Source organism: Amycolatopsis sp. NPDC114478, assembly GCF_055633805.1.
On sequence record NZ_JBVKDO010000018.1, the window covers coordinates 113,095 to 168,172 of the forward strand.

A 55,078-nucleotide genomic window follows, 5' to 3' on the forward strand; every position below is an offset into this window, starting at 1 on the left:
CCGCGGAGGCGGCCGGCCTCGGCGTCCCGCGCCGGATCCGGCGGTCCGGCCTCGGCCGCGCCCAGCAGGTCCAGCGCCGCTTCGAGCGCGCCCGCACCGCGTTTCGCCCGGGCGGCCGCGAGTTCGCGCCGGGCGCGCAGCGCCGGATCGGGGGTGAGGGTGGCGGCCTGTTCGAGCAACGCGGCGGCGGCGACCTGGCCACCGCGTGCCCGGGCGCGCCCGGCGGAGCGCTCGAGTTCGGTCGCGACGGCTTCGTCCGGGACGACGGTCGCCTGCGCGCGGTGCCACGCCCGCCGATCCGGGTCGACGGCGGGATCGGTGACCGCCGCGAGCGCGCGATGCACCTCCTGCCGCTCCCCGGCCGAAGCTGACCGGTAGACGGCCGAGCGCACCAGCGGATGCCGGAACCGGACCCGGGGCCCGAACTCGACCAGCCCGGTCGCCTCGGCGGCGGCCGCGGGGTCCGCGCCCAGGCCGAGCTCCCCGGCCGCGCGCCAGAGCAGGGTCGCGTCCCCCAGCGGCTCCGCGGCGGCGGTCAGCAGCAGCCGGCGGGTGTCGGGCGGCAGCGGGGCCAGCTGCTGGAGGAAGCACCGCTCGAGGCGGTCGGCCAGCGCGTCGCCGTCCGGGCGGAAGAGCCCGTCGGCTTGTTCCGCGGCGGTCCAGAACCGGGGCAGCTCGACCAGCGCGAGCGGGTTGCCGTGCGTTTCGGCGATGATCCGGTCCCGGACCCGGCCGTCCAGCGGGCCCTTGAGCACCGAGTCCAGCACCGCACCGGCCGCCGTTTCGCCGAGGCCGCGGACGGCCAGCTCCGGCAACCCCGCCAAGTCCAGCTGCTCCGCGGGCTCGCGCACCGCCACGACCAGCGCGATCGGCTCGGCCAGCAGCCGCCGCGCGACGAACGCGAGCGTTTGCGCGGACACCCGGTCGAGCCACTGCGCGTCGTCGACCAGGCACACCAGCGGCCGGTCCTCGGCGACCCCGGCGAACAGGGTCAGCACCGCGAGCCCGATCAGGAACCGGTCCGGTGGCTCGCCCGCGGTCAGGCCGAACGCCGTGCCGAGCGCGGTCCGCTGCGGCGCCGGCAGGTGGCCGAGCCGGTCGAGGAAGGGGACGCAGAGCTGGTGCAGGCCGGCGTAGGGCAGCTCGCGCTCGGATTCGACGCCCGCCGTCCGCGCTACCCGGAAACCGGTCGCCCGCGCCGCGACGTGCTCCAGGAGCGCCGTCTTGCCGATCCCCGCCTCGCCGCGCAGCACCAGCACCCGGCTGTGCCCGGTCCGCGCCGCGGCGAGCGCGCCGTCGAGCGCGGCGAGCTCGTCTCCGCGGCCGATCAGCTCGGGACCCGACATGCCCCGGACCCTAGCGCGATCCCCGGGGCAGGGGCCCGGGACGGACCAGGGTGTCACACGGGGGCGAACGGGCCTCGGGAGGACGACCGTGAAGGCGAGCAGAGAAACCCGCCCCACGAAGAGGAGTTCAGATCATGGACATGAAGCTCGAAGTCGTCGTCCTGCCCGTCACCGACGTCGACCGGACCAAGCACTTCTACAAGGCACTCGGCTGGCGCGAAGACGCCGACATCGCCTTCGGCACCTCCCGGATCGTCCAGCTCACCCCGCCGGGATCACCGACCTCGGTCCACTTCGGCACCGGCATCACCGACGCCACCCCGGGCGCGGTACGCAACACCTACCTCGTCGTCGACGACATCGAAGCCGCCCGCAAAGAACTCACCGGCCACGGCGCCGACGTCAGCGAAATCTTCCACCGCGACCAGACCGGCGCCTTCGCCCCCGGCATCCACCCCGACCGCGGCACCTACTCCTCGTTCGCCTCCTTCAGCGACCCCGACGGCAACACCTGGCAACTGCAGGAGGTCACGACCCGGCTGCCCGGACGCGTCGACGGCGTCACCTACGGCTCCACCCAGCGGCTCGAAGACGCGCTGCGCGAGGCCGCCGCCGCGCACGGCGAACACGAAAAGGAAACCGGCCAGTACGACGAGCAGTGGCCGACGTGGTACGCCCAGTACATGGCGCGGCACCAGGACGCCTGAGCCCATTCCGAATCTCCGGAAAGAAGGAACCATGGCTCAACGCGATTTCGACGCCATCGTCCTCGGCGGTGGCGCACCGGGCGAACACACCGCGGCCGCGATCGCCGCGGGCGGCCTGCGGGTCGCCGTCGTCGAGCGGGAGCTGCTCGGCGGCGAATGCTCCTACTGGGCGTGCATCCCGTCCAAGACCCTGCTGCGGCCCGGCGAAGCGCTGGCCGCCGCCCGCGACGTCCCGGGCGCCCGCGAGGCGGTCGCCGGCCGTCCGGACGTCGCCGCCGCACTGGCGTGGCGCGACTTCATGGTCTCGTCCTACGACGACGCGGGCGCCGAGAAGTGGGCCCGCGACACCGGAATCGAGGTGCTGCGCGGCGAGGGCCGGCTCGCCGGGCCGCACACCGTCGCCGTCGGCGGGAAGGAGTACACCGCCGAACACGTCGTCGTCGCGACCGGCTCCGCCCCCGTCATCCCGCCCGTGCCCGGCCTGCGCGAACTGCCCGGCCTGTGGACGAACCGCGAAGCGACCGGTGCGAAGGAAGTCCCGAGCCGCCTGCTCGTCCTCGGGGCCGGCCCGACCGGCGTCGAGCTGGCCCAGGCGTTCACCCGCCTCGGAGCGGAGGTCGCGGTGGTCGACGGCGCCGATCACGTCCTCCCCCACGAGCCCCGGGCACTCGGCGAAGCCGTCGGAGAAGCGCTGCGCGCGGACGGCGTCGCCCTGCACCTCGGACAGCACGCGAGCGCCGCGCGGCTCGACGGCGAGGAGTACGTGCTCGACCTTCCCGACGGCACGCAGCTGCGCGCCGAGCGGCTGCTGGTCGCCACCGGACGACGACCCCGCGTCGACGGCATCGGCCTCGGAACCGTTGGCGTGGAAGCGAATCCGCACGGCATCCCGGTCGACGAGCACATGGCGGCGGGGGACGGCCTGTGGGCCGTCGGCGACGTCACCGGGCAGTGGAACCTGACCCACGTCGGCGAGTACCAGGGCCGGGTCGTGGCCGCGAACATCCTCGGCCGGCCCGCTTCCGTGCACTACGACGCGATCCCCCGCGTGGTGTTCACCGACCCGCAGGCCGCGGCCGTCGGCGCCGCCGAAGGTGCTTTCACCGCGACCGTGCAGCTTTCCGGGGTGGCCCGCACGGCCACCTACACCCGGGCGTACGACACGCGCCCCGGCTTCCTCACCGTCGTCTCCGACGGCGAACGGCTCACCGGCGCGTACGCGGCCGGTCCCGAGGCCGGCGAATGGCTCCAGCAGGCCACGCTGGCCATCCGGGCCCGCGTCCCGCTGGCCGTGCTGCTCGACGTCGTCCAGCCGTTCCCGACCTTCTCCGAAGCCTTCCTGCACGTCCTGCGCGATCTCGATCGCCAGGTGAACCCCTTGGGAGCCCAGTGATGTCCTACCGTGCGTTCGAAGTGACCGGCACGCGCCAGTTCACCTTGGTGGAGCGAGAACTCCGCGACCCGCTGCCCGGCGAAGTCCGGCTGCGCGTCGAAGCCTGCGGCGTCTGCCACAGCGACACCCTAGCCGTCGAAGGGATGCGCGCCGACCCGTCGGTGCCGGTCGTGCCCGGCCACGAGATCGTCGGCGTGGTGGACGCCGTCGGCCCCGGCGTGACCGCCTGGGCGCCCGGCGACCACGTCGGCGTCGGCTACCTCAACGGCCACTGCGGCCAGTGCGAGAACTGCCGCCGCGGCGACTTCGTCAACTGCACCGACCAGCCGTGGACGGGCACCACGACCGACGGCGGCTACGCCGAAGTGGCGTACGCCCGCGCCACCGGGCTGGTCCGCATCCCCGCCGGCGCGCAGCCCCTCGACGTCGCACCGCTGCTGTGCGCGGGACTCACCATGTACCGGGCGTTGCTCACGGCCGACGCGCGCCCGGGGTCATTGGTGGCGGTGCAAGGCATCGGCGGCCTCGGCCACCTCGGCGTCCAGTACGCCAAGACGCTCGGCTACCGCGTCGCGGCGATCGCCCGCGGCACGGGGAAAGCCGAGCTGGCGGCGGAACTCGGCGCCGACGAGTACATCGACAGCACGACGGGCGACCCCGGCCAGGAGCTGAAGCGGCTCGGCGGAGCGGCGGCGATCATCGCGACGGCGTCGAGCGGCGCGTCGATGTCCCCGCTCGTCGCCGGGCTCGGCACCCGCGGGCAGCTGCTGGTCGTCGGAGCCGCCCCGGACCCGATCGAGGTCCGGACGCCGGACCTGATCTTCGGCACCCACTCGGTCACCGGCGCGCTCACCGGTTCGTCGATCGAGAACGAGGACAGCTTGCGCCTGGCCCACGACCGCGGAATCCGCAGCCGCAACGAGATCATGCCGCTGTCGGAGGCGCCGAAGGCGTACGAGCGCATGATGTCCGGCAACGCGCGGTTCCGCGTGGTCCTGGACACCCTTCCTCGGTGACGAAGTACGGCACGCTGGCTAATGCACGAGCTGCTGGTGCTGCCGGAACCAGGTGGCGTATCCGTATAGACCCGGCCGGCCGCCGTGCGGCCGGCCGCGGCAGGCGATCGACCACAAGTGGCCGGGACGGTGTTGCCGCCGGCTATCGCCAGCGCGCCGATGGTGCTTGACTGACGATCGGAAAGACTGACTCCGGCGCTCAGATCACCGCGACGCCGCCGTCGACGGCCAGCTCCATCCCGTTCACGTAGCTCGAGTCGTCCGAGGCGAGGAACAGCGCGACCGTCGCGATCTCCTCGGGCCGCCCCATTTCTCCCCGCGGGATCAGGGATTCGAACTGCCGCATCGTCTCCTCGTCGAACAGCTCCTGCTGCTTCGGCGTGGCGACCTGGCCGGGAGTCAGCACGTTCACCCGGATCCGCCGGTCCTTCAGCTCGGACAGCCACACGCGGGCGTAGGCCTGCTGCACGGCCTTGCTCGCCGCGTACACGCTCCACTCGGGATAGCCCTTCAGCGAAGCGTTGGACCCGGTCATGAAGATCGAGCCGCCGTCGTTGAACAGCGGAAGCGCTTTCTGCACCGTGAACAGCGTGCCGCGCGCGTTGAGCCCGAAGGTGGTGTCGAAGTGCTCCTCGGTGATCTCGCCGAGCGGGCGCTGCTCGCCTACCCCGGCGCTGGCCCACAACACGTCGATCGCGCCCTTTTCCCGCTTGACCGTGTCGAACAGACGGTCCAGATCCGCCAGGTCGGCCGCGTCGCCTTGCACGCCGGTCACGTTCCGGCCGATCAGCTTGACGGCGTCGTCCACCGCCTCCTGCCGCCGGCCCGAGATGAAGACGTACGCACCTTCGTCGACGAACAGCTTGGCGCCGGCCAGCGCCAGGCCACTCGTGCCGCCCGTGATCACCGCGACCTTGCCCTCGAGCTTTCCCACGATCACTCCGTTGCCTAGTTATGTACACCGATCTGTGTGCTTAACGTAGCGGAGGGTCGATCGGGACGCAAGCTATGTACACCGATCCGTACCCAACCCGGCTAGACTGGGCTCATGACGGAGTTGGAGAAGGGCCCCCAGGGCCGGCGCCGCGGCAGGGGCGCGCGCGAGCGCATCCTCAGCGCGTCACAACAGCTGTTCCGCGAGCAGGGCATCAACCAGACCGGCATGGACCAGCTCTGCGCGGCGGCCCAGGTGTCGAAACGCACGGCCTACCAGCACTTCGCCGGCAAAGACGAACTCGTCGCCGAGTACCTGCGCCGGTTCGATCCCGGCGTCATGCCGGAAGTGTTCGACCGCGCCGACCTCACGCCTCGCGAACGGCTCCTCGCGGCCTTCGAACTGCCGATGACCGCGACCCAGGACGACATCACGCCGCTGTGTCCCTTCATCGCGGCGTCCGTCGAAATCCCCGACCCCGAACACCCCGCACGTCAACGCGCGCACGACTACAAGAAAGCCGTCGCCGCCCGGCTCGCCGAAACCGCGCGCGAAGCCGGCGCCACCGACCCCGACCAGCTCGGCGAGCAACTGGCGCTGCTCCTCGACGGCGCCTCGGCCCGCAACCGGGCCCTCAACACCGAAACCTTCCCCACCGCCGCCGCCATCGCCGCCGTCCTCATCGACAACGCGATCCCGGCGCCAGCTCGGCGATGAGGGTCAGCGGTCCTTGGTGAGGGGATCGCCGCCGAGCTGCCACATCTCGTGGTTGCCGCATTCCGCCGTGATTTCGGCCGCCGCCTGAGCCGCGCTGAAGAAGTCGTCGACCACCGGTGAGGAATGTGCGGTCGCCACGGCGAGGCACACCTGGTCCGGCGCCAGGTCCGGGACGGGCACGTAGGCGACCTCCGGATGCGTGTAGAAGACGGTCGCCGAGCGCGCGAGGAACGAGATGCCCCGCCCGGCGGCGACGTGCTCGAGCGTTTCGTCGACGCCACGAACCAGGTACCCGGCGTTGAGGTGCGGGCGCCTGGTGGGCTGCGTGCTCGCGTCGGCGTGCCAGAGCAGCGGTTCGCCGGCGAGATCGGCCTCGGTGACTTCTTCCTTGCCGGCCAGCCGATGGCGCGCGGGCAGGACCGCCACCCGCGGCTCGGTGTAGAGCGGAACGACGCGCAGGCCGGCCTCGTCGAGGGGCAGCCGCACGTAGCCGATGTCGATGCGGCCGTCGAGCAGCATTTCGGCTTGCTCGTCGGCTTCGATGCGCTGCACGTCGACCCGCACGTCCGGGTGCCGGACGGCGAACCGGTGGATCGCCGGGGTGACCGCGACGCCGGCCCGGAAGCCGACCATCAGCCGCCGGTCGCCCCGCGCGGCCGCGGTCACCCGGCGGCGGGCCGCGTCGGCGGAGGCCAGCAAGGGGGCGGCGTCGGTCAGCAGCTGCGTGCCTGCGTCGGTCAGCGTCACCCCGTGGCTGTCCCTGGTGAACAGCGCGGTGCCGAGATCCTGTTCGAGCGCGCGGATCTGCCGGCTCAGCACCGGCTGCGCGATGTGCAGCCGTTCGGCGGCGCGGCCGAAGTGCAGCGTGTCGGCGACCGCGACGAAATAGCGCAGCTTGCGCAGGTCCAGATCCATCAGGGCCTCCCGCGGTCCGGCGATGCCACCAGGGTATCGCCGCCGTCGGAAGAGGTCTTGGACATCAACTCGGACCCGCGGCAACCATGGATGTCGGGCGCCCCGCAGACACCTCCCGACTTCAGAAAGCAGCACACCATGAGCACCATCAGCATCATCGGCCTCGGCGGCATGGCCCGCGCCATCGCCACCCGCGCGGTCGAGGGCGGCCACACCGTCGAGGTCATCGGCCGCGACGCGGCCAAGGCCAAGGACCTGGCCGCCGAACTCGGCGGCAGCGCGACGGCCGGAACGTTCGGTGCCACCCCGGCCGGCGACATCGTGGTCTCCGCGGTGCCTTATGCCAGCGCCGCTCAGGTCTTGGCGCAGTTCGGCGACGCGCTGGCCGGCAAGGTCGTCATCGACATCTCCAACACCTTCACCGCCGACGCCACCGGGGTCGTCACGCCCGCCGGCACCTCCGGTGCGCAGGAGATCGCCAAGACCGTTCCCGCGAGCGCGCACGTCGTGAAGGCGTTCAACACCGTCTTCGGCCACGTTCTGGCCCAGGGCGGTCGGCTGGACGTGTTCATCGCCGGCGACGACGCGGACGCCAAGGCCCGCGTGTCGGCGTTCATCGAGAGCCTCAGGCTGCGCCCGCTGGATGCAGGCGACCTCGCGGCGGCGCGGTGGTTGGAGGCGGTGGGTCCGCTGCTGATGGGCCTGGCCAACCACGGCGCGGGGTTCGACATCAGCCTCGGCGTCACCATCAACAACTGAGTAGGACACATCGTGCGAGTTTTCGTCACCGGCGGGACCGGTCACACCGGTTCCCACATCATCCCCGAGCTCATCGCCGCCGGGCACGAGGTCACCGGCCTGGCCCGCTCCGACACGGCGGCGACCGCGTTGTCCACGCTGGGCGCAAAGGTGCGCCGCGGCGACCTCGAGGATCTCGACGGGCTCAAGGAGGCGGCCGCGGACTCCGACGGCGTCATCCACGTCGCACACCGGCAGGACCTGCTCCCCACCGGCGGAATCGACGCCGTGGCCGCCGCGGAGGTCCCGATCATGCTGGCCTACGGCGAGGCGCTCACGGGAACCGGCAAGCCGCTGGTCGCGGCCGGGAGCATCGGTTCGCCGGGGAACCTGGGCCGGCCGGCCACCGAGCAGGACCCGGCCTTGCCCGCCGGCGAGGAGCACGCGGGAACCCTGCGGGCCCGCAACATCGTGGAGACCACCGTCATCGGCCTGGCCGAGCGCGGAGTGCGGTCGTCGATCGTGCGCATAGCCAACATCGCGCACAGCACGACCGACCAAGCCGGCTTCCTCCAGCGGCTGATCGCGCTGGCGAAGGAGAAAGGTGTCGTCGGCTACCCCGGCGACGGCACCAACCGGTGGAACGCCGTGCACGCCCGCGACGCCGCGTCCGTGTTCCGCTTGGCTTGGGAAAAGGGCCCGGCGGGCAGCTACTGGCACGCGGTCGCGGACGGCGCCATCCGGTTCCGCGACATCGCCCAGGCCATCGGCAACCGGCTGGGCCTGCCCGTCGTGAGCATCCCGGTCGACGCCCTGGTGGTGCCGGGCCACTTCGGCTTCCTCGCGAACGTCGTCACGCAGAGCTACCCGGCGTCCAACCTGATCACCCGCGAGACCCTCGGCTGGGAACCCACCCAGCCCGGCCTGCTCGCCGATCTGGACAACGGCCACTACTTCCCCACGAGCTGAGAACGGGAGGATCAGCCGAGGTCGCGCAGGTACACGTGGGGGGTCCACATGTCGGTGCCCGTCGCGAAGTTGGTGGCGACGGACTGGAACGCGACGTGCTTGCCGTCGGCCGAGATCGAGGGCGTCGCGGAGTTTCCGTTGCCCTCCGCGCCGTTCCCGGCGACGCTGGCCCGGGTCGTGGTCGCGGTGTCGCGGTCACGGACGAACACGTCACCCGCGCTGTTGCGGTCGAACGGCACGAGTCTCCACGCGAAGGAGTCGAACGCCGTGTAGCGGCCGTCGGCCGAGATCGACGGGCGGACGCCCGGCGTGGTGCCGTCGATGTCCTGCCCGCCCGTGTAGAGGACGTTCAGCCGGGTGACCGTCGACGTCTGCCGGTCGACCAGGAAGTTGTCGACGTGGCCGTTGGTGTCCCCCGGGTTCGGCAGCAGGTTCCCCGCAGCCGACTGGTAGGCGACGTAACGCCCGTCGGCCGACATCGTCGAGAAGGTGCTGGCGCCTTGCCCTTGGTCGCCGTGGGCGTTGACGCTCACCCGCTCGGTCAGCCCGGTCAGCTTGTCGTGCACGAACACGTCGGTCGCCTGGTTCGTGTCGGAGCTCGTCAGGGTCGTGGCGTCGGATTCGAACGTGACGTAGCGGCCGTCGGCCGAGATCGACGGCAGCCGGCTCGCGCCCCTGACCTCCGTGCCGCCCGAGTCGACGCTGACGCGAACGGTGCGGTCCAGCTGCTGGTCGTACTCGAAGACGTCCCGGACGCGGTTCGTGTCGCCGGGGACGAGGTTGCCGGCGTACGAGTCGTACGCGATGAACCGCCCGTCGGCCGAGATCGCCGGGTCGAGGCTGTCGTCGTTGCCCGGGGCGCCCAGCAGCCCGCCGCTGACCCGGCTCGTCCACCCGATCAGGTTGTCGTGGACGAACACGTCCCGGAACCCGTTGGTGTCGCCCGGAACCAGGTTCGTCGAGTCCGACACGAACGCGACGTACCGGCCGTCGGCCGAAATGGACGGTGCCCAGCTGGCGCCGTTCCCCTCGACGCCGGTGCGGTCGACGCTGACGCGCGTGGTCACCCCGGCCACCCGGTCCCGCACGAACACGTCGTCGACGCCATTGGTGTCGCCGCCGACGAGGTTGCGGGCCGAGGACCGGAAGGCCACGTACCGTCCGTCGGCGGACACCGACGGCTCCCCGCTCGCCCCGGTGCCCGGCTTGCCGTCGACGCCGACGCTGATCAACGTGGTGGCGGCCGCGGTGGCGGCGTCCGCCGTGCCAACCGGTACCAGCGCCGCGATGGTCGTCGCGCAGAGGACGAGTCCGACCGAGCCGGCTCTCCGACTTCTCATCATTGCCTTTCCCTGATCAAAAAGAAAACCGTGGTTCACCAGACCGGCTGGAACCGTTCGTTGATGAAGCCGTAGCAGGGGTTCTGCACCAACCGGCGGTAGTTGTCGGTGTTGATGGCGTCCACCGAAAGACACATTCCGCTGTTCACGTTCTGGAACTCCGCGACGCCGTTGTAGTAGTCCCAGAGCATCCGCCACTGCTGGTTCGTGCCGACGAGGCAGGTGTACTGGATGATGGGGTTTCCCTGGTTCGTCCCGTAGGCGTAGTCGTCCAGGCACTTGCCGGTGCGGACGTTCTGCAGCCAGAACACGGCCGGGTCGTCCGTGGCCTGCCCCATCCGCCACCGCTGGTTGTTACCGTAGTCGCAGGAAAGCTGGTCGACCGGGGCGAAGTCGTCGAGACGTCCCTTGTCGACCTGCACGCACTTGGGGCTGCCGCCGGCCCAGCTGCCTTCGTTGGTCTGCCAGGCCACTACGTCGCCGCTCACCGGCGGGTAGATGGTCCGGTCGGCATGGGCGGGCCCGGCACCGGCCAGGACGAGTGCGGCGGTCGCGAGCGGAACCAGCACGGCGGAGCGGATCACGCGGGGTAGCTGAGGCATGCGCGAACCCTAGGGAGCACCCCACGGCCGGCTCCAGGCGGAACCGGCGGAAAAGCCGGCAGAAACGGTTTCCCGCCGATCAGCGGTCCGCGGCCATCGCCGGGTGCGCGCGGACGCGGGCCTGGTCCGGCAAGCCGAGGGGGAACGTCAGCGCCTCGCGGAACAGCCGGGCGGCGCCGCCCGCGTCGCCGCCGGCGGCGGCCGTCTCGCCGAGGGCGAGCAGCGCGAGCCCGGTCGCCTGGGCGTGTTCGGCCCGCCGGGCCAGCTCCAGCGCCCGCCGGCCGGTGGTGGTGGCGTCGTCCCAGCGGGCCAGGCCGGCCTGGGACTGGGCCAGCAGGGCCAGGCCGGCCTGGGACTGGGCCAGCAGGGCCAGCGCGAACGCCTCCGAGCCCGGTTCGCCGAGAGCGGCGAACGTCGCGGCGGCCTCGGTCAGCAGGGTGGCCGCGCCGGCGTGGTCGCCGGTGTCGTTCCGCACGGCGCCGAGGTTGAGCTGAGCCACCGCGACACCGCGCTTGTCGCCCAGCTCGCGCTTACGGCGCAGCGCGGCGGCGTGGTATTCGATCGCTTCGGCGTACGCGCCGCGGTCGTGCGCCAGCGCGCCCAGGTTGTTCAGCGCGATCGTCTCGCGGCGCGCGTCGCCCGTGGTCCTCGCCTGGTCCAGCACGCCGGTGTACGCGGCCGCGGCGTCGTCGTACCGGCCGGCGAACTTGTGGGCGTTGCCGATCAGGGTCAGCGTCGCGGCCCGGCCGTCCGGGTCGGCGCCGAACACCTCGGCGGCGGACGCGGCCAGCGCCAGCGCCACCTCCGGGTCGCCGCTCTCGTTGGCGGTGACCGCGGCGCCGTGCCACGCCCACGCCCGGGCCTGCTCGGTGGGCGCGGAACCGGCCGCACCCGTGAGCATCCGCCGTCCTTCGGCGAACCGACCCCGGGCCACGTAGTGCTTGGTCAGTGCGCGCACGGTTTCCACGCACAACAGGGCGGGCGCGGCGTCGACGGCTTGCTGGATCGCGGCCCGGACGTTGTCCTGCTCATCGCCCAGCCGGGGATCGCCGTCGCGGACCAGGCGCAGGAAGTGCCCGGCGTGCGCGTCGCGATCGCCGGCTCCGGTGAGCTGGTCCTCGACGACCTCGCGGATGGTGTCCAGCATGCCGATCCGGGGACCGCCGGCCCGTTCGGTGACGGTGACCAGGCTGTGCGCGGCCAGCGTCGCCAGCGAATGCGGCGGTGCGCCCAGCACGGCCTCGACGTCGACCGGGTCGGCTCCGCCGGAGAACGCGCCCAGCAGGCCGAACAACCGCCGGTCGGGATCGGTGAGCCCGCGCGTGCTCCATTCGACCGTGCGGCGCAGGCTCACGTGCCGGTCGGCCAGGTCCACCGCGTCGCCGTGCAGGTCGCGGACCTGGGCGAGCACCTGGGCCGGTGCCTGGGTGCGCAGCCGCGCGGCGGCCAGCTCCAGGGCGAGCGGCAGGCCGTCGAGCCGGCGGCACAGCGCCGCGACCGCGACCGCGTTGTCCCCGGTGAGCGCGAACCCGGGCCGGACCGCGGCGGTGCGTTCGACCAGCAACCGGACGGCCGCGTTGCCGGCCAGGTCCGCCGGATCGTCACTGTCCGGAGTGGACAGTGGGGCCAGTGGCCAGAGGTGTTCCCCCCGCAGCCGCAACGGCGACCGGCTGGTCGCCAGGACGGTCAGCCCCGGGCACCCGGCCAGCAGCGTGGCCACGGTGGTGGCCGCCGCGGCCACGTGCTCGAAACTGTCGAGCACCAGCAGCCATCGCCCGTCGCCGATCAGCGCGGCCGGGTCGAGTGTCCGCAGGGACTCGGCCAGCGCCTGCGGGACGTCGTCGGCGTCCCGCAGGGCGCTCAGGTCGAGGCCGTGCACGGATTCGAACCGGCTCGCCGCCCGCCAGCCCACCTCGAGAGCGAGGCGGGTCTTGCCGACCCCGCCGGTGCCGGTGATCGTGACCAGCCGCACCGGCGGGTCCTGGACCAGCCGGAGCACCGCGGCGAGGTCGTCGGACCGCCCGACGATCGAGGTGACCGGCGCGGGCAGCGCCGGGCGGGCCGCCGTCCGCCGGCGGCGGGTGTCCGGCGGCGGCGCCGTCCGGGCGGTCCGGGCGAACGCCTCCCGCTCCTCCGGCGTCAAGCCCAGTGCACTGATGAGCGCACGCAGGGTTTCGCGCTGCGGACGCCGGGTGGCGCCCCGCTCGATCTCCCCGATCGCGCGGACGCTGATCCCGCTCAGCTCCGCCAGCTGCTCCTGCGAGAGACCGCGGCTGCTCCGCAGCCCTGCCAGCATCTCGGCCAACGCCATCTGCCCCCGGTGCACCGCCACATGGTAAAGACGGCTGCGGAAGCGCCGCGGTTCGCCGTCCCGCTAAAGCTGGGCGGCACCACCGTCGACGGGGATCTCGGCGCCGGTCGTGAACGTGGCTTCGAACGCCAGGTAGGCCACCGTCGCCGCGACCTCGGCCGGCTCTCCGAAGCGCTGCATCGGGTTCTGCGCCCGCATCTCGGCCTTCATCCGGTCGGCGACGTCGGGCGGCAGGGTCGCGTCGAGGATGCCGGTGGCGATCGGTCCGGGGCTGACGGCGTTGACGCGCACCCGGCGGGGCAGCAATTCCCGCGCCAGCGACCGGGTCATCGACCGCAACGCCGCCTTGGTCGCGGCATAGACGCTGATCATGTCCAGGCCCTTCTCGTTGGCGACCGACGTCGTGAGCACGACACCCGCGCCCTCGCGCAACAGCGGCGCGAGCTTCTGCACCGTGAAGTACGGGCCCTTGGTGTTCACGGCGAACAGCTCGTCGTACTGCGCTTCCGGCGTCGACTCGAACGGCGCGAAGGCGGTCACCCCGGCGTTGACGAACACCGCGTCCACCGCGTCGAACTCCGCGCGGACCAGCCGGGCCAGCTCCTCGATGTCGGCCATCGACGCGGAGTCGCTGCGCACCGCCGTGGCCCGCTCGCCCAGCCGCCGGCGCGCGGAGTCGAGCTTTTCCTTGTCCCGCCCGGTGATCAGCACCCGGGCGCCGCGGTCGACCAGCAGTTCGGCGGCCGCGAGACCGAGGCCGCTGCTCCCGCCGGTGATCACGGCGTTCTTTCCCTCGTAAGCGTTCATACCCCGAGTGAACTGCCGGGTCCGCCGCCGCGTCCAAGTCCCGTTCCGCATGCCGCCATACCGCCGGTGCATGGCGGCGTACGCTCGAAGAGTGGATCTCGACCTGCGGCTGGTCCGGTACTTCACGGTCGTGGCTCAGCACGGCAACATCGGCCGCGCCGCCACGGCCCTGCACCTCGCCCAGCCGTCGCTGAGCCGCCAGATGCAGCGCCTGGAGCACCAGCTCGGCGTGCGGCTGTTCGCGCGCACGCCGCGGGGAACCAGCCTCACGCCGGCCGGCGAAGCGTTCCTGCCGCGCGCCCACGCCGTCCTCGAAGCCGCCGACGACGCCGTGTCCGTCGCCCGTGCCGCCGACCCACCCGGCGAAATCACCATCGGGTACGTCGAGGGCCTGGTCGTCACACCCGCGGTGCAGGCGCTGCGCCACCGCCGGCCCGACGCGCGCGTCCGGACGCGGCTGCTGCGCTGGCACGACGTGCGCGCGCTGGCCGACGGCCGCGTCGACGCCCTGGTCACGCGCGAGCCGCTGGCGTTCTCCGCGGCGGTGACGCCGTTGTACGAGGAGCCACGCGTACTGCTCGTCCCGATCACGCATCGCTTGGCGGGCAAGGAAGTCGTCTCGGCGGACGACCTGGGTGACGAGGAACTGGTGCCGTGCGCGGTGACGCCGACGCTCTGGAGCACCCCGAAGGACGGCACCCCACCGCCCGCGCCGGACGACAGCTTCGAGGACAAGCTGGAACTGGTGGCGTCGGGAAGCGCGGTGGCGGTGTTGCCCGCCGGCGACCACCGCCTCCGGCTGCGCGACGACGTGACGGCGATTCCCGTCGAGGGTTTCGAGCCCTGCCGGGTCGTGGTGGCGTCGCGGACGCGGGACCCGAACCCGCTGGTGGCCCAGTTCCGCGAGGCCGCACGGCTGCTGGTGCCGGATCCGCGTGGGCCCGCGTCGCCGTGACTGTCGTTCCGGTGCGGGAGCCGACGGAAGGAGACGCGCGATGGCCGCCGAGCCGTTCGAGGTCAGCATCACCGAAGCCGAGATCGCGGACCTGCGCGAACGGCTGCGCCGGACGCGGTGGCCCGAGCCCGAACCGGTCGACGACTGGTCACAGGGAATTCCGCTGGCCTACACCCGGGAACTCTGCCGCAGCTGGGCCGAGGACTACGACTTCGGGTTCGCCGAACGGGTCAACGCCTTCCCGCAGTACCGCGACACCATCGACGGGCTGGGCCTGCACTTCCTGCACGTCCGCTCGCCGGAGCCGGACGCGTTCCCGCTGGTGCTCACCCACGGCTGGCCGGGTTCGGTGCTCGAGTTCCTCGACGTCCTCGGCCCGCTGACCGACCCGCGCGCCCACGGCGGCGACCCCGCGGACGCCTTCCACGTGGTCGCCCCGTCGCTGCCCGGCTACGGGTGGAGCGACAAGCCGTCGACGACCGGCTGGGGCGTCACCCGCATCGCCCGCGCCTGGGACGCGCTGATGGTTTCCCTGGGCTACGAGCGGTACGGCGCGCAGGGCGGGGACTGGGGGTCGGCGGTCTCCGGCGCGCTCGGCGAGGTCGCGCCCGGGCGGGTCGCTGCCGTGCACCTGAACCTGGGGTCGGTGGCCGCGGGCGCGTTCGACGACCCGACACCGCCGGAACTGGCGAACCTCGCCGCGGAGAAGGAGTTCCAGCGCACCGGCCGCGGGTACTCGGCGATCCAGTCGACGCGGCCGCAGACGCTCGGCTACGGCCTCACCGACTCCCCCGCCGGTCAGGCCGCCTGGATCGCCGAGAAGTTCCAGGCCTGGACCGACCACGACGGCCACCACGAGGATGCGGTGTCGCGCCGGAAGATCCTCGACGAGGTTTCGGTCTACTGGTTCACCGCCTCGGCCACGTCTTCGGCGCGCCTGTACTGGGAAAGCTTCGCCCATTTCCGGGACAAGGTCACCGCACCGTCCGGGCTGTCGGTCTACCCGCGCGACATCACCCGCCCGTCGCGCCGGGAGGCCGAGCTGCGGTTCACCGACCTGCGCTGGTTCGAGCAAATGCCGCGCGGTGGTCACTTCGCCGCGCTGGAGCAGCCGGAGTCGCTGGTCGAGCAGGTTCGCGGGTTCTTCCGGCTCTTCCGCTGACGTCCCGCCTCGACGAGAAGCGGAACTCAGCGTCCGGCGACAGCCCCTCCCGCGGGGTAGTCGAGGCCGGCGGCCAGCAAGTCGAACGCCTGGCCGGTCAGCTCGGACTCCGGGGCCTGGTGGCCGGCCGCCCGCCAAGCGGCGACGGCCGTCTGGACCGCGCAAAGCGCTACCGAGACCACCAGGTGCGGCCGGGGGTCCACGGCCTGGTCGACTCCCATCCGGGTGCCGACCAGGCGCGCCACCTCGTCGAACCGGGCGGTCGCCCGCTCGATGCGCGCGGCCGTCAGCGCGGGGCTGACCGAGATCACGTTCTGCAGGCCGTGGAAGCGAGCGTCGGTTTCGTACGTGCGCATGACCTCGACCGCGGCCGTCCGCAGCGCGGTCAGCACCGGCCGGCCGGCCGGCTGCGCGGCGAACGCGTCGAGCACCGCGGTGATCTGTTCGTCGGCGAGGGCCAGCGCGACGTCCTCCTTCGAAGCGAAGTACCGGAAGAACGTCCGCGACGAGACTTCGACGGATTCGGCGATCTGGTCGATGGTCGTGGCCTCGAACCCGTGGGCGCAGAACAGCGCCTGGGCCGCGTCGATCAGCGCCTCCCGCGTCCGCTGCTTCTTCCGTTCCCGCAGGCCGAGCTTCTCCATGGCGGCCAGCGTACGGCAACCACGTCACCGAGAGACAGTTGTCAGTTGACGACAAGTGTCATGAGGTGACAGTATTTCGGGCATGCCCAAACCTCCCGCACCGACCTCTCGCTACTGGAAGCTGAACCGGCAGCTGGCCCGGCTCAACACGGTCCTGTTCCAGCGCACCGGCGGCAAGATCGGCGGGTCGTTCTTCGGTGGGGCGCCCGTACTGCTGCTCCACCACGTCGGCCGCAAGTCCGGCGAGGCCCGGATCAGCCCCCTGATCTACCTCGACGACTCGCCACGGCTGGTCGTCATCGCGTCGAAAGGCGGCGTCGACGCGCATCCGGCGTGGTTCCACAACCTGATGGCGATGGCGACCACCGAAGTGGAGCTCCCCGGCGGCGAACGCCGGCGGGTCCGTCCCCGCGTCGCCGAGGGCGCGGAGCGAGCCTCGTTGTGGGAGCGAGCGGTGGCGATCTACAAGCCGTACGCGACCTATGCCACCTACACCGAGCGGACGATTCCGGTGGTCGTACTCGAACCCGCCGGCACCACACCGGCCGAATAGGCCACGGCGTTCGGTCGTGGTGGTCAACGTGCTCGTCGTCCCCGGCCGCACACTCGACCAGCTGACCGAAACGGGCATCCGCCGCGTCAGCACCGGGTCACCGTCCGAGACGGAACCCAGCCGACCTCAGCCACCTCATACCCCGAGGCCCAGCAGCGCCTGGCCCGCTACGCCCGCCGGCACATCGATGAATCGCGCCCGGCAACAGCGTGACCCGAACGCGTGCTCACACGTCGATGTGCGAGCCCATGATCACCGTGCGGTCGCGCGGCAGGCTGAAGTACTCCGCGGCGTCCGCGGTGATGTACGACGTCGCGATGAACAGGCGCTTGCGCCAGCCCGCCATCGTCGGCTCGGGGCCGCGCTGCAGCTCGATCTTGGACAGGAAGTACGACGCCTCGGCCAGGTTCAGCCGCCCCTCGGTTTCCGCCGGGTCCAGCTGCGCCAGTGCGCCCGGGACGTCCGGCGTCTCCATGTAGCCGTAGCGGGCGGTGACGAAGATGATCCCGTCGTCCCGATGGCCCAGGTCCTCGACGGTCACCCGCTGCCCGGCCGGCACCCGGGGCACCGGCTCGGTCTCCAGCGACAGGATGACGACCTGTTCGTGCCGCACGTGGTTGTGCTCGGCGTTGGCCCGCAACGCCAGCGGCGCGGTCTGCCCGCCCCGGTTGAGGAAGACGGCCGTGCCGGGGACCTGCTGCACCGGCATCTCGCGGTCACTCAGCTCGTCGATGAACTCCCGCAGCGAGCCTTCGCGACGCTCACGTTCAGCTGTCACGATCTTCCGTCCGCGCTGCCAGGTGATCATCACGGTGAACGCGATCAGGCCGATCAGCAGCGGCAGCCAGGCCCCGTGCACCAGCTTGGTCAGGTTGGCGCCGACGAACAGCAGGTCGACGACCAGCAGCACGGTCGCGCCGGCCCCGATGAGCCAGCGCGGCGTGCCCCACTTGGCGCGGGCGACGTAGAAGAACAGCAGCGTGGTGATGGTGATCGTGCCGGTCACCGCCATCCCGAAGGCGAACGCGAGCGCGGCCGAGCTGCGGAACGCGAAGATCAGCGTCAGCACCGAGACCATCAGGAGCCAGTTGACCCACGGCACGTAGATCTGGCCCCGCTCGGTCTCCGACGTGTGCGCGATCCGCAGCCGCGGCAGGTAGCCGAGCTGGGCGGCCTGCGACGCGACCGAGAACGCCCCGGTGATCACCGCCTGGGACGCGATCACCGTCGCGGCCGTCGCCAGCAGCACCATCAGCAGGCGGCCCCAGCCGGGGACGAGCAGGAAGAACGGGCTGCTGGTGTTGGCCGGGTCCTCGAGGATCAGCGCACCCTGGCCGAAGTAGCTGAGGACGCAGGCGGGCAGCACCAGGAACAGCCAGCCCCGGGTGATCGCCTTGCGGCCGAAGTGGCCCATGTCCGCGTAGAGGGCCTCGGCGCCGGTCACCGCGAGCACGACCGCCGCCAGCGCGAAGAACGCGATGTCGAAGTGGCCGATCATGAAGCCCAGCGCGTACGTGGGTGAAAGTGCCTTGAGGATCTCCGGATGCCCGGCGATGCCGATGACCCCGAGCAGGCCGATCACCGCGAACCAGACGATCATCACCGGCCCGAAGACGCGCCCGACCGCCGCCGTGCCGCGCTTCTGGACGAGGAACAGCACCACCGCGATCACGGCGGTGATGGGCACGATCCAGTCATCGAACGACGCGTCGACGACTTTCAGGCCCTCGACGGCGGACAGCACCGACATCGCCGGCGTGATCATGCTGTCGCCGAAGAACAGCGCGGCGCCGAAGATGCCCAGCCCGGCCAGCACGGCGGCGGCGCGTTGGCCGCGCGGCCCGCTCCAGCGGCGCAGCAGGGTGATCAGCGCCATGATGCCGCCCTCGCCGTCGTTGTCGGCGCGCATGGCCAGCAGGACGTAGGTGACGGTCACGATGATCATCACCGACCAGAAGATCAGCGACACCACGCCGAACACGTTGTCCGGGCTCACCGGCACCGGGTGCGGGTCAGCCGGGTTGAACACCGTCTGCAGCGTGTAGATCGGGCTGGTGCCGATGTCCCCGAACACCACCCCGAGCGCGCCGACCACGAGACCCAGCCGGGCCACGTCGCGGGCGGACGACGGTGTTCGCTCCGCCGTGGTCGTCTGCTGGCTCACGCGTCCTCCTCCGGCCAGTCCGCCTGGCACCTCGAGGCGAAACCCTACCGATCCGCTGTGTCCGGACGACGTCGGTCGCGGCGGGTCGCGGGGCGCTTTACACGTATTGACGGTTTCTTAACGCCCGGCCGCGCACCCGGGGTCAAGACCACGTCAACGCGGCCGAGGCCGCAGTCAAGGTCCCGTCGGCGGAGCTCGCCGGGCTGATCCACCAGGTCCACCCTCGTCTCCATGAGCGATCTGTGGTGGGCGCTGCTGCTGGTGGGCGGCTTCGCGCTGGTGGCCCTCGTCCTCCACCTCGCCGGGAGGTGGCTCGAAACCCACGACGACGATCCCGCCGCCCGCCGGGTGCCGCCGCCGCGGTGAACCCACCCAGTCCGGCCGGCCCCGCGTGCTCCAGGTCGAGCAGCTACCGGGTGCCGTCGGTGACCTCGGCCGCCTCGATGCCGATCAGCTCACGCTTCGAGGCGCGGTAGTCGATTCCGCGCACCCGTCTCCGCGCCGGTGTCGCCGCGGGAGTGGTTCGAGCCGGGCCTGAGAGCCTGCCCGCAGCGGATCCTCGGCAGGACCCCGCGTCCCGCCGAGCAGACCGTGGTCGAACGCGCCGAGCTGACCCGGCTCGGAACGCAGCGACCTGCGCCCGCCGCGACTGCGAACCGCGCGAAGCCGGCGCCGAGCGCTGTCGTGGAATCGGCTCTTTGCAGCGAGCTTCCCCGGACGTATAGTCGGGCCCAGCAACACTTCGGGTACCGGAACATACGGGGGCCTAAATGTCCGCTCGCGACACCGCGACTTTCGACGAGCCGGGGCCGGACGCCACCCTCGGCGAGGTCCTCCTCGCCCTGGGCGGGCGGCTGACGCGGCTCCAGACGGAGCTGCTGGCGGGCCTCGACCAGCCGCTCACCATCCGGCAGTACCGGATCCTCTCGCGCGTCGGGGCCGGGCACACGTCGCTCACCGCGCTGTGCAAGCTCGCGCACCGCAACCCGTCGACCATGTCCGAAAGCGTCGACAAGCTGGTCAACCAGGGACTTCTGTCCCGCCGCCCGTCGGCCACGAGCCGGCGCACCATGCAGCTCGACCTGACCGCCAGAGGGGTCGACGCGCGCGACGCCGCACGGCGGGCGCTCGACAAGTTCACCGCCGAACTCACCGCGGGCCTCACCCCCGAGGTCCGCGACCAGCTCCTGCCCACGCTCTCCCAGCTCTACCACGGCGTCCGGGGCAACCTCGACGACCGGTAGCCGGCGAAGACCAAGGGGGGTCCGCAGAGCGCACAACCGCTGGTCCATGCCACAGAGAGGTGGCCCGCCATGCCCCCGTCCCCCACCGCCGCGTCCCGCGCGGTGCTCGCCCGGCTCGACGAGTCGGCGTTCACCGCGCGGCACCTCGGAATCTACGTAACCGTCCTCTTGGGACACTTCCTGTGCGGGTTCGTCATCAACCTCACCGGGGTCGTCCTGCCGGGCGTCGTCAAGACGTTCCACCTCACCAGCGAATCGGCCGGGGTGTTCTCCTCGGTCCTGTTCGCCGGCATGCTCGTCGGCGCGGCCGTCGCCGGCACCGTGTCCGACCGGTTCGGCCGGAAAGTACCGCTGGCCATCACGATCATGGTCTACGCGCTGTTCTCGCTGGCCGCCGTTTTCGCGAGCAGCTTCGGCGCGCTCCTCACCTTCCGGGCGCTGCAAGGCATCGGGCTCGGCGCGGAGATCGCCGTGGCCCTGCCCTACATCGCGGAGTTCGTGCCGTCCCGCCACCGCGGGCCGCTCGTCACCGCGGCCACGGCCGCCTGGCTGATCGGCCTGCCGACCGCCGCTGCGGTCGGGACCGCCGTGGTGCCCGTGTGGGGCTGGCGGGCGATGTTCGCGATCGCCACCGTGCCGGTGCTCGTCGGTGCCGCCATGCTGGCCACGCTGCCGGAGTCGGTGCGCTACCTGCTGCGCCGCGGCCGGCTCGCCGCCGGGACGGCGATCGTCGACACGCTCTGCCGCGGCACCGCCACGAGCGCACCCGCCGAGCACCCCGAGGCGCCCGAAACCCGCGGCACCGTGCGCACGCTCGTCGCCCGGCGCTACCTGCGCTACACGGTCGCCCTCTGGTTCATGGAGGTCTGCGCCGGGGCGTTCCTCTACGGGCTTTCCAGCTGGCTGCCCTCGATCCTCGAAAAGCAAGGTGCGGGGCTGCTCAGGAGCTTCGGCTACACGGCGATCATCACCACGGCCGGCGTGGTCGGCGCCCTCCTGGCCGGGCAGCTGATCGACCGGATCGGCCGCCGCGTGGTGCTCGGCGCCGGGTTCGTCCTCAGTGGACTGCTGTGCCTGCTCTGGGGCACCACGTCCGCGGCCGGCGCGGTGATCCTGCTCGGCTCGCTGGCGACGTTCTTCGGCAGCGGCCTCGCCGGCAGCACGCTTTTCGCCTACGCCAGTGAGCTCTACCCGACCGCGAGCCGCGCGACCGGGCTCGGCTGGGCCGCGGCGTGGCAGAAGGTCGGCGGGCTCGTCATGCCGGCGCTGGCCGGTTTCGTCCTGGCCATGCACACCTCGCAGTTCCTGTTCTTCCTGCTCTTCGGGGTCATCTCGGTCCTCGCCGGGCTCGCCGCGCTGGTGGCGACCTTCGAGACCCGCGGCCGCACCGTCGAGCAGATCACCCGGGAGATCACCGGGGCACCGGTGGCGGCCACGCGTGCGATGGCCCGCTCCTGACCCACCCACCGCACAGTGGAGGAACGATGACGATCGACCACGCCGATCAGGCGGAGCTGCGGCTGCGGCAGCGCAAGGTCCGCGACGCGATGGCCGAGCAGGACCTCGACGTCGTGCTCGCCTACGGCCCGGCCTGGCGGCGCGAGAACATCCGCTACTTCACCGACGTGACCCCGGCCGGCAGCGCCACGCTGGTCGTCTTCCCGGCCGAGGGCGACGCCGTCGCCTTCTCGACGCGGCCGTCGGACCTCACGGCGTTCACCGCGCACGGCTGGGTCGGCGAAGCCCGCCGTCTCGACCCGGAGAACCCCGCGGACTTGGGCGTGGTCCTGGAGGAGCTGGCGCCGCGGCGCATCGGGATCGCGCTCCACGAGCTCGTGCCACTCGTGCTCATGGAGACGATCCGCGCCGCGGCGCCGGGCGCCGAAGTCGTCTCGGCGACGAAGCTGCTCGACACCGCGCGGCTCGTGAAGAGCGAGTGGGAGCTGACCCGGATGCGGCGCAGCGCCGTGGTGTGCGCCGCGGGCTGGGAAGCGTTCGTCGACGTGCTCGAGCCCGGGCTGCCGGAGTACCGGATCGTCGCCGAGGTCGAGGCCCGGCTGAAGAACCTCGGTGCCGAGGACAACTTCATGCTCATCGCGTCGGGCCGCGACGAGGTCCGCGGCATGACCCCGCCCGGCGACCGGCGGCTCGAACCCGGCGACCTGGTGCGCACCGAGCTGACGCCCAAAATGGACGGCTACTGGCTGCAGATCTGCCGCTCCGCCGTGGTCGGCACGGCCGATGACGGGCAGCGCGAGTCGTTCGACCTCTTCAACGAAGCCGTCGAAGCGGGCATTTCCGTGGTGCGGCCGGGCATCACCGCCCACGAAGTCGCCGTGGCGCAGAACAACGTGTTCCGCAAGCACGGCTACGGCGAGTACTGCACGAGCGAGTACACCCGCGTGCGCGGGCACGGCCACGGCCTGCACCTCGACGAGACGCCGATCATCGAGGGCAACCACACGGTGCTGCCCGAGAACTCCGTGTTCATCATCCACCCCAACACCTACACGCCGCTGGCCGGCTACCACGTGCTCGGCGACCCGGTGCGCGTGACCGCCGACGGCTGCGAAGTGCTGATCACGACCGAACGCAAGCTGTTCGAGACAGGAGCCATGGCGTGAAACGAGGGTTGCACGTACTCGATCCCGCGGAGGTCCCCGACCGGGAGTGGCACGACCGCGTGGCCGCGCTGCAGCGGGCCATGGCCGCCGAGGGCGTCGACGTCGCCCTCGTCTACGCCGACGTGTCCCGCTCGGACGACCTCGCCTACCTGACCAACCTGTGCCTCTACTGGAACGAGGGCGTGCTCGCGATTCCCGCCGAGGGGCCCGTCACGTTCCTGACGAAGCTTTCGCTGCGCGTGCAGAACTGGATGCGGCGATCGTCGACGGTCACGGAGTTCGGCAGCGGCAAGAACTTCGCCGACCTCGTCGCGAAGTACGTACAGGGCCGAGAAAACGGCACGGTCGGTCTGGTCGATGCCGCCCTGTGGCCCGCCGAGGTGGCCGGTGAGATCGTCGACGCCGTACCCGGCTGGGAGGTCCGCCGCCTCGGCGGGCTGGTGCGCGAGCAGCGGCTGGTGCCGTCGGCGGCCGAGACCGAGCTGCTGCGCGCGGCCGGCCGGATCCTGGACGACGCAGCGGCGAAGGCGACGGTCGCGGGCAGCACCGCGAGCAGCCGCGTCGAGATCGTCGAACGCGCCCTGCGTGGCGGCGGTTTCCTCGACTTGTACCCGCTCTCGCTGTCCACTTCGGATGGTGTGACGTCCTTCGCCGTCACCGGTCAGTACCGGATGAACTGGGTGTACGCCAGCCGGGTGCTCGACGACGGCGGCTGGCCTGACGCCCTGAAGGAGGCGCTCGCGAAGGCGATCGCCGCGGCCCGGTCCGGCACCACCGTCGGCGCCCTCGCCGAGGCCGCCGCCCCCGCGCTGGCAAAGCTGCCCGAAGGCGCGAAAACCGAGGTCCGCTGGGTCAACCAGGCGGACCTGTCCACCGCGGGCGAATTCCGCGCCCAGGAACCCGGAACCGTGCTGGCCGACGGCGAGGCGGGCGCGGTGTCCGTGGAGGTCGCGTTCGCCGACGGCGGCAGCGCGGCCGTGGCCGAAACCGTTCGCGTCACCGACGGCGAACCCGAACACCTGACAGGAGCACGACGGTGAGGATCCTTTCCAACGGCGACATCGAGCAGGTGCTCACCGCCGGCGAAACGCTCGACGCGCTGGAAACCGCCTACCGGGAGCTGTCGTCCGGCCAGGGCGCCAACCGGCCGCGCAACCACACGTACTTCCCGGTCGAGGACCGCCGCCACCCCGGCTTCCGCTTCCGGTTCAAGTCCCAGGAAGGCGGCAACGTCTCCAGCGGCGTGTGGGCGCTGCGGATCACGTCCGACATCGCCGGCGTCGAGACGCTGCCGAGCGGCGTGCAGCGGCGGCGGCTCATCCCGGCCGCGCCCGGCGGCCGGTACGTCGGGCTCGTCACGCTCTACAGCCTGACCACCCTGGAACCGCTGGCCATCATGCACGACAGCTTCATCCAGAAGATGCGCGTCGGCGCCACCTCGGCGCTCGGCATCCGCGAGCTGGCGAACCCGGACGCGACCGTCGCCGGGATGTTCGGCTCCGGCTGGCAAGCGGAGGCCCACCTCGAGTGCCTGCTCATGGTGCGGCCGGGCATCGAAGAAGTGCGCGTCTACAGCCCGACGGCCGGGCACCGCGAGGAGTTCGCGCGCGTGTGGAGCGAAAAGACCGGCCGCAAGATCGTGGCCGTCGACGAACGGCGTGACGCCGTGGCGGGCTGCCACATCGTCACCTGCGCCACCGCGGCCATGGAGCCGTGCTTCGACGGCGCGTGGCTCGACCCCGGCACGCACGTCACGGCGATCACCTCGCCGGACGGCACGGCCACCCGCCGCGAGCTCGACGACACGACGTTCGACCGCGCGGCGCGCATCACCGTGCTCTCGCGCGAGCAGGTGCACCACGACAAGCAGTACGACATCCTCGGGCCCGTCGAGCGCGGCCTCATGCAGTGGGACGACATCCGCGAGCTGGGTGACCTGCTGCTGGGCGACGCGCCCCGCCGCACGAGCCCCGACGACATCACCGTGTTCGCCAACAACACCGGCATGGGCATCCAGTTCGCCGCGGTCTGCGCGCGGGCGCTCGCGCTGGCCGAGCAGCGCAACCTGGGCAACACCGTGCCGACCGACTGGTTCCTGGAGGAGACCAGCCCCTGACCGGGCGCGCGGCCACCACCGGACCTTCGAGCGGAGACGCAAACCATGGGCAGTGCACATCGGGTCGGGGGCAAGGTCATCACCTTCGGCGAAAACGTGAACACCGACGTCATCATCCCCGGCCGCTACCTCGTCAGCATCGACCCGGCGGAACTCGCCGAGCACGCTTTCGAGCCGCTGGGGTCGGAAACCCAACAACGGCTGCGGGCCAGCGACGTCATCGTCGCCGGGCGCAACTTCGGCTGCGGCAGCGCGCGGGAGCAGGCGGCCACGTGCCTGATCGGCGCGGGGATCAAGGCGGTCGTCGCCGCCTCCTTCTCCCGCGTGTTCTTCCGCAACGCGATCAACACCGGGCTCGTCGCGGTCGAATCGCCCGCCGCGGCGGAAGCGGCCACCGACGGCGCCGAGCTGTGGGTCGACTACGACGCGGGCACGGTCGAAACGGGCGGGCAGACTTTCCCGTTCAGCCCGTACCCGCCGGTGCTGCGGGAGATCATGGCCGACGGCGGCCTGATCCCGCACCTGATGGCGAGCTTCGCCGCGGGAGGAACGAAATGACCGGCAAGACCTTTGCGCAGAAGGCGATCGAGCGCGCGTCCGGGGTCGCTGACCTCGCGCCCGGGCGGATCGTCGACGCGTACCCGGACCTGTACATGAGCCACACCGCGAGCTGGCGGTGCATCCGGACGCTGGAGAAGATGGGCGTCGAGCAGCTCTTCGACGTCGACCGCGTGGCGATGGTGATGGACCACCTCTCCCCCGCCATGAACGCGAAGACGGCCGCCGACCACGCGCTGTGCCGCGAATTCGCGACGAAGATGGGAGTGAAGAACTTCTTCGACGTCAACAGCGGGATCGCGCACATCGTGCTCATGGAGCACGGGCTCGTGCGACCCGGGCAGTTCATCATCGGCACCGACTCGCACTCCACGATCTACGGCGCGCTGGGCGCCTTCGGCACCGGTGTCGGGTTCAGCGAGATCACCGCCGCGTGGGTCACCGGCAAGCTGTGGGTCAAGGTACCCGAATCGGTCCGCGTGGTCATCGACGGCGATCTCGCCCCCGGCGTGTACGCCAAGGACGTCATGCTCAAGCTCATCGGCGACCTCGGCGCCGACGGGCTGACCTACGAGTCGGCCGAGTTCTCCGGCTCCTACGTCGAAGGCATGTCCGTGTCGGAACGCATGACGTTCTGCAACCTGGCCATGGAGATGGGCGCCAAGAACGCCTACGTGGCCCCGGACGCCACCACGCTCGCCTACCTCGACGAGGCCGGGGTGCCGCGCGACGAGCTGGACATCCTGCTGCCGGACGAAGGCGCGACCTACCGGGCCACCGTGCGCCTCGACGGGCCGGTGCTGGCACCGCAGATCGCCGTGCCGCACACCGTCGACAACGTCGTCGGCGTCGGCGAGGTCGCCGGGACCAAGCTCGACCAGGTGTTCATCGGCTCGTGCGCCAACGCCAAGTACGACGACCTCGTGATCGCGGCCGACGTGCTCGCCGGCCACCGCGTCGCGCCGGGCCTGCGGCTCATCGTGACCCCCGCGTCGGCGAAGATCATGGCGAAGGCGGCGGAGAACGGCGTGCTGACGAAGCTCATCGACGCCGGCGCGATGATCACGAACCCGGGCTGCGGCGCGTGCGCGGGCAACGGTGGCGCGATGGCCGACGGCGAGACCACGCTGTCGACGGCCAACCGCAACTTCCAGGGCCGCATGGGCAGCTACGACTCGAAGATCTTCCTGTCGAGCCCGGCGACGGCCGCGGCCTCGGCGATCCGCGGGGTCATCACCGACCCGCGTGAGATCGTGGCGGCGGCGGTGGTCGCGTGAACCTCGTCGAGAAGATCCTCGCCCGCGCGAGCGGCCGCGATTCGGTGGAGCCCGGCGAAATCGTCGTCGCGAAGGTCGACCGGCTGATCATGCACGACCTCTCCGGGTACCTGACGTCGCAGGTGTACGAGAAGCGCGTCAACGCGCCCATCCCCGATCCCGAACGGGCCGTGCTGGTGTTCGACCACCACTTCGCCCCGCCGACCGAGCAGCAGGCCGAGGTGCTGCGGCACAACCGGGAGTGGGCGCGCAAGCACGGCCTCACGCTGTACGACTGCGGCAACGGCAACCTGCACCACGCGGTCGTCCGGAAAGGACACATCAAGCCGGGCATGATCGTGGTCGGTTCCGACAGCCACACGCCCGTGCACGGGACGCTGGGGGCGCTGGCCGTGGCGCTGGGCAACGACTCGCACGCCGGAACCGTGCTGCCGTACGGGACCGCCTGGTTCAAGGTGCCCGAGACGACCCGGGTCCACCTCGAAGGCACGCCGACGCCGGGCGTGACACCGCGAGATGTCGCGCTGTGGCTCGTCGGCCGCATCGGCGAGGGCGAGCTGAACTACCGGGCCGTCGAGTTCGGCGGCCCGTACGTGCGTGGACTGTCCTTTTGGGACAGGTGGCTCTTTCCGTTGCTGTGCGTGGACCTCGGCGCGAAGTGCAGCTTCGTCGAACCCGACGAGGTGACCGAGGCGTTCGTGCGGACGCTGCCGGGCGACGGGCCGGACCTGCTGGTACGCGGCGACGGCGAAGAGGCGGCGCACGTGCTGCGCTTCGACGTCGGCGAGGTGGACCCGCAGGTCGCGTGCCCGCCGACCGTCGGCAACGTCAAGCCGGTCACCGAGGTGGCGGGCACGCCGATCCAGTACGCCGAGCTCGGCGGCCACGGCGGCGGCCGCCTCGAGGACTTCCGCGCGGCGGCCGCGGTGCTGGCCGGGCACCGGGTCCACCCGGACGTGCGGTTCCACCTCGTGCCGTCCAGCCGCGAGGTGTTCGCCGAGGCGGCGCGGGAGGGGCTGGTGCTCGCGCTGCACGAGGCGGGTGCGACGTGGTTCCCGCCGAGCACGGGCTCGAACCAGGCGTACAACATGGGCGCGCTGGCCGCGGACGAGGCGATGATCTCCACGCACGCCCGCAACTTCCCCGGCCGCAACGGGAGTCCCGACGCGTCGATGTACCTGGCGTCGTCGGAGACCGTCGCCGCGTCGGCCGTGGCGGGCGTCATCGCAGGGAGGACCGCGTGAAGTTCGAAGGCCGCTGCTGGCGGTTCGGGGACAACATCCCGACCGACCGGCTCGTGAAGACGCAGTACGTGTTCGAACCGATGGACGTGCTGGTGCGGCACGTGCTGGAGGACCTCAACCCGGAGTTCCCGAAGCAGGTGCGCCCCGGCGACATCGTGGTCGCGGGCAAGCACTTCGGCCAGTCGTCGGGCCGCGCGATCGCCACGAAGGCACTGCAGGCGACCGGGATCGGCTGCGTCGTGGCGGAGACGTTCGCGCGGACGTTCTACCGCAACTGCTTCGAGATCGGGTTGCCGGCCCTGGAGATCGGCCGCAACCCCGACCTCGCGGTGGACGGCGACCGGGTGCGGGTGGACCTCACCCGCGGCGAGTTCACGAACTTGACGACGGGGACGACGGTGCGCGGCGCGGCCGCCGACCCGTTCCTGGTCGAGATGCTCGACGCCGGAGGGTTGATCGCCTTCGCCAAGAACCGGCCGGAGGTGTTCCGGTAGGACGGCCTCCCCGGTCAGCCCGTCGTCAGCCGCAGCGTGGCGATCCCGCGCATGTCGAGGGTGGCGCCGGTGGGGACTTCGGTGTAGCGCAGCAGCACCTGGTCGCAGCCGGGGCACCGCGCGATGTACCCCATCGGGGCGCCGTACACCGCCGCCGCGGCGAGGCGATCGGACCGGCCGCAGCCCGCGCACACCGCCGTCGCGCTCGTGACGTCGGCGGTGAACACGCTGCTCAGGGGCCCGGCCAGGACGTTCCCGTTGATGTGTGCGTCCGTCATTTCACCCTCCGCTCGCTCCGAACCGCTCCGCGCGCACGCGGCCGGGATCGTGCCCGGCGTCGACCAGCAGACCGGTGACGGTCTCGACGAACGGCGTCGGCCCGCACACGTAGCACGTCGGCTCCTCGGCCGCGGGCAGCCCGTACGCCGTCAGGTCGGCCGCGTCGATCCGGTGCGGCGCGCGCTCGACGCCATCGGGTGCCTCCCGCGTGTACAGCACGACCCGCCCCGGACCGCTCAGTTCGCCGGCGAAGTACACGTCGGCCGGGGTCCGGGCCGAGTAGAGCAGCCGGAACGGCGGGTCGGCCGCCGAGCGGGCGCGCACCATTGCCATCAGCGGGGCGACGCCCGAGCCGCCGCCGATCAGCACCACCGGCTCCGGCTGCTCCGGCCGCCACACGAACCAGCCGCCGAGCGGGCCGAGCACCTCGACGACGTCGCCGACCTCGATGTCGCGCACGAGGTAGGGCGAGACCTCCCCGCCGGGCACCAGCTGCACGGTCACCTCGACGAACTCGCCGTCGGCGGGCGCGGACAGCGAGTAGCTGCGCTGCGCGGTGTAGCCGTCGTCGGCGGTGAGCCGGAGGTCGACGTGCTGCCCGGCGAGGTGTCCAGGCCAGCCCGGCACGGCGAACCGGAGGGTGCGCGCGGTGGCCGTCTCGTCGCGGGTCTCGACGAGCCGGGCGGTCCGGCGGCGGTGGTCTAGTCGCCGTCGTAGCGTTGTTCCCGCCACGGGTCTCCGTAGTTGTGGTAGCCGAGCTCTTCCCAGAACCCGGGCTCGTCGTCGGGCAGCATCTGCAGGCCTCTGACCCACTTGGCGGACTTCCAGAAGTACAGGTGCGGCACGAGCAGCCGCGCGGGGCCGCCGTGCACCGGTTCGAGGGGCTCACCGTCGAACTCGTAGACGATCCACGCCTTGCCGTCGAGCAGGTCCTCCAGCGGGAGGTTCGTGGTGTAGCCACCGGAACTGTGGACCATCGCGTAGTCGGCGGCGGTCTCGACGTCGGCCAGCAGCACGTCGAGCGACACGCCGCGCCAGGTGGTGGCGAGCTTCGACCAGCGGGTCACGCAGTGGATGTCGACGGTCGGTTCCTCGGCGGGCAGCGCCATCAGGTCCGCCCAGCTCCACGACGTCCGCTCGCCGGCTTCCGTGGTGACGGTGAACGACCAGTCGCCGGCCGTCACCGGCGGGGTCGGCCCCGCCGAGAGGACGGGGAAGTCGTCGGTGAGGTACTGCCCCGGCGGGAGCCCGGCGTCGCGCTCGCGCCGCCCTTGGAACCCCCGGCTGAACACGGCCAAGGCACTCCCCTCTCGTCGGGCGCTCACCTTAACCCGCCACGGGCCCGCAGGCGATGTTCCGGCGCGCTACCGACCGTCCGCGACGGGCTGGAGCAGCCGGTTCCGCGCGACGATGGCGTCCTGGGTGGGTGGCACGAGAAGTGCCCCTCCCCCCCTCGACCGTGCCCTGGGCGAAGTCGACGCAAGGCCGTTGGCGGGCTTCGTAGCGCGGGAACGCGGTGACGTGGTCTCCCTCCGATCGCTCGAGTTCCTCGGCGAGGAACTGGGCCCCGGTCATCGCCAGGGACGTGCCCCGGCCCGCGAGCGGGGACGCGCAATAGGCGGCGTCGCCCACGAGCGCCACCCGGCCCCGGTGCCAGGTGGGCAGGTGGATCTGGCTGACCGAGTCGAAGTAGACGCCGGGATCGTCGTGCACCGCGTCGAGGATCGCCTGGACCTTCCACGAGCGGCATTCGGCGAACTGGTCGTAAAGGATCTTCTTCTGCGCTTCGACGTCGCGGTAGTCGTAGTCGAGGGGGTCCGAGGCGAACATCGGCCTCGCCGGGCATGTCGGCGATGGCGACGTAGAGACCGAGATGGCGGATCCAGTCCCGCTCCGGACCGAACACCAGCCGCCGCACCGCCGAGTGCACGCCGTCGGCACCGAGGACGAGATCGAAGCTTTACGAAGTGCCGGAAGCGAACCCGACGTCCACCCGGTCGCCGCGCTCGGCGATCGAGGTCACCGACTCGCTCAGCCGCAAGTCCACGGTTTCGGGCAGCGCGTCGGCCAGGATCCGGGACAGGTCTTCGCGGGCGATCTCGATGTCGTCGGGGGAATCGCCGATGTCGGCGGGCAACCGGCCGACGGCCGCACCGTTCTCGTCGACGAAGTGCACCTGCTCGGTCATCCGGATACGCGCGTGGCGGACCGCGGGCAGGATGCCCATCTTCCCGGCGACCTCGATCGCGTCGCCGCGGACGTCGATGGGCGAACCGTTGCCGCGGAGCCGATCGGCCCGCTCGACGAGCGTGACGCGATGACCGCGCATCCCGAGGTCCCGGCCGAGGGAAAGACCGGCGACGCCCGCGCCGGAAACCAGAATGTTCATGCGTTCTCCACAGAAATAGCGATGAGCCGGGGACCAGTGCCCGTGACGTGCCCGCGGAATCACCGCCAGTCTCGCCCCGGGGGTGGCGGCCAGCCGCCGCGCGTCCGCCTCCGGTGAGCGGTGAACCAGTCCCCGGATCAGCGCGGCGCAGTCCTCGGCCAGGTCGGGGATGCCGTACGGGTCGGGCGGGTTGACCGACGCTCCGGAATCGCGCTGGTCGTACGCGATCTCGATCCCGCCGGCCGTCACCGTGTTCAGCGCACGCACTCACCCGCCGAGACGACCGACGCGCGCCCAGCGGCGCGACCGGGTGGTCGCAACGCTCGCGTGCGGTCGCGGATCCTCGCGGCGACCACGGAGCTCGTCGCCCGGAACGGCGTGACCGGCCTGCGCTACGAGGAAATCGCCGAACTCGCGGGCGTCAACAAGAACAGCGTCTACCGCAACTGGCCGGACCGGGCCGAACTCGTCGGCGACGCGCTGCTGCGGTACGCGGAGGACTCGGCACCTCTGCACGACTCCGGCGACCTTCGCCGCGACCTGGTCGGGTTTCTGCTGGCGTTGTCCGAGCGCCTGTCGAGCCCGATCGGCCGGGCCCTGATGCAGGCCACCATCGCGGCTCCCGTGAACGCGGATCTCGACGAGGCGGTTCGAACTGTCTACGACCTGCGGCTCGCCGCGGTCCGCGAACGATTCGACAGCGCCGCCGAGAAGGGCGAGATCCCGCCCGCCGACAGCTACTTCGTCACCGAACTGCTGTCCGGGCCGGTGTACCTCTACGCCAACCGGCGACGCCACCCCTTCACCCGCGAGGTGGCGGAGAAGATCGTCGACGTCGTCCTGGCCGGCCTCCGCGCGGGCACGCCGTAGAGAGCAACCGATCCTCCCCGTCGGGCGTGTACGTCATGCTCACAGGCAACAGGGAGGGCCAGCATGACCTTACGAAGATCGCTGACGTTGCTCACCGTCGCGCTCGCCATACCGCTCACCGCCACCGAAGGCGCGATGGCCGCAACGGAAACCGCTGGTCAACAGCGTTCCGAAGCGACACTGTCCGCGACGTCCTGGGGTTACGTCGATTCGGCGGCACCGACCACCGCCCACTTCAAGCCATCCGGCACCTTGCCGATCGGCACGTGGGACACCACACCGCACCTCCAACGCTCGTACGTGGACTTCGACCTGAGTTCGTTGCGGGGCAAGCCGTTCACGACGGTGCTGCTGTCGGCCGGCGAGACGCACTACGCCGACTGCGACAGCCGCGCCACCGAGGTGTGGCGGACCTCCGCCTACACCAAGCAGACGACCTGGCAGAACCGCCCGGCGGAGCGGACCCGGGTGGCGTCCAGGGGCGCCGACGGCACCTGCATCGACGACAACGCCACGTTCGACGTCACCACCGCGGTGCGGGACGCGGTCGGCCACAAGGACCGTCACCTCACGCTGGGCTTCCGCGTCGCCGAAGCCCACGAGGCGGACCCGGCGTTCTACCGGCTGATCGCGGCCCCACCGACGCTGCGGGTGGTCGACAACGCGCCGCCCGCGACGCCGGCCGACCTCCGCACCAACGACGCACCCTGCGCCAAGGACGGCACCGGAGCACTGGCGAGCAGCCAGCTGAAGCTGAGCGCGCAGGTGTCCGACCCGAACGGCGACCTCACGTCCGGGCAGTTCGCGTGGTGGCCGGTGGCGGACCCGTCGCAACGGCACACCGGTGCCGGGTCGGGCAGCCCCGCCGCGGCGTACCCGGACACCTCGGACCTCGCCGACGGCACCTACGCGTGGGAGGTGTACGCACAGGACAGCTGGGGGGCGAAGTCGGCCACGGCGGGCCCCTGCCGGTTCACCGTCGACCGCACGGATCCGAACGCGCCTGCCGTTGTCTCCGCGACATACCCGGCGAACGCCGAAGGCGGCGGGGTCGGCGTGGCGGGGCAGTTCGCCTTCTCCCCCAACGGTTCCACCGACGTCGTGCGGTACGACTACAACTTCGGCGCGGACACGCGGGAGATCGCCGCGGGCCCCGACGGCACGGCCACCGTCAGCTACACGCCGACGGCCAACGGCTGGCAGTCGGTGGTCGTGCGGGCGTGGGACCGGGCGGGCAACCTCTCGCTCAGCACGTACTACTCGTTCATCGTCAAGGAGACGCGGCCGACGGTCACGTCCGACCGCTACCCGCCGCAGGGCGGTCCGGACGGCGGCATCGGCGTGCCGGGTGTGTTCCGGTTCGCGCCGGGGATGCCGAACGTCGTGGCGTACGACTACCGGCTGGACGACGGCGCGTCCGCCACGGTCAGGGCCGGCCAGGACGGCGTCGCCGCGGTGACGATCACGCCGGCCACCGGTGGTGATCACGTGCTGTTCGTGCGCAGCACCGACACCTCGGGCGTGGCGTCGCCGGAGCGGGAGTACCGGTTCTTCGTCGATGCGTCACCGGTGGTGAACGGGCCCCAGAACGTCGACCTGGGCACCTCGGCCACGTACACGGCAACCCCGAGGATGCCGGCCGTCGTCGAGTACGACTACTGGTTCGCGAGTGCCGAGAGTACGAAGTGGACGGTCAAGGCGAACGCGGACGGAACCGCCACGCTGCCGGTCGAGTTCACCTCGGCCGACCAGAACCTGCTGCGGGTCCAGGCCCGCGACGCGTCCGGCGGGCTGTCGCCGGTGGCGGAGAAACGGTTGTCGCTCAACACCTGGCGACCGGAGATCGGCTACGAGGGCGACATCGGGACGGAAGGCAAGGCCGCCACGTTCACGTTCACCACCCCGATGCCGAACGCCGTGGAGTTCGAGTACTGGCTGACGGCGGACCCGGCGACCAGGTGGACCGTGCCGGTCAGCGGGAACACCGCGAAGACGACCTTCACCCCACCGAGGACCGGCGACTACGAGATGGTGGCGCGCGCGAAGAACGCGGCGGGCGTGTGGTCGGCGACGGACAACCTCACGTGGACGGTGACGAACGATCCGACGGTGAGCTCGAAGGAGTTCCAGGCGAACGCGCGGGTGTTCCCCGGCAGCTTCACCTTCGATGCCCGCCAGCCGGGCGCGGTGGCGTTCGAGTACTCGTTCGACTGGGGCCCGTTCCAGCAGGTGGCCGTGCAGAACGGGCGCTCCGTGCTGGCGTGGACGCCCCCGCTGCCGCCGGACGGCTCGGCCTCCCACACCCTGCGGGTGCACACGGTGACAGCCGACAACGTGTCCTCGCAGGAGAACACGTACTACTTCAGCATCTTGAGCGCGCCGTACGTGTCGTCCAAGGAGTACCCGGAACGCGAGTGGTCGGGCGGTGCTGGTGTACCGGGGACGTTCACCTTCACGCCGGGGATGCCGGGCATCGTCTCGTACACCTACTACGTCCAGAACGATCGGGGCGCCGTAACGGACGAGCTCACCGTGCCGGCGGACCGTTCGGGTGCGGGGACGATGACGTGGACCCCACCGGACCGGGGCACCTACTCGGTCATCGTGCGGGGCACCACGGCCGACGGCACCACATCGGGTGGCATCGGCTACTCGGTGTACGTCAACTAGTCGCGTGACCGGCGGCCCCGCTCCCGCGAGGGAGCGGGGCCGCCTGCTTCTTTACCGGCGGAGACTCCTCATACCGGCCCGGATTTCACTGATCAGGATCTCGGGCTGCTCGAGAGCGGCGAAGTGTCCGCCCTTGCCGGCCTCGCCGTAGTGGATCAAATCACTGTAGGTGTCTTCGATCCAGCTTCGCGGCAAGCGGGGAATGTCTCGTGGGAACACGGTCACCGCGACCGGCAGCGTCAGCTTCGGGCCGGCCATGGTGGCCGATCGGTTCTCCCAGTAGATGCGGGCGGACGACGCGGCGCTGTTGGTGAACCAGTAGAGCGATATCACGTCCAGCATGTCATCGATGCCGAGAGCGTCCTCGGCGAGCCCGTGGTTGTCCGTTTTGGACTGGAACTTCTCGTAGATCCAGGCCGCCTGGCCGGCCGGGGAGTCCGCCAGGGCGAACCCGACGGTCTGCGGCTTCGTGCCCTGAAGGTGGTTCGAGCCACCGAGTTCGCCGGCGTAGAGGGCCAGACCATCCACGGCGTGGCGCTCTTCGGGGGACAACGTTTCGGGTATCCGAGCGGGGAAAGCGTAGGGGGTGTTCAAGTGGATCCCGAGCAGGCCATCGGGTCGCATCGCCCCGAGGGCGGTCGTCACGACCGAACCCCAATCACCGCCCTGAGCCGCCCAGTTCTCGTAACCGAGTCGCTTCATCAGCTCCACCCACGCGGCGGCGATGCGCGAAACCGTCCAGCCGGCTTCGGCCGGCTTCCCGGAGAACCCGAACCCGGGCAGGGACGGGATGACGACGTCGAACGAGTCTTCGATGTCGCCGCCGAACGCGACCGGGTCGGTGAGCGGGCCGATCAGCTTCAGGAACTCGGCGACCGAGCCCGGCCACCCGTGCGTCAGGATCAGGGGCAGCGCGCCCGGGTTCGGGGACTTGACGTGGATGAAGTGGATGTCCAGTCCATCGATCGTGGTCAGGAACTGGGGGAGCCGATTGAGCTCCGACTCGAACCGGCGCCAGTCGTACTCCCGCTCCCAGTACGCGACGAGCGACCGGGCGTTCTCCAGGCGGACGCCTTGCGACCAGTCGGGGACGGTCTCGGGATCCGGCCAGCGAGTCCGGGCCAGCCGCTGCTCGAGGTCCGCGATCTCCGGATCCGGGATCGCGACGCGGAAGGGGCGGACGAGGTCTGACGGTGCGGTCATCGCCTGGGTCTCCTGAACTCCGGTCACACGGTGCGGCAACCAATTGCACACCGGTGTGCAGACTAGCTCGATTGCACACCCATGTGCAATGATCGGCGGGTGCGGACGGAAACCTCGAGGTGGGCGGCATGAGTGACACGCGGGAGCGGATTCTCGACGTCGCGCTCGAGGTCCTCGGGAAGAACCCCGACGCGGGCATGGCCGACATCGCCTCCGCCGCCGCCGTGGTCCGGCGTACCGTCTACGGCCACTTCCCCTCCCGAAGCGACCTCGTGCTGGCTCTCACGCAACGGGCCGTGAGCGAGCTCGCCGCCGTACTCGCGGAAATAACCGCCGCCTGCGAAGCGGCCGACGAGGCGTGGGTCGGATTCATCGCCCACCTCTGGCCGTTGGCGCACCGTTACCGGGTGCTGGTGGTGCTTCGACGCGGCCAGTACGGAGAGGCGATCCACTCCCTCCTCGGCCCGGTCGAGCAGACGCTGGCCGATCTCGTCGGACGAGGCCAGGACAGCGGGGCATTCGGCCGGCACCTGCCCGCGGACGTGCTGAGCGAGGTCGCCTTCGCCGCCGTGTTCGCCATCGCGGACAACAACCTCTCGCACGGTGCTCTCGGCGTCCACGCGGCGACGATGACGAGCCTGCTCATGCTGGGAGTCCCCGAAGCGCGCGCGAAGTCCCTTGTGGACGTTCGGCCGTGAGCCCCCGCCGCCCGCGCGTTCCCCGACGAGTTCACCGCACGTCCTCGAGGTCGACGACCGCGACGGTGGCCTGGACGGCTTTGGCCGCCAGCGCTTCGAGCAGCGGCCGTCCTCCGGTGTCGGCCAGGGTGACGAACAGCCTGTTCCCGCCGTCGCCGCAGCACGCGGTGGGGAACGCGGCACCGGTGCCGATCGCGGCGATCAGCGTGTTCTCCCGGACCAGCGCGACCGCGCGCCCGGTCGTGGTGGCCACCCACACCCCGCGCGGAGTCGGCCAGATCCCGTCCGGGCGGGCATCGCGGCCGACCAGACCGGCGATGTCGGCGTAGCGCCGACGGTCGCGCAGGGTCCCGTCCGCCCGGACGGTGAAGGCCGTCAGCCGCTGCGCGCCGGTTTCGGCGACGAGCAGGGTACGGCCGTCGTCGGCGAAGGCGAGGCCGTTGGGGAACTCGACGTCCTCGGCGGCCACGGTCGCCGAGCCGTCGGTGGCGATCCGCAGCAGGCGACCCGGCCGCGGCGGCTCACCGGGGGCGAAACCGACGTCGTCGATGTACAGGTTCCCGTGCCGGTCACCGACGAGATCCCCGAGCGGGCCGGTGGCCAGTCGGCTGAGGTCCGCGTAGGCGGCGAACCGTTCTCCGGTCCAGACTCCGACGCGCTTCTCGTGCATCATGGCGGCGGCGAGCCTGCCGTCGGGCAGGAACCACAACCCGTTCGACGGGGACTCCAGCTCCGTGGCGGTCCAGCGCCCGCCCTGGTCGGTCCACAGCTTGCTGCCCTGGGTGTCGGACAGCCACAACGCACCGTCGTGCCAGCGTGGTCCCTCGCCCCAGCTCATCCCGGCGGCGTACGGCTTCACGAGCCCACCTTCCGGCTGAGCAGGACGCGTGCCAGCTCCTTCGTCGCCGTCTCCAGCTCCGTCGTGTCGGCGGCGAGGGCGAAGGCGTAGCGGTCCGGGCGGATGATCGCCGCGGTCGCCGAGTTTTCCGCCAGCCAAGCGTCGACAGCCGGCCCGGTCTCGGCCACGGTCACGACGCCGAGCCGCTGCCACAGGGCGGCCGTGCCGGCCGACACCGCGTGCCGGCCGACGACGGCGAAGTGGTAGCCGGTGACGTCGTCGAGCCTCGCGCCGTCGGCGGCACGCGGCTGCGGACACAGCCCGGCCGGTCGACCGGCCAGTCCGGGGCCCAGCGGTGGCCGGAGCGGCTCGAGGGTCCGGGGTTCCACCGGTTGCGGGTGGCTGTCGCCGATGCCGAAGGACTCGATGAGGTTGGCCTGCCCCGCCGATTCCACGATGTACGGCCGGACGTGCGGGGAGCGCTCGGTTTCGTAGGTGTCGAGCAGGCTGTCGGCGCTCGTGCCCTGGACGACGGCCGCGAGCTTCCAGGCCAGGTTCGCCGCGTCGCGCAGCCCCGAGCACATGCCCTGGCCGAGCATCGGGGGCATCTCGTGCGCGGCGTCGCCGGCGACCAGGAGCCTGCCCTTGCGCCAGCCGTGCACGAGCCGGGCGTGCCATTCGTAGGTGTCGGTGCGCATGATGCGGTAGCTGCCCGGTTCGAGCCAGCGGCCGAGCGAGTCGTACACCGCCTGCGGACGTTCGAGCTCGGCGGCGTCGTCGCCGTCGAGCAGCATGAACTCGAACCGCAGCATCGGCGGGAAGATCGGCACGTACGTGACCGGGCGCCGCCCCTCGCACAGGATGAAGCCGGTCGTCGCGGGCAGTTCCGCGGGATGCCGGAACGGGTGGACGTCGACGATGAGGGACCGCTGGGTGCCTCGCAGGTCCTCGACCTCGGCGCCCATCAGCCGCCGGACGAGGGAGCCAGCCCCGTCGCAGCCCACGACGTAGGCCGCTTTCAGCGCGGTCACGCGGTTCGTCCCGCTCTCGGTCATCGTGACCGTCACCGCGTCGACGTCCTGGTCGAGCGCGGTGGCCGCCCAGCCGAACCAGAGGTCGACGTTCTCCTCGCTCGCGAGCAGGCCGCGCAGGCGCGATTCGAAGTCGGGCTGGTGGAACTGGTAGTCGGTGCGCCAGCCCTGACCGGATTCGTCGGCGGGGTGGGCGAAAGCGAGGAACGGCGCACCGTCCGGGCGGTACAGGGTCCACCCGGTCTGGCGCAGGAACCGCCGTTCCAGGTCGGCCGCGCCCAAGGTCTGCAGGAGGCGCATGGTTTCGTCGTCGAGATGGGTCGCCCGGGGATGCTGGCAGACGATCCGGTTCGGGTCGACGGCGGCGACCCGGAGCCCCTTCAGGCCGAGCAGCCGCGCGAGGGCCAGTCCCACCGGTCCGCAGCCGACGACGGCGACGTCGTAAGTGTCCATGGTGGTCTCTCTCATCGGGTCGGCTCGGCCGGCCGCGGGTCAGGGAGGGCTTCGGTGGTCCGCAGCGGGCTCTTCGCCCGGTTGGCGATCGCCAGGAGCGCGCCGAGCAACGCCGGGAGCGCGAAGAGGACGAAGTTCCACCGCGGCGCGAAACCGGCGGCGAGGATCCAGCCGCCGAGGGTGGGGCCGGCGATGGCGCCGATCCGGCCGACGCCCAGCGCGACCCCGATCGCGCTGGCGCGGGCGTGCACCGGGTAGACGCGGGAGAGGTAGACATTGACGAGTCCCTGGACACCGAGCACCCCGGCGCCACCGACCAGCACGGTCGCGTACAGGATCGCCTGCGGCGTCCGGACGCTCAGCGCGACGATCGCGATCCCGGCGACCAGGAAGCTCGCGACGACCGGGCCCTTCGACCCGACGCGGTCGGCGACCACCGCCATCCCGAGCCCCCCGATGGTCGCGCCGAGGTTCAGCAGCATGAGGAAGGTCAGCGACGACCCCAGCGGGTACCGCGCCGCCTGCATCAGCTGCGGCAACCAGGTGTTCATGCCGAAGATCAGCAGGAACGAGCAGATCACCATGCCGCAGAACAGAATCGTCGTGCCCAGGTACGGCGGGCGCAGCACGAGGCGCATCCCGCTGTCCCGGTCCGGGCTTGCCCCTCGTGCGGTCTTCCCCCGGTAAGCCGGTGACTCGGGCAGCCAGCGCAGGGTGGCCGGAAGCAGCACCACCGCCGCGGCCCCGCCGATCAGGTACTCCGGCCGGAAGTTCCCGTGCAGCAGCGTGTTCGCCACCACCGCGGCCAGCGAGCCGCCCACGGTGTTGCCGCACAGCACGATCGCCGACGTGAGGTTCTTCCGCTTCGCCGGGGCGAGTTCGAAGACCAGCGGCGCCAAGGCGGGGAAGATCGCGCCGACGCCCAGGCCGACGACCAGCCGCCCCGCGCCGAAGATCGCCGGGTCGGCGGCGAACCCGGAGGCGAACATGCCCAGCGCGACGAGCCCGATGCTGACGAGCGTCGTGCCCCGGCGGCCGTGGCGATCGGTGAACTGGCCGACCAGCAGCGCGCCGATCAGCATCCCGACCGGGGTGACACTGCCCAGCATCCCCAGGGTGGCCAGGGAAAGGTGCCAGGGCTGGTGCTGGAGCAGCAGCGGGGTCGTCGCGCCGAAGGCGACGAGGTCGTAGCCCTCCAGCGTCATGATGGCGAGCCCGATCCCGGCCGCTTTCCACGGCAGGCCGGGCGGTGGTGGTGTGCTCACGTTCGGGCTCCTCCGTCCTGGGGCCGGCGCGACAGGTGCAGCACCCGTTCGGCGTTGCCGTGGCCGATCTTCGCCCGGTCGGCGTCGCTGAGCGGTGCGTGTTCGAGGAAGCGCACGGCTTCGGCGGTGTCTTCGAACGGGTAGTCGACGGCGAACAGGATGGCGTCGGCACCGATGGCGAGGACCGCGCCGGCGAGGGCGGCCGGCGAGCACACGCCGCTCGTGGTGATCAGGATGTTGCGGCCGAAGTACTCCGACGGCTTCCGGGCCAGCGGGCGCTTTTCCTGCCGGGCGTAGCGGGAGTCGAGCCGGGCGAGCTGGAACGGCAGGAACTCGCCCAGGTGGCCGAGGATCAGCGTGGCGCGGGGATGCCGGTCGAATACCCCGCCGAAGACGATCCGGAGGGCGTGCCCGCTCGTTTCGGCGCCCCAGCTCCACAACGGGCCCCGCAGCTCGGGACGGTCCTCGAGCACCCGCCACGGCTCGGCCGGGGGCGCGCCCGGGTGGAGGTAGAGCGGCACGTCCAGGTCTTCGAGCGCGGTCCACACCGGGTCGTGGCGCGGATCGTCGAGGTAGGTGCCGCCGGTGTGGTCGTTGACGAGTGCCCCGCTGAGCCCGAGGGTGCCGACGGCGCGGTGCAGCTCGGCCACGGCGGCCTCGGGATCCTGCAGCGGCAGCGCGGCCAGGCCGCGGAACCGGTCCGGGTGCGCGGCGAGCACGCCGGCCAGGTGGTCGTTGGCGAGCCGGGCGTCCGCCACGGCCTGCCGCGCGTCGGTCAGGCCCTGGATGCCCGGGGCGGTCAGCGACAGCACCTGCACGTCGATGCCGTGTTCGTCCATGTCGGGCAGCCGGAAGGCGGTGAAGTCGCCCAAGCGCTTCGCCCAGTCCTCGATCCAGTGGGCGGCGGTTCCCGTTCTCGGAACGGGGAACCTGGCCTGCAGTTCGGGGATGGCGAAGGCCTCTTCCATCGCGATGAGACGCATGGCACTCAGCTTCCTTGGGGGGTTGATGAACGACAGCGGGCCTCAGGCCCGGAGCCCGCCGTCGACCGACAGCGCGATCCCGGTGACGAACGACGCGGCGTCCGAGCACAGCCACACTGCGGCCGCGGCAGCTTCCTCCGGCGTGGCCAGCCGGCCGAGCGGGGTGATCGCCTCCTGCATCGCGATGATTTCGGTGCCCGTCGCCCACTTCTCGAACCCCGGGGTGCGGGTCGGGCCGGGGCACACCGCGTTGACGCGAACGCCGCGCGACGCGTAGTCGACCGCGGCGACCTTCGTGAGCCCGACGACGCCGTGCTTCGCGGCCACGTAAGCGGGCGCGTTCGGGATCGCGGCCAAGCCGCCGTTGGAGGCGACGTTGACGATCGCGCCGCCGCGCTCCAGCACGGGCAGCTCGTGCTTCAGGCACAGGAAGGTCCCCGTCAGGTTGACGTGCACCACCCGCTCGAACTCGCCCAGGGTCGTCCGTTCGAGCAGCCCGCGCGAGGACATGCCTGCGTTGTTCACCGCGAAGTCGAGGCCGCCGAAGGCCGCGACCGTGCGCTCGACGGCCGCCCGCACGGATTCTTCGTCCGCGATGTCGACGGCGGCGGCCACCGCGCGCCCGCCGGCCTCTTCGATCACGGCGGCGGTCTCGGCCGCGGCGTCGACGTCGATGTCGAGCACGGCGACCGAGGCGCCTTGCCGGACGAACTCGATCGCCGCCGCGCGGCCGATCCCGCTGCCCGCGCCGGTGACCAGTCCCCGCTTGCCGGGCACGGCGGTCACGACAGCGGCTCGTGGTTCGCCCGGGCGACCCGGTACGGGTGCCGCGACTGCCGGCGAGCCGCGACCGGCTGCGCGAAACCGGTGTCGAGCATCGCCCGTTCGATATCCGCGAGGTACTGGTCGAGCTCGGCGTCGGGGAGGGGTTGGTCGAAGGAAACCAACTTCGTATGCGTGATCATGCCTCGATTCTTGGCCCGTCACGGCGTCGACGTCCAAGACCGATCGGACATTCGGCGATAACCTGGAGGCATGGTCGAACTGGAGACGCGGGAGCTCGAGTACTTCATGGCCGTCGCCGACGAACTGCACTTCGGCCGGGCGGCCGTCCGCCTCTCGATCGCCCAGCCCGCGCTGTCGAAGGCGATCCGGCGGATCGAGGGACGGCTCGGGGTCCCGCTGTTCGTCCGCTCCAGCCGTCAGGTGTCGCTCACCCCGGCCGGGCAGGCGTTGCGGGAACACGGCAGGCACGCGCTCAACGCGGTCAGCGCCGCGGTCCGGAACGCCCGCCGCGCCGACGAGACCCAGGCCCACCTGCGGCTCGTGCTCAAGCCCGGCGGCGACGCGGGCCTGCTGTCCGGGATCCTGGCCGGCTATGCCCACCAGCCGGGCGCCCGCCGGGTCGACATCCTGTTCAGCGGCCCCGCCGACCGCACCGACTTCCTGCGCGACGGCCGAGCGGACGTCGGCCTGCTCTACGCCCCGTTCGACGACCTCGACGGCTTGGCCCACGAGACGCTCTACACCGAGCACCGCGTGGCCATAGTTCCGCCCGGACACCGGCTGGCCGTCCGGGACTCGGTACGCCTGGCCGATCTGGCAGGTGAGACGCTGCCGCGCTGGAAGGGCGTCCCCGGCGGCGACGGAACCGGCCCCGAGGTCGCCGACGTGGTCCAGCTGATCGACATGATCAAGGTGGGCCGGATGATCGGCGTGCTGCCCCGCTCTCTGATCGAACCGAGGCAGGCCGGCGTGGTGTGCGTCCCGGTGATCGACGCACCGCCCAGCCGTCTCGTGCTCGCCTGGAACGAGCACGACCGCCGGCCGCTGGTCGCGTCGTTCGTGGCTGCCGTACTGGCGGCCAAGCCCCACGAGGCCCGTTAGTTTTCCCGTCAAGCCAGCACTTTCCTAAGAGGAAACCGATGGGGGCGAGGTGGGTGGACGTGATGTTCGCCCTCGCCGTCTTCCTCTACCTGGCCTCGACGGACTTCCTGCCCATCGCTGCCGACTGGAAGGGACTGGCGCTGGCCGGGCTCGTGCTGGCCTACGTACTGGTGCTGCGTACCCGGCGAGGTGCGACGTGGCTGGGGCACAGCGTGCGGGTGGACAAGTCGGCGCTGATCCGGCGCAGCCGCGCGGGAGGCGCATCCCATGGCCACGCCTGACCTGGATCCACTCCTGCTGGACCCCACCCGGCTGTCCATCGTGGCGCTGCTGGCCGGCGCGGAGTGGGCCGAGTTCGGCTGGGTTCGCGACTCGGCGGGGTTGTCGGACTCCGCGCTGTCGAAGCAGATCACCAACCTGGCCGGCTCCGGATACGTCGAAGTCAAGAAGGGGTACGTGGGCAAACGCCCGCGAACTTGGCTCAACCTCAGCGAGTCCGGGCACCGCACGCTGCGCGCCCACGTCGCGGCCCTGCACCGGATCGTCGAGCAGTCCCAGCGGACCGACAGCACATACCGCGCGGACGAACCGAACGACTTGTGACGACGACGGCGAACATCCAGCAGCCGTCAACTCGGCTCGGCGGACAGGCGCAGGGTCCGTGACAAGCCCAGCGCCGCCGTCCGGACCGCCGGGGCCAGGTGCGCCGGCCGGAACTGTTCGCGCGGGACCGCCACCGACAGCGCCGCCACGACCACCGCGCCGCTGAACACCGGGGCCGCGATGCAGCTCACCCCCAGCGCCGCCTCCTGTTCTTCGTACGCCAGGCCGGCCACCTGCGTCTGCTCCAGCGCGGTACGCAGCCGCAGCGGGTCGAGGATCGAAAAGGGCGTCAGCCGCGGCAGCGGGTCCGCCAGGATCGCGTCCGTCAGCCCGGGCTCGGAGAACGCGAGCAGCGCTTTGCCGATCGCCGTGCAGGTGAGCGGGAGCCGGCCGCCGATCCGGGACGGCAGCGGCACCGCGTCGTGGCCGTGGATGCGTTCGACGTAGACGACTTCGCGGTTCTCGCGGACGCCGAAGTGGACGGTCTGGCGGGTGCTCTCGAACAGGTCCTGCAGGAACGGCAAAGCGGCTTCCCGGAGGTCCTGACGGCGAGGCACCAGCGAACCCAGTTCGAACAGGGTGCCGCCCAGCCGGTACTGCTCCCCCACGCGCTCCAGGAACCCGAGCCGGACGAGCTCGCCGACCAGGCGGAACGCCGTGGTCTTGGTCAGCCCCGCCCGGGCCGCCAGTTCCGTCAAGCGGAACGACCCACCTTCCGGCCGGTAGACAGCGAGGACAGCGGCCGCCTTGTCGAGCATGTTGCCGCTCTCGCCGTTCCGTGTCACGGAACAAACTTTGGCACACCGCCGGACCACGGCCTATACCTGGCGGGTCACGATCCCTGCTCCGGAGGTCCCGATGAACGAGGCCGTCCCCAAGGCCGCGGCGGTGCTCGCGGCCGCGGCCGCCACTGCCACGCCGTGCCCGCCGATCCGCGATCTGTTCGCCGACGGCGACCTCGACGCGGCCTACGCGGTGCAGCGACTCAACACCGAGCGGATGCTCGCGGCCGGGCACCGCCTGGTCGGGCGCAAGATCGGCCTGACGTCGCCGGCTGTGCAGCGGCAGCTGGGCGTCGACCGGCCCGACTTCGGCGCGCTCTTCTCCGACATGGCCCTCGACCACGGCGGAAGCGTCCCGGCCGGCCGGCTGCTGCAGCCCAAGGTGGAAGCGGAGATCGCGCTGATCCTGGGCGCCGACCTGCCCGGTCCCGAGTGCTCGGTCGCCGACGTCCGCGCGGCGACCGCGTTCCTCGCTCCCGCGCTGGAGATCGTGGACAGCCGGATCGCCGGCTGGGACATCACGATCGTCGACACCGTCGCCGACAACGCTTCCTCCGGCCTGTTCGTCCTCGGCGACACCCGCGAGGCACTCGACGACGTCGAGCCGGCGGAGGTCGAGATGCGGCTCCACCGCGACGGCGAACTCGTCTCCCAGGGCGCGGGCCGGGACTGCCTGGGCGACCCGCTCAACGCCGCGGCCTGGCTCGCCACCACGCTCGCCCGCCGCGGCGAGCCCCTGCGCGCCGGCGACGTCGTCCTCACCGGGGCACTGGGGCCGATGGTCCCCGCCGCCCCCGGCGACGTCTTCACCGCCCGGATCTCCGGCCTCGGCGAGGTCGGGATCCGCTTCGAGGGGACGGGCGCATGACCGCGAAAGTCGCCGTCATCGGCTCGGGCAACATCGGCACCGACCTGATGATCAAGATCCTGCGCCTGTCCGAGCACCTCGAGATCGCCGCCATGGCCGGCATCGACCCCGATTCCGACGGCCTCGCCCGGGCGCGCCGCCGCAAGGTCGCCACCACGCACGAAGGCGTCGACGGGCTCGTCCGGCTCGACGAGTTCGCCGACGTCCAGTACGTCTTCGACGCGACCTCGGCAGGAGCGCACCGGCACCACGACGAGGTCGTGCGCGGCCTCGGCCGCACCGTCATCGACCTCACGCCCGCCGCGCTCGGCCCCTACGTCGTGCCGCCGGTCAACCTCGGCGAGCACCTCGACGCCCCCAACGTCAACATGGTCACCTGCGGCGGCCAGGCCACCATCCCGATCGTGGCCGCGGTCGGCGCCGTGACGCCGGTGCACTACGGCGAGATCATCGCGTCCATCTCCTCGCGCTCGGCGGGGCCGGGCACGCGGGCCAACATCGACGAGTTCACCGAAACCACCGCCTCCGCGATCGAAAAGGTCGGCGGCGCCACCCGCGGCAAGGCGATCATCGTGCTCAACCCGGCCGAACCGCCGCTGATCATGCGCGACACCGTCCACTGCTTGGTGTCCGAAGTGGACACTGTGGACACCGAGGCCATCACGGCGTCAGTCGAAGAGATGGTGGGCCGGGTGCAGGCCTACGTCCCCGGCTACCGGCTCAAGCAGAAGGTCCAGTTCGAAACCGTCGCCGCCGACGACCCCCTGCACCGCCTGGTACCGACCGGCGACGCGGTCAAGGTCTCGGTGTTCCTCGAGGTCGAGGGCGCCGCGCACTACCTGCCGGCCTACGCCGGGAACCTCGACATCATGACCTCGGCCGCGCTGCGGACCGCCGAACGCATGGCCGGCCACCAGGAGGCCCTCCGATGACCGACTTGTACATCCAGGACGTCACCCTGCGGGACGGCATGCACGCCATCCGCCACCGCTACACCGTCGAGCAGGCGCGCGCGATCGCCGGCGCGCTGGACGCGGCCGGCGTCGCCGCCATCGAGATCGCCCACGGCGACGGGCTGTCCGGCTCCAGCATCAACTACGGCGTCGGCGCCCACACCGACTGGGAGTGGATCGAAGCGGTCTGCGACGTCACGCACAACGCGATCCCGACCACGCTTCTGCTGCCCGGCATCGGCACGCTGCACGACCTGCGGGAGGCCCACCGGCTCGGCGTCCGTTCGGTCCGCGTCGCCACCCACTGCACCGAAGCCGACATCTCCGCCCAGCACATCGGCGCCGCGCGCGAGCTGGGCATGGACGTCGCCGGCTTCCTGATGATGTCCCACCTGGCCGAGCCGGCCGAGCTGGCGAAACAGGCCAAGCTGATGGAGTCCTACGGCGCCGCGTGCGTCTACGTCACCGACTCCGGCGGCCGGCTCACCATGGACGGCGTCCGCGACCGGGTTCGCGCCTACCGGGAGGTCCTCGAGCCGCAGACGCAGATCGGCATCCACGCCCACCACAACCTCGCCCTCGGCGTCGCCAACAGCGTCGTCGCGGTCGAGAACGGCGTGGTCCGGGTCGACGCCTCCCTCGCCGGACAGGGCGCCGGAGCGGGCAACTGCCCCCTCGAAGCGTTCATCGCGGTGGCCGACCTGATGGGCTGGGACCACGGCTGCGAGCTGTTCCCGCTCATGGACGCGGCGGACGACCTGGTGCGCCCGTTGCAGGACCGCGAGGTGCGGGTCGACCGCGAGACGCTGAGCCTCGGCTACGCGGGCGTCTACTCCAGCTTCCTGCGCCACGCCGAAGCGGCCGCGGTGCGCTACGGCCTGGACACCCGCGCGATCCTCGTCGAGGTCGGCCGCCGCGGCATGGTCGGCGGCCAGGAGGACATGATCACCGACATCGCACTCGACCTCGCGGGCTAGAACCGCGGAGCGAGCCGCTCGGCGGTTTGTCGTCCACAAAGGACTCACCCGCCCGGCGAGTGCGGCCGATACGGTCAGGTCGGCGATCCGGTTGCCTCGAAATGGTAACGAAATCATTCCTGTTGCCGGGTTTACAATCGAGGATGGGATTTCTAGGATTCCGCTCCACGAGCCGGCGTGCTCGAAGGTGTGAGGATCGGGAGGTTCCGCAATGGCGCGTGCCGGCCGGCGAAGAGCGCAGCGGCTGACAGTAGAGGACCTTTTGCGAAGGGCCCGGGAGCACGCTAGACCGGTCACGACGGCCGGGTTCCCGGGCGCGGAGCCCGGGAAAGCGGTCTCCGACCCGGACGAGCACCGCGCGCGCCTCGAACGCCAGGCCCAGGAAGCCGCTCGCGCGCAGCTGCGTGCGGGTGCGCGGATCCGCTGGGCGGCGATCGTCGTCGCGGGGCTGGCGGTAGTGGCCGGCATCGCCCTGCTCGCGACAGTCTCCCGCCCGGCGCCGCGCAACACGGCCTTGTCGTCGGTGCCGCTCCAGCCCGCGGCCACGCTCGCTTCGAGCGCGAGCGCCACCCCGAGTCAGTCCACCGCGCCCTCGACAGCGACCAGTACGTCGACCACGCCGACACCCTCGACGACCCGGCCGAGCGCCGCGCCGCCGCCGGTCATCACGACCGCCCGGCACTGCCCGACGGCCGAGACGGTGACGCTCAACGACGACTCGGACGGCATCGCCTACCGGGGCTCGTGGAACGTGAGCAGCAACCGCGAGTTCGGCGACTTCCACTCCGACGTGCACTACACGAAGACGAACGGCAGCTGGGTCGACTACTCCTTCACCGGAACCGGCATCGCCCTCTTCAGCGAAACCTTCTCCGACGAGGGCCGGATGGACGTCTACCTGGACGACGTCTTCCAGCGCACCGTCGACACCACGAGCGAGGTCCGCCAAGCCCAGCAAGCCGTGTTCAGCGCCTGCGCCCTGCCCCCTGGTCGCCACACGATCCGGGCCATCAAGCGCAGCGGCACCTACATGCTGGTCGACCGCCTCGACGTCACGCCGTGAACCCCCGGCCGACTCGGCCGGCGGACAAGTTGGTGGTCATTCCTTGACGCTCGTGACCTGGGTCACGTACGTTGCCGGGCATTGAATCGTTTCAAGCCTGGCCCGGAAGGAATCATGAGATCGATCCGCGCCCTCATCTTCGCGCTGGCGACGGCGCTGGCGCTGGCCTCGCCGGCGACCGCCGCCACCGAATGCGCTTACACCACGACCGTGACGAACTTCGACGCCCAGGGCAACCAAGTCGTCCGATTCGACACGCGGGGCAACTCCGTGGACGCCCACGACGGGGAGATCGCCTTCTTCGGCGGCACCTACTACCTCTACGGCACCAGTTACGACTGCGGGTTCGCCTGGCAGGCCACGAATTCACCGTTCTGCGGCTTCAAGGTCTACAGCTCCCCCGACCTCGCGCACTGGACCGACCGCGGCCGGCTGTTCGACACCAGCGGCGTCTGGCAGAGCCGCTGCAACGGCGCCACCTACGGTTGCTTCCGTCCCCACGTCGGCTATGACGCGCGCGCTCGCCGGTACGTGCTGTGGGTCAACGTCTACGACAACCAGGTCGGCTTCCGCGTGCTCACGAGCGCGTCACCTATCGGACCGTTCACCGAGGCACCGGTACCGACGTTGGCCGTCAACAACAACGCGCCGGCGCGGGAGACCAACAACGGCGACCACGACGTCTTCGTGGACACCGACGGCACCGGCTACCTCGCGTACACGGATTGGCGCAGCGATGGCGACATCGTCGTGGAACGCCTGTCGCAGAACTACTTGACCGGCACCGGGCAGTACACGCGCGTCGGTCAGAGCCGGACGGAAGCGCCCGCGCTGTTCAAGCGCGGCACCACGTACTACCTCACGTACTCCGATCCCAACTGCGGCTACTGCCCGGGCACCGGGACGTCGTACCGCACGGCCCCGAGCCCGCTGGGCCCATGGTCCGCACCGGCGAAAATCAGCGAGAACTCGTGCGGCGGCCAGCCTTCGTTCGTCTCGACGATCCCCACGCCGTCGGGCACCGCCTACCTCTACGCCAGCGACCTCTGGAACAACGGCCAGCGCAACGAAGCCCTGGCCAACTACTTCTGGACGCCGCTGGAGTTCACCCCGGCCGGCGCGATCGCGCCGATCAGCTGCCGGAACGACTTCTCCCTCACCCTCGCCCAGGGCGCACCGGGCAACCAGCTGCCACTGCCCGAAGTCGACCAGTCCGACGGGGTGAGCGGTTTCCGTTCGTACTGCGACATCGGCTCCGGCGTAGCACGGTTCCAGACGTTCGTCGCCGGCCGGACCGGCACCCTGTCCGGGGTCTCCTACACCGGTTTCCAGGCCGGTAACCCGAACGCCGGGCTGGAAATCAGCGTCTACCGCGCGGACGACACCTCCCGGCCGACCGGCACCGCGCTCAGCACCACCGTCGTGCCCACCACGAGCATCGGCTGGTCACCACGCGAGATCACGGTGCGGCCGGACATCCGCGTGACGGCCGGGCAGCGATACGGATTCTTGGTGCGCTCGGACACCGCGAGTGGGTGCTACGGCTTGGAGTACAACGATTCCGCGCCCTACCCGTCGAGCGGCGAGGCTTACAGCAACGACGGCGGCGCGACCTTCCGCGCGGAAACCGGGCGGTCGTTGAAGTTCTGGACCGCCGTGCGTTGACCTCGACGTAGCCCTGCTACCCGGCGAGACCGATCCCTTCGGCATCACGAACGACGGCGCTTTGCTCGTCCGGCCCGCTCCCGGTCAGTAAACCGAACGCAGCAGTTCGGCGACCTCGGCTTCCGACGGCAGGCGCGGTGCGTTCTTGGTGACGGCGTCGGCGACCGCGTCCGCCGCCAGCGCCGGGATGTCCTCCCGGGTGACGTTCAGCTCGCGCAACGGGCGCTTGATCCCGATCCCGCCCGAGATTTCCCGGACGGCCTCGATCGCCGCACCCGGCCAATCCGGTGCCGGAGTCGCGTGCAGCGCGCGAGCCGTCGTCTCGTACGCCGTCGCCGCGGCTGGCGCGCTGAACGCCATCACCTCCTCCAGCACCGCGGCCAGCGCGACGCCGTGCGGGGTCCCGGTGTGCGCGGTCAGCGCGTGCCCGATGCCGTGGACCAGGCCGAGCCCGGACAGGGTGAGGGCGTGCCCGGCGAGGTGCGCGCCGAGCATCAGCCCGGATCGCGCCTCGAGGTCGCCGCCGTCCCGGTAGGCCGCCGGCAGCCAGCGGCCGACCAGGGTGACCGCCTGGGTCGCGTACGCGGCCGAGAACGGCGTGGACCCGCGGGACGCCAGCGACTCGATGCCGTGGACCAGCGCGTCCAGTCCCGTCGCCGCCGTCACCCGGGCCGGCAGCCCGAGGGTGAGCTCCGGATCCAGCACCGCGATCCGGGGCCGTACCGACGAGTGTCCGATGTAGACCTTCCGGCGGGCGCAGACGTCTTCGGTGACACCGAACCCGTTGGTTTCCGCGCCGGTGCCTGCCGTGGTGGGGACCGCGATCACCGGCAAGCCGTCACCCGCGTCCCACAGCCGGTCCGCGTCCGCCGCGGCCGCGCCGGGGTTGCCCGCCAGCAGGGAGATGCCCTTCGCGGCGTCCAGCGCCGAGCCGCCGCCGAGCGCGAGCACGACTGAATCACCGAAGCGGCGCAGAGCGGCGGCGCCGCGGTCCAGTGCGGCCGTCGACGGGTTGGGGCCCACGTCCTCGTGCACGATGCGCTCGACTCCGGCCGCGGCCAGGATCTTCTCGACCCGCTCGACGATCCCGGTGGCTCGCAGGCCTCGGTCGGTGACCACGAAGACGCGGCTGTGGCCCAGGCTTTCAACGAACTCGGGCAGCTCGGCGACGACGCCGGGACCGTATTCGGTGCGGCCGGCCGGCTCGACGGACAGGCGCATGCTGGTCTCCTTCAGACGGCCGGGACGGTGGGCAGCGGCAGGCGGAAGTCCTGCCCCGCCGAGGTTTCGTACAGCCGCACCGGGCTCATCTCCCCCGCGAGATCGCCGTAGGCCGCTTTGGCCCGGCGGAAGATCTGCTCCACGAGCGCGGCGAGCTCGGTCGGCACCCCGACGTCGCGGCCGAGGTCGACGGCCAGGCCGAGGTCCTTGCAGGCCAGCACCATCGCGAACGAGTCGTCGTAGTCGCCGTCGGCCAGCACGGACAGCACGTCGTTTTCGAGGAAGTGCGACGCGGCCGGGCTGGCCAGCAGCGCCGAGCGCAGCACCCCGAGGTCGACGCCCGCCTTGACCCCCACGGCCAGCACCTCGGACGTCGCCACCAGGTGGCAGAACCACAGCAGGTTGATCATCAGCTTGACGGTGTAGCCGTGCCCGGCCGCGCCGACGTGCAGGATCTTCTCCGGATCGCCGAGGACTTCCAGCAGCGGCAGCGCTTCGCGGAAGTCGTCCGCGTCGCCGCCCACGAAGATCTGCAGCGTGCCGGCTTCGGCCCCGCGGGCCATGCCGCTGACCGGCGCGTCGAGCCGCCGGACACCGCGCGCGTCGAGGACCTCTTCGGCGACGCGCAGCGCCGCCGCGGGTGTGGAAGTCGACATGTCAATCCAGAGCGCTCCGGGCGAGAGCGCTTCGGCCGCTCCCCCGCGCAGGAGGACGTCCTCGACGACGCGGGGGGTCGGGAGCATCGTGATGAGCACGTCCACGCCGTCCGCGCAGGTGCCGGGGCTGTCCACCCACCGGGCGCCCAGGTCGAGGTGTTCCAGCGCCGCTTCGGAGCGGGCGTCGTGGACGGTGACGTCGTGGCCGGCGAGGATCAGGTGCCGGGCCATGTGCCGGCCCATGTTGCCGAGGCCGAGGAAACCGATCTTCATGCTAAGTCTCCGGGAGGTTGAGCCAGGTGGTTTTGAGGGCGGTGTAGGCGTCGAGGGCGTGCAGCGACTTGTCCCGGCCCGCACCGGTGGCTTTGAAGCCGCCGAAGGGGGTGATCACGTCGCTGGCGTCGAAGGTGTTGATCCAGACCGTGCCGGCGCGCAGCCGCTTCGCGACGCGGTGGGCCGTCGTGACGTCCCGCGTCCAGACCGAAGCGACCAGGCCGAAGTCCGTGTCGTTGGCCAGCCGGACGCCTTCTTCCGGTGAGCCGTCGTAGGTCAGCACCGACAGCACCGGGCCGAAGACCTCTTCGCGCTCGATGGTCGTGCCGGGCCGGACGTCGTCCACAATGGTCGGTTGCAGGGTCAGTCCGTCGTGGCCGCCGCCGAGCACGATCGTCCCGCCTTCGGCGCGGGCCGTGTCGAGGTAGCCGAGGACGCGGTCGAGCTGGACGTCGTCGACGAGCGGGCCGAGTACGGTCGCCGGGTCGAGCGGGTCGCCGGGCCGGAACGTCTCCTCGGTGATCTTCACGAGCTCGGCGAGCAGTTCGTCCTTCCGCGCCGCGGGGACGATCACCCTCGAACCGGCGTTGCACGTCTGGCCGGCGTTGTAGAAGATCCCCCACGCCACCGCGGACGCGGCCGCGGAGAGGTCGGCGTCGGGCAGGATCAGCTGCGGCGACTTGCCGCCCGCCTCCACCGCGACCTGCTTGCCGTTGGACTCCCCGGCGTAGACCTGGAACAGCCGCGCGACCTCGGCCGAGCCGGTGAAGGCGATCTTGTCGACGTCCGGGTGCCGGCCCAGGGCTTGGCCGACGACTTCGCCGTGCCCGGGAAGGACGTCGAGCACGCCGTCCGGCAGGCCGGCCTCGCTCGCGAGCCGCGCCAGCAGCAGGGCGGCCAGCGACGTCTGCTCGGCGGGCTTGAGCACCACCGAGTTGCCGGTCGCCAGGGCCGGCCCGAGTTTCCAGGACGCGATCAGCAGGGCGTAGTTCCACGGCACGACCGCGCCGACCACACCGAGCGGTTCGCGCGTGATCCACGCCAGGGCGTCGCCGCCGGTCGGGGCGACTTCGTCGTAGGTCTTGTCGATCGCCTCGGCGTACCAGGCGATCGTCTCGGCCGTCTTGGCGACGTCGACGCGCTGGGACTCGCTGATCGGCTTGCCCATTTCGAGGGTGTCGAGCAGGGCCAGCTCCGCGGTGTGCGCGGTGATCGCGTCCGCCCAGCGCAGCAGGATCCGCTTGCGCTCACGGGGCGGCAGGTCGCGCCAGCGTCCGTCCTCGAAGGACTCGCGTGCCGCCCGCACCGCGCGGTCGACGTCTTCCTCGCTGCCCACGGGGACGCGGGCGATCTCGCGGCCGTCGCGGGGCGACACGCTCGGGAACGTTTCGTCCGAAGTGGACTCGACGTGCTTGCCGCCGATGAACGGCCGGGTCTCGGGGGTCAGCGCTTCCGCCGCCGCCACCCAGTCCTGGTGGGTCAGATCCGCCACCGGTCCACCGCCTCCTCGTCCAGTTCGACGCCGAGCCCCGGCCGCGGCGGGACTTCGAGCTCGCCCGCCGGGGTGATCATCACGGGCTCGGCCAGCATGAAGTCGCGGCGCTCGGGGGTCCAGCCGGGCGGGTCCCAGGGGAACTCGAAGTACGGGCCGCCGCCGACGCCGGCCGAGACGTGCAGGTTGGCCAGCACGCCGATGCCGTTGGTCCAGCTGTGCGGGGTGAACGCGCGGTGCTTGAGCTGGGCGAGCTCGGCGAGCGTCCGGGCTCGGTGCATGCCGACCGCGAGCACGACGTCCATCTGGTAGACGTCGAGGACGTCGTTTTCCAGGTAGCTCAGCAGCTCCGGCACGGAGTGGTGCATCTCCCCCGCCGCGATCCGCACGCCCGGGGTGTCCGCTCGCAGCGTCCGGAAGCCGTCGAGATCGTTGTACGGCAACGGTTCTTCGACCCAGAAGACGTCCAGCTCGGCCAGCCGGCGGACCAGCTTGCGGGTCTTCACCAGGTCGGACGCGGGCGCGGTGTCGCCGGCCATCCGCCAGGACTGGTTGAGGTCGACCATGATCTCGAAGTCCGGGCCGAGGGCGTCGCGGACGGCGGCCACCGCGGCGACGCCCTCGTCCACGCGATCCCGGTCGATGCGGATCTTCATCGCCCGGAACCCGGCCTCGCGGGCGCGCAGGGCCGTCTCGGCGCGTTCGGCCGGCGGCTTGAGCTCGGCTGAGGAGGCGTACGCGGGCAGCGAGCGGGTGGCGTTCCCGAACAGCGTCGCCACCGGCAGGCCGGCGACCTGGCCGATGATGTCCCAGAGCGCGGCTTCGAGCGGCCAGTAGCTCCCGCCGTGGAAGTTGGCGGTTTCGATGGCCTTGACGTGCCGCACGATGTCCAGGGGGTCCTCGCCGAGGAACAGGTGCTCGACCGCCTCGAACCCGGCCATGGTGTCGCCGGAGCCGATGCCGGTGATCCCGTCGTCGGTGTGGACCCGCACGATCGTGGCGTCGAAGTGGCGGCGCGGTTCGGGGTCCCACGCCGCGGCGAGCGGCGGGTCCAGTTCCCGCCGGAGCCGGTCGAGGGTGATGGCGGTGATCTTCATCCGAGGGCCTCCAGCTCGGGCGCGGTGCGGGC

57 protein-coding genes (2 of these 57 running past the window's edge) are annotated in these 55,078 nt (G+C 71.5%); 30 read left to right on the forward strand and 27 right to left on the reverse strand.

The window, feature by feature from the left end; genetic code table 11:
* A protein-coding gene (locus ACZ7OH_RS38115) for an ATP-binding protein (RefSeq protein ID WP_470285321.1) crosses the window boundary here: on the reverse strand, window positions 1-1,346 show its 5' portion. The gene continues 1,384 nt to the left of window position 1, outside the view; the window shows 1,346 of its 2,730 coding nt (coding positions 1-1,346); its start codon is at window positions 1,344-1,346; its stop codon lies off the left edge, out of view.
* Window positions 1,347-1,480: 134 nt separating this feature from the next.
* Between ACZ7OH_RS38115 and ACZ7OH_RS38120 the strand changes: the two genes are divergently transcribed.
* From ACZ7OH_RS38120 to ACZ7OH_RS38130, 3 genes are read left to right on the forward strand one after another with little or no spacing between them, the layout of a single operon-like run.
* On the forward strand, window positions 1,481-2,053 hold the full coding sequence (locus ACZ7OH_RS38120) for a VOC family protein (RefSeq protein ID WP_470285322.1): 573 nt from the start codon (window positions 1,481-1,483) through the stop codon (window positions 2,051-2,053).
* A 31-nt stretch (window positions 2,054-2,084) separates the two neighbouring features.
* Entirely contained in the window at window positions 2,085-3,446 is a 1,362-nt protein-coding gene (locus ACZ7OH_RS38125) for a dihydrolipoyl dehydrogenase family protein (protein WP_470285323.1), read from the forward strand.
* A complete protein-coding gene (locus ACZ7OH_RS38130) occupies window positions 3,446-4,462 on the forward strand; it encodes an alcohol dehydrogenase catalytic domain-containing protein (protein ID WP_470285324.1) in 1,017 nt (338 codons plus the stop codon). Before ACZ7OH_RS38125 ends, ACZ7OH_RS38130 begins: the two co-directional genes overlap by 1 nt.
* A gap of 199 nt (window positions 4,463-4,661) precedes the next feature.
* Here the strand turns inward: ACZ7OH_RS38130 and ACZ7OH_RS38135 are convergent, their stop codons facing one another.
* On the reverse strand, window positions 4,662-5,396 hold the full coding sequence (locus ACZ7OH_RS38135; RefSeq protein ID WP_470285325.1) for an SDR family NAD(P)-dependent oxidoreductase: 735 nt from the start codon (window positions 5,394-5,396) through the stop codon (window positions 4,662-4,664).
* A 114-nt stretch (window positions 5,397-5,510) separates the two neighbouring features.
* On the opposite strand from ACZ7OH_RS38135, the gene ACZ7OH_RS38140 reads away from it, so the two are divergent.
* The gene (locus ACZ7OH_RS38140; RefSeq protein ID WP_470285326.1) at window positions 5,511-6,113 is read left to right on the forward strand and encodes a TetR/AcrR family transcriptional regulator; all 603 of its coding nucleotides are present in this window, start codon (window positions 5,511-5,513) and stop codon (window positions 6,111-6,113) included.
* Window positions 6,114-6,116: 3 nt separating this feature from the next.
* Here ACZ7OH_RS38140 and ACZ7OH_RS38145 read toward each other — a convergent pair whose 3' ends face one another.
* On the reverse strand, window positions 6,117-7,028 hold the full coding sequence (locus ACZ7OH_RS38145) for a LysR family transcriptional regulator (RefSeq protein ID WP_470285327.1): 912 nt from the start codon (window positions 7,026-7,028) through the stop codon (window positions 6,117-6,119).
* Window positions 7,029-7,166: 138 nt separating this feature from the next.
* Between ACZ7OH_RS38145 and ACZ7OH_RS38150 the strand changes: the two genes are divergently transcribed.
* Together ACZ7OH_RS38150 and ACZ7OH_RS38155 are read left to right on the forward strand one after the other, a co-directional pair.
* Window positions 7,167-7,787, forward strand: coding sequence for an NADPH-dependent F420 reductase (locus ACZ7OH_RS38150; protein WP_470285328.1), 621 nt, complete (start codon window positions 7,167-7,169; stop codon window positions 7,785-7,787).
* 12 nt (window positions 7,788-7,799) lie between these two features.
* Entirely contained in the window at window positions 7,800-8,735 is a 936-nt protein-coding gene (locus ACZ7OH_RS38155) for an SDR family oxidoreductase (protein WP_470285329.1), read from the forward strand.
* Window positions 8,736-8,746: 11 nt separating this feature from the next.
* On the opposite strand, the gene ACZ7OH_RS38160 is transcribed toward ACZ7OH_RS38155, so the two are convergent.
* The 4 genes from ACZ7OH_RS38160 to ACZ7OH_RS38175 form a co-directional block, all read right to left on the reverse strand.
* Complete coding sequence (locus tag ACZ7OH_RS38160; protein WP_470285330.1) at window positions 8,747-10,075, reverse strand: TolB family protein; 1,329 nt, start codon at window positions 10,073-10,075, stop codon at window positions 8,747-8,749.
* A gap of 35 nt (window positions 10,076-10,110) precedes the next feature.
* Entirely contained in the window at window positions 10,111-10,677 is a 567-nt protein-coding gene (locus ACZ7OH_RS38165; protein WP_470285331.1) for an RICIN domain-containing protein, read from the reverse strand.
* 79 nt (window positions 10,678-10,756) lie between these two features.
* Complete coding sequence (locus ACZ7OH_RS38170; protein ID WP_470285332.1) at window positions 10,757-13,003, reverse strand: ATP-binding protein; 2,247 nt, start codon at window positions 13,001-13,003, stop codon at window positions 10,757-10,759.
* A gap of 48 nt (window positions 13,004-13,051) precedes the next feature.
* Window positions 13,052-13,795 (reverse strand): SDR family oxidoreductase, encoded by a 744-nt coding sequence (locus ACZ7OH_RS38175; RefSeq protein ID WP_470285333.1) that lies wholly within the window; start codon window positions 13,793-13,795, stop codon window positions 13,052-13,054.
* 91 nt (window positions 13,796-13,886) lie between these two features.
* Here ACZ7OH_RS38175 and ACZ7OH_RS38180 point away from each other — a divergent pair, with 91 nt between their 5' ends.
* Both ACZ7OH_RS38180 and ACZ7OH_RS38185 read left to right on the forward strand, forming a co-directional pair.
* A complete protein-coding gene (locus ACZ7OH_RS38180; RefSeq protein ID WP_470285334.1) occupies window positions 13,887-14,750 on the forward strand; it encodes a LysR family transcriptional regulator in 864 nt (287 codons plus the stop codon).
* Window positions 14,751-14,790: 40 nt separating this feature from the next.
* Entirely contained in the window at window positions 14,791-15,912 is a 1,122-nt protein-coding gene (locus ACZ7OH_RS38185) for an epoxide hydrolase family protein (RefSeq protein WP_470285335.1), read from the forward strand.
* Between the two features lie 26 nt (window positions 15,913-15,938).
* Here the strand turns inward: ACZ7OH_RS38185 and ACZ7OH_RS38190 are convergent, their stop codons facing one another.
* Window positions 15,939-16,556 (reverse strand): TetR family transcriptional regulator, encoded by a 618-nt coding sequence (locus ACZ7OH_RS38190; RefSeq protein WP_470285336.1) that lies wholly within the window; start codon window positions 16,554-16,556, stop codon window positions 15,939-15,941.
* An 82-nt stretch (window positions 16,557-16,638) separates the two neighbouring features.
* Here ACZ7OH_RS38190 and ACZ7OH_RS38195 point away from each other — a divergent pair, with 82 nt between their 5' ends.
* Window positions 16,639-17,109, forward strand: coding sequence for a nitroreductase/quinone reductase family protein (locus ACZ7OH_RS38195; RefSeq protein WP_470285337.1), 471 nt, complete (start codon window positions 16,639-16,641; stop codon window positions 17,107-17,109).
* A gap of 226 nt (window positions 17,110-17,335) precedes the next feature.
* Here ACZ7OH_RS38195 and ACZ7OH_RS38200 read toward each other — a convergent pair whose 3' ends face one another.
* Complete coding sequence (locus ACZ7OH_RS38200; protein WP_470285338.1) at window positions 17,336-19,273, reverse strand: potassium transporter Kup; 1,938 nt, start codon at window positions 19,271-19,273, stop codon at window positions 17,336-17,338.
* 231 nt (window positions 19,274-19,504) lie between these two features.
* On the opposite strand from ACZ7OH_RS38200, the gene ACZ7OH_RS38205 reads away from it, so the two are divergent.
* From ACZ7OH_RS38205 to ACZ7OH_RS38250, 10 genes are all read left to right on the forward strand, one after another.
* On the forward strand, window positions 19,505-19,639 hold the full coding sequence (locus ACZ7OH_RS38205) for a hypothetical protein (RefSeq protein WP_470285339.1): 135 nt from the start codon (window positions 19,505-19,507) through the stop codon (window positions 19,637-19,639).
* Window positions 19,640-20,043: 404 nt separating this feature from the next.
* Window positions 20,044-20,517 carry a MarR family winged helix-turn-helix transcriptional regulator gene (locus ACZ7OH_RS38210; protein ID WP_470285340.1) on the forward strand — a complete coding sequence of 158 codons (474 nt, stop codon included), beginning with the start codon at window positions 20,044-20,046 and terminating at the stop codon, window positions 20,515-20,517.
* A 69-nt stretch (window positions 20,518-20,586) separates the two neighbouring features.
* Window positions 20,587-21,975, forward strand: a complete 1,389-nt coding sequence (locus ACZ7OH_RS38215; RefSeq protein ID WP_470285341.1) for an MFS transporter — start codon at window positions 20,587-20,589, stop codon at window positions 21,973-21,975.
* A gap of 26 nt (window positions 21,976-22,001) precedes the next feature.
* Complete coding sequence (locus tag ACZ7OH_RS38220; protein WP_470285342.1) at window positions 22,002-23,141, forward strand: M24 family metallopeptidase; 1,140 nt, start codon at window positions 22,002-22,004, stop codon at window positions 23,139-23,141.
* Window positions 23,138-24,181: an aminopeptidase P family N-terminal domain-containing protein gene (locus ACZ7OH_RS38225; protein WP_470285343.1), complete on the forward strand. Its 1,044-nt coding sequence runs from the start codon at window positions 23,138-23,140 to the stop codon at window positions 24,179-24,181. Before ACZ7OH_RS38220 ends, ACZ7OH_RS38225 begins: the two co-directional genes overlap by 4 nt.
* Window positions 24,178-25,257: an ornithine cyclodeaminase family protein gene (locus tag ACZ7OH_RS38230; RefSeq protein WP_470285344.1), complete on the forward strand. Its 1,080-nt coding sequence runs from the start codon at window positions 24,178-24,180 to the stop codon at window positions 25,255-25,257. The genes ACZ7OH_RS38225 and ACZ7OH_RS38230 overlap by 4 nt, the downstream gene beginning before the upstream one ends.
* Before the next feature lie 45 nt (window positions 25,258-25,302).
* Window positions 25,303-25,815: a LeuD/DmdB family oxidoreductase small subunit gene (locus ACZ7OH_RS38235; protein ID WP_470285345.1), complete on the forward strand. Its 513-nt coding sequence runs from the start codon at window positions 25,303-25,305 to the stop codon at window positions 25,813-25,815.
* Window positions 25,812-27,092, forward strand: a complete 1,281-nt coding sequence (locus tag ACZ7OH_RS38240; RefSeq protein ID WP_470285346.1) for an aconitase/3-isopropylmalate dehydratase large subunit family protein — start codon at window positions 25,812-25,814, stop codon at window positions 27,090-27,092. The genes ACZ7OH_RS38235 and ACZ7OH_RS38240 overlap by 4 nt, the downstream gene beginning before the upstream one ends.
* Window positions 27,089-28,336, forward strand: a complete 1,248-nt coding sequence (locus ACZ7OH_RS38245) for a 3-isopropylmalate dehydratase large subunit (RefSeq protein WP_470285347.1) — start codon at window positions 27,089-27,091, stop codon at window positions 28,334-28,336. The genes ACZ7OH_RS38240 and ACZ7OH_RS38245 overlap by 4 nt, the downstream gene beginning before the upstream one ends.
* Entirely contained in the window at window positions 28,333-28,830 is a 498-nt protein-coding gene (locus ACZ7OH_RS38250; protein ID WP_470285348.1) for a LeuD/DmdB family oxidoreductase small subunit, read from the forward strand. The genes ACZ7OH_RS38245 and ACZ7OH_RS38250 overlap by 4 nt, the downstream gene beginning before the upstream one ends.
* Before the next feature lie 14 nt (window positions 28,831-28,844).
* Here the strand turns inward: ACZ7OH_RS38250 and ACZ7OH_RS38255 are convergent, their stop codons facing one another.
* From ACZ7OH_RS38255 to ACZ7OH_RS38275, 5 genes are all read right to left on the reverse strand, one after another.
* The gene (locus ACZ7OH_RS38255) at window positions 28,845-29,108 is read right to left on the reverse strand and encodes a DUF6510 family protein (protein WP_470285349.1); all 264 of its coding nucleotides are present in this window, start codon (window positions 29,106-29,108) and stop codon (window positions 28,845-28,847) included.
* 1 nt (window position 29,109) lies between these two features.
* Window positions 29,110-29,841 (reverse strand): ferredoxin reductase, encoded by a 732-nt coding sequence (locus ACZ7OH_RS38260; protein ID WP_470285350.1) that lies wholly within the window; start codon window positions 29,839-29,841, stop codon window positions 29,110-29,112.
* Window positions 29,811-30,407 (reverse strand): sulfite oxidase-like oxidoreductase, encoded by a 597-nt coding sequence (locus tag ACZ7OH_RS38265; RefSeq protein WP_470285351.1) that lies wholly within the window; start codon window positions 30,405-30,407, stop codon window positions 29,811-29,813. The genes ACZ7OH_RS38260 and ACZ7OH_RS38265 overlap by 31 nt, the downstream gene beginning before the upstream one ends.
* 28 nt (window positions 30,408-30,435) lie before the next feature.
* A complete protein-coding gene (locus ACZ7OH_RS38270) occupies window positions 30,436-30,939 on the reverse strand; it encodes an FAD-dependent monooxygenase (RefSeq protein ID WP_470285352.1) in 504 nt (167 codons plus the stop codon).
* 130 nt (window positions 30,940-31,069) lie between these two features.
* On the reverse strand, window positions 31,070-31,765 hold the full coding sequence (locus ACZ7OH_RS38275) for an NAD(P)-binding protein (protein WP_470285353.1): 696 nt from the start codon (window positions 31,763-31,765) through the stop codon (window positions 31,070-31,072).
* Between the two features lie 60 nt (window positions 31,766-31,825).
* Here ACZ7OH_RS38275 and ACZ7OH_RS38280 point away from each other — a divergent pair, with 60 nt between their 5' ends.
* Both ACZ7OH_RS38280 and ACZ7OH_RS38285 read left to right on the forward strand, forming a co-directional pair.
* Window positions 31,826-32,368: a TetR/AcrR family transcriptional regulator gene (locus ACZ7OH_RS38280; protein WP_470285354.1), complete on the forward strand. Its 543-nt coding sequence runs from the start codon at window positions 31,826-31,828 to the stop codon at window positions 32,366-32,368.
* A gap of 63 nt (window positions 32,369-32,431) precedes the next feature.
* Window positions 32,432-35,038, forward strand: a complete 2,607-nt coding sequence (locus tag ACZ7OH_RS38285) for a hypothetical protein (RefSeq protein ID WP_470285355.1) — start codon at window positions 32,432-32,434, stop codon at window positions 35,036-35,038.
* A gap of 51 nt (window positions 35,039-35,089) precedes the next feature.
* Here the strand turns inward: ACZ7OH_RS38285 and ACZ7OH_RS38290 are convergent, their stop codons facing one another.
* Complete coding sequence (locus tag ACZ7OH_RS38290; protein ID WP_470285356.1) at window positions 35,090-36,241, reverse strand: epoxide hydrolase family protein; 1,152 nt, start codon at window positions 36,239-36,241, stop codon at window positions 35,090-35,092.
* 128 nt (window positions 36,242-36,369) lie between these two features.
* On the opposite strand from ACZ7OH_RS38290, the gene ACZ7OH_RS38295 reads away from it, so the two are divergent.
* On the forward strand, window positions 36,370-36,939 hold the full coding sequence (locus tag ACZ7OH_RS38295; protein WP_470285357.1) for a TetR/AcrR family transcriptional regulator: 570 nt from the start codon (window positions 36,370-36,372) through the stop codon (window positions 36,937-36,939).
* A gap of 31 nt (window positions 36,940-36,970) precedes the next feature.
* On the opposite strand, the gene ACZ7OH_RS38300 is transcribed toward ACZ7OH_RS38295, so the two are convergent.
* Genes ACZ7OH_RS38300 through ACZ7OH_RS38325 form a run of 6 tightly spaced genes read right to left on the reverse strand, consistent with a single transcriptional unit; the run spans window position 36,971 to window position 42,474 of the window.
* Complete coding sequence (locus ACZ7OH_RS38300) at window positions 36,971-37,798, reverse strand: SMP-30/gluconolactonase/LRE family protein (protein ID WP_470285358.1); 828 nt, start codon at window positions 37,796-37,798, stop codon at window positions 36,971-36,973.
* Window positions 37,795-39,261: a bifunctional 3-(3-hydroxy-phenyl)propionate/3-hydroxycinnamic acid hydroxylase gene (locus tag ACZ7OH_RS38305; RefSeq protein WP_470285359.1), complete on the reverse strand. Its 1,467-nt coding sequence runs from the start codon at window positions 39,259-39,261 to the stop codon at window positions 37,795-37,797. The genes ACZ7OH_RS38300 and ACZ7OH_RS38305 overlap by 4 nt, the downstream gene beginning before the upstream one ends.
* Before the next feature lie 11 nt (window positions 39,262-39,272).
* On the reverse strand, window positions 39,273-40,526 hold the full coding sequence (locus tag ACZ7OH_RS38310) for an MFS transporter (protein ID WP_470285360.1): 1,254 nt from the start codon (window positions 40,524-40,526) through the stop codon (window positions 39,273-39,275).
* Window positions 40,523-41,509 carry an amidohydrolase family protein gene (locus ACZ7OH_RS38315; protein ID WP_470285361.1) on the reverse strand — a complete coding sequence of 329 codons (987 nt, stop codon included), beginning with the start codon at window positions 41,507-41,509 and terminating at the stop codon, window positions 40,523-40,525. Before ACZ7OH_RS38315 ends, ACZ7OH_RS38310 begins: the two co-directional genes overlap by 4 nt.
* 42 nt (window positions 41,510-41,551) lie before the next feature.
* Window positions 41,552-42,295 carry an SDR family NAD(P)-dependent oxidoreductase gene (locus tag ACZ7OH_RS38320; RefSeq protein ID WP_470285362.1) on the reverse strand — a complete coding sequence of 248 codons (744 nt, stop codon included), beginning with the start codon at window positions 42,293-42,295 and terminating at the stop codon, window positions 41,552-41,554.
* The gene (locus ACZ7OH_RS38325) at window positions 42,292-42,474 is read right to left on the reverse strand and encodes a hypothetical protein (protein ID WP_470285363.1); all 183 of its coding nucleotides are present in this window, start codon (window positions 42,472-42,474) and stop codon (window positions 42,292-42,294) included. Before ACZ7OH_RS38325 ends, ACZ7OH_RS38320 begins: the two co-directional genes overlap by 4 nt.
* Window positions 42,475-42,544: 70 nt before the next feature.
* Between ACZ7OH_RS38325 and ACZ7OH_RS38330 the strand changes: the two genes are divergently transcribed.
* From ACZ7OH_RS38330 to ACZ7OH_RS38340, 3 genes are read left to right on the forward strand one after another with little or no spacing between them, the layout of a single operon-like run.
* Entirely contained in the window at window positions 42,545-43,396 is an 852-nt protein-coding gene (locus tag ACZ7OH_RS38330) for a LysR family transcriptional regulator (RefSeq protein WP_470285364.1), read from the forward strand.
* Between the two features lie 38 nt (window positions 43,397-43,434).
* The gene (locus ACZ7OH_RS38335; protein WP_470285365.1) at window positions 43,435-43,677 is read left to right on the forward strand and encodes a hypothetical protein; all 243 of its coding nucleotides are present in this window, start codon (window positions 43,435-43,437) and stop codon (window positions 43,675-43,677) included.
* A complete protein-coding gene (locus ACZ7OH_RS38340) occupies window positions 43,664-43,999 on the forward strand; it encodes a transcriptional regulator (RefSeq protein WP_470285366.1) in 336 nt (111 codons plus the stop codon). The genes ACZ7OH_RS38335 and ACZ7OH_RS38340 overlap by 14 nt, the downstream gene beginning before the upstream one ends.
* Before the next feature lie 26 nt (window positions 44,000-44,025).
* Here the strand turns inward: ACZ7OH_RS38340 and ACZ7OH_RS38345 are convergent, their stop codons facing one another.
* Window positions 44,026-44,784, reverse strand: a complete 759-nt coding sequence (locus ACZ7OH_RS38345) for an IclR family transcriptional regulator (protein ID WP_470285367.1) — start codon at window positions 44,782-44,784, stop codon at window positions 44,026-44,028.
* Between the two features lie 73 nt (window positions 44,785-44,857).
* Between ACZ7OH_RS38345 and ACZ7OH_RS38350 the strand changes: the two genes are divergently transcribed.
* From ACZ7OH_RS38350 to ACZ7OH_RS38370, 5 genes are all read left to right on the forward strand, one after another.
* Window positions 44,858-45,649, forward strand: a complete 792-nt coding sequence (locus tag ACZ7OH_RS38350) for a 2-keto-4-pentenoate hydratase (RefSeq protein ID WP_470285368.1) — start codon at window positions 44,858-44,860, stop codon at window positions 45,647-45,649.
* Window positions 45,646-46,581 carry an acetaldehyde dehydrogenase (acetylating) gene (locus tag ACZ7OH_RS38355; protein WP_470285369.1) on the forward strand — a complete coding sequence of 312 codons (936 nt, stop codon included), beginning with the start codon at window positions 45,646-45,648 and terminating at the stop codon, window positions 46,579-46,581. Before ACZ7OH_RS38350 ends, ACZ7OH_RS38355 begins: the two co-directional genes overlap by 4 nt.
* Window positions 46,578-47,579, forward strand: coding sequence for a 4-hydroxy-2-oxovalerate aldolase (gene dmpG, locus ACZ7OH_RS38360; protein ID WP_470285370.1), 1,002 nt, complete (start codon window positions 46,578-46,580; stop codon window positions 47,577-47,579). Before ACZ7OH_RS38355 ends, dmpG begins: the two co-directional genes overlap by 4 nt.
* A 262-nt stretch (window positions 47,580-47,841) precedes the next feature.
* Window positions 47,842-48,642, forward strand: a complete 801-nt coding sequence (locus tag ACZ7OH_RS38365; RefSeq protein ID WP_470285371.1) for a hypothetical protein — start codon at window positions 47,842-47,844, stop codon at window positions 48,640-48,642.
* A gap of 114 nt (window positions 48,643-48,756) precedes the next feature.
* Window positions 48,757-50,307: a family 43 glycosylhydrolase gene (locus ACZ7OH_RS38370; RefSeq protein WP_470285372.1), complete on the forward strand. Its 1,551-nt coding sequence runs from the start codon at window positions 48,757-48,759 to the stop codon at window positions 50,305-50,307.
* An 84-nt stretch (window positions 50,308-50,391) separates the two neighbouring features.
* Here ACZ7OH_RS38370 and ACZ7OH_RS38375 read toward each other — a convergent pair whose 3' ends face one another.
* The 5 genes in view from ACZ7OH_RS38375 to ACZ7OH_RS38395 are tightly spaced (at most 11 nt apart) and all read right to left on the reverse strand, a layout consistent with a single transcriptional unit that may run on beyond the window.
* Complete coding sequence (locus ACZ7OH_RS38375) at window positions 50,392-51,528, reverse strand: iron-containing alcohol dehydrogenase family protein (protein WP_470285373.1); 1,137 nt, start codon at window positions 51,526-51,528, stop codon at window positions 50,392-50,394.
* 11 nt (window positions 51,529-51,539) lie between these two features.
* Window positions 51,540-52,457, reverse strand: a complete 918-nt coding sequence (locus ACZ7OH_RS38380) for an NAD(P)-dependent oxidoreductase (protein ID WP_470285374.1) — start codon at window positions 52,455-52,457, stop codon at window positions 51,540-51,542.
* Between the two features lies 1 nt (window position 52,458).
* Window positions 52,459-53,949 carry an aldehyde dehydrogenase family protein gene (locus ACZ7OH_RS38385; protein WP_470285375.1) on the reverse strand — a complete coding sequence of 497 codons (1,491 nt, stop codon included), beginning with the start codon at window positions 53,947-53,949 and terminating at the stop codon, window positions 52,459-52,461.
* Entirely contained in the window at window positions 53,937-55,046 is a 1,110-nt protein-coding gene (locus tag ACZ7OH_RS38390; protein ID WP_470285376.1) for a mandelate racemase/muconate lactonizing enzyme family protein, read from the reverse strand. The genes ACZ7OH_RS38385 and ACZ7OH_RS38390 overlap by 13 nt, the downstream gene beginning before the upstream one ends.
* Window positions 55,043-55,078, reverse strand: the 3' end of a protein-coding gene (locus ACZ7OH_RS38395; protein WP_470285377.1) for a formaldehyde-activating enzyme. It continues 525 nt past the right edge of the window; the window shows 36 of its 561 coding nt (coding positions 526-561); the start codon falls outside the window, past its right edge — the gene reads right to left on this strand; it ends in the stop codon at window positions 55,043-55,045. The genes ACZ7OH_RS38390 and ACZ7OH_RS38395 overlap by 4 nt, the downstream gene beginning before the upstream one ends.

Coding starts and splice junctions, on each gene's coding strand:
- ACZ7OH_RS38130 (WP_470285324.1), top strand. CDS start 3,446: ATGTCCTACCGTGCGTTCGAAGTGACCGGCACGCGCCAGTTCACCTTG.
- ACZ7OH_RS38355 (WP_470285369.1), top strand. CDS start 45,646: ATGACCGCGAAAGTCGCCGTCATCGGCTCGGGCAACATCGGCACCGAC.
- ACZ7OH_RS38205 (WP_470285339.1), top strand. CDS start 19,505: ATGAGCGATCTGTGGTGGGCGCTGCTGCTGGTGGGCGGCTTCGCGCTG.
- ACZ7OH_RS38160 (WP_470285330.1), bottom strand. CDS start 10,075: ATGAGAAGTCGGAGAGCCGGCTCGGTCGGACTCGTCCTCTGCGCGACG.
- ACZ7OH_RS38380 (WP_470285374.1), bottom strand. CDS start 52,457: ATGAAGATCGGTTTCCTCGGCCTCGGCAACATGGGCCGGCACATGGCC.
- ACZ7OH_RS38190 (WP_470285336.1), bottom strand. CDS start 16,556: ATGGAGAAGCTCGGCCTGCGGGAACGGAAGAAGCAGCGGACGCGGGAG.
- ACZ7OH_RS38330 (WP_470285364.1), top strand. CDS start 42,545: ATGGTCGAACTGGAGACGCGGGAGCTCGAGTACTTCATGGCCGTCGCC.
- ACZ7OH_RS38145 (WP_470285327.1), bottom strand. CDS start 7,028: ATGGATCTGGACCTGCGCAAGCTGCGCTATTTCGTCGCGGTCGCCGAC.
- ACZ7OH_RS38235 (WP_470285345.1), top strand. CDS start 25,303: ATGGGCAGTGCACATCGGGTCGGGGGCAAGGTCATCACCTTCGGCGAA.
- ACZ7OH_RS38295 (WP_470285357.1), top strand. CDS start 36,370: ATGAGTGACACGCGGGAGCGGATTCTCGACGTCGCGCTCGAGGTCCTC.
- ACZ7OH_RS38150 (WP_470285328.1), top strand. CDS start 7,167: ATGAGCACCATCAGCATCATCGGCCTCGGCGGCATGGCCCGCGCCATC.
- ACZ7OH_RS38375 (WP_470285373.1), bottom strand. CDS start 51,528: ATGCGCCTGTCCGTCGAGCCGGCCGGCCGCACCGAATACGGTCCCGGC.
- ACZ7OH_RS38335 (WP_470285365.1), top strand. CDS start 43,435: ATGGGGGCGAGGTGGGTGGACGTGATGTTCGCCCTCGCCGTCTTCCTC.
- ACZ7OH_RS38220 (WP_470285342.1), top strand. CDS start 22,002: ATGACGATCGACCACGCCGATCAGGCGGAGCTGCGGCTGCGGCAGCGC.
- ACZ7OH_RS38370 (WP_470285372.1), top strand. CDS start 48,757: ATGAGATCGATCCGCGCCCTCATCTTCGCGCTGGCGACGGCGCTGGCG.
- ACZ7OH_RS38195 (WP_470285337.1), top strand. CDS start 16,639: ATGCCCAAACCTCCCGCACCGACCTCTCGCTACTGGAAGCTGAACCGG.
- ACZ7OH_RS38125 (WP_470285323.1), top strand. CDS start 2,085: ATGGCTCAACGCGATTTCGACGCCATCGTCCTCGGCGGTGGCGCACCG.
- ACZ7OH_RS38120 (WP_470285322.1), top strand. CDS start 1,481: ATGGACATGAAGCTCGAAGTCGTCGTCCTGCCCGTCACCGACGTCGAC.
- ACZ7OH_RS38255 (WP_470285349.1), bottom strand. CDS start 29,108: ATGACGGACGCACACATCAACGGGAACGTCCTGGCCGGGCCCCTGAGC.
- ACZ7OH_RS38210 (WP_470285340.1), top strand. CDS start 20,044: ATGTCCGCTCGCGACACCGCGACTTTCGACGAGCCGGGGCCGGACGCC.
- ACZ7OH_RS38315 (WP_470285361.1), bottom strand. CDS start 41,509: ATGCGTCTCATCGCGATGGAAGAGGCCTTCGCCATCCCCGAACTGCAG.
- ACZ7OH_RS38185 (WP_470285335.1), top strand. CDS start 14,791: ATGGCCGCCGAGCCGTTCGAGGTCAGCATCACCGAAGCCGAGATCGCG.
- ACZ7OH_RS38340 (WP_470285366.1), top strand. CDS start 43,664: ATGGCCACGCCTGACCTGGATCCACTCCTGCTGGACCCCACCCGGCTG.
- ACZ7OH_RS38290 (WP_470285356.1), bottom strand. CDS start 36,241: ATGACCGCACCGTCAGACCTCGTCCGCCCCTTCCGCGTCGCGATCCCG.
- ACZ7OH_RS38140 (WP_470285326.1), top strand. CDS start 5,511: ATGACGGAGTTGGAGAAGGGCCCCCAGGGCCGGCGCCGCGGCAGGGGC.
- ACZ7OH_RS38215 (WP_470285341.1), top strand. CDS start 20,587: ATGCCCCCGTCCCCCACCGCCGCGTCCCGCGCGGTGCTCGCCCGGCTC.
- ACZ7OH_RS38350 (WP_470285368.1), top strand. CDS start 44,858: ATGAACGAGGCCGTCCCCAAGGCCGCGGCGGTGCTCGCGGCCGCGGCC.
- ACZ7OH_RS38285 (WP_470285355.1), top strand. CDS start 32,432: ATGACCTTACGAAGATCGCTGACGTTGCTCACCGTCGCGCTCGCCATA.
- ACZ7OH_RS38325 (WP_470285363.1), bottom strand. CDS start 42,474: ATGATCACGCATACGAAGTTGGTTTCCTTCGACCAACCCCTCCCCGAC.
- ACZ7OH_RS38390 (WP_470285376.1), bottom strand. CDS start 55,046: ATGAAGATCACCGCCATCACCCTCGACCGGCTCCGGCGGGAACTGGAC.
- ACZ7OH_RS38240 (WP_470285346.1), top strand. CDS start 25,812: ATGACCGGCAAGACCTTTGCGCAGAAGGCGATCGAGCGCGCGTCCGGG.
- dmpG (WP_470285370.1), top strand. CDS start 46,578: ATGACCGACTTGTACATCCAGGACGTCACCCTGCGGGACGGCATGCAC.
- ACZ7OH_RS38175 (WP_470285333.1), bottom strand. CDS start 13,795: ATGAACGCTTACGAGGGAAAGAACGCCGTGATCACCGGCGGGAGCAGC.
- ACZ7OH_RS38165 (WP_470285331.1), bottom strand. CDS start 10,677: ATGCCTCAGCTACCCCGCGTGATCCGCTCCGCCGTGCTGGTTCCGCTC.
- ACZ7OH_RS38305 (WP_470285359.1), bottom strand. CDS start 39,261: ATGGACACTTACGACGTCGCCGTCGTCGGCTGCGGACCGGTGGGACTG.
- ACZ7OH_RS38270 (WP_470285352.1), bottom strand. CDS start 30,939: ATGTTCGCCTCGGACCCCCTCGACTACGACTACCGCGACGTCGAAGCG.